A 54865-nucleotide genomic window follows, 5' to 3' on the forward strand; every position below is an offset into this window, starting at 1 on the left:
ACTTCTCTTTGGGGGGGGCGGGGGGGTTGGCACGCCCCGCAATATACTCTAACGTCGCGGGCGCCAGTTTTTACCCCCCGCCCCCCCCCCCCCGTGGGGGGGGGCGCCCCGCCCCCCCCGGCGGGGGGGGGGTCTGGCCGGCGGGGCCCCCCCCCCCCGACGACGATGCCGAGGAGCGTCAGTGCCCTCAGTCGCCGCAGAGTCCCCGTGCGGTGTCGTTCTTGGCTTGGCCGCCGATCGCCTGGACGACCTCACCGACGGTCGAGAACCCGAGCGCGCCTTCGGTGTTGATGGTCTTGTGGATCTGGCCGAAGCAGGCAGCATCGGCGGGCGCGGCGTGCGCGGTGCCGGCGAAGCCGAACACGGCGAGAGCGGCGATGGCTCCGGTGGCGAGAATGCGCTTCATTGGACTTTCCCCTCCTAGTGGCGGGCGCGTGTTCGCCCGATGTGAGGTACTTCTCGCTGGGGCGCCGGTTTGGATGCAGCTGTTCGCAGATTTCCCGCGACAGCGCGGTCCATTCACCGGAATGGATGCCGTGGGCGTACCGTTGCAGTCGACATGCAGCGCTTCGGAACCCTCTCCTTCGGACACTACGGGCCGCTCGGCGGCGGTCGGCAGCTGACGGCCGCGGACTCGATGCTCCAGGCCATCGACCTCGCACAGGGGATGGACGAGCTCGGCGTGAACGGCGCCTACTTCCGCGTGCACCACTTCGCTCGTCAGCAGGCATCCCCCATGCCTCTCCTCGCTGCCATCGCCGCACGCACCGAACGCATCGAGGTCGGCACCGGCGTCATCGACATGCGCTACGAGAACCCGCTCTACCTCGCCGAGGAGGCGGCGGCCGTCGATCTCATCTCGGGTGGCAGGCTCGCGCTGGGCGTCTCGCGAGGGTCACCCGAGACCGTGGTGCGCGGCTACGAGGCCTTCGGGTACACCGGGTCGGAGGATCCGCGCGGTGCCGACCTCGCACGCCGGCACTTCGATCTGTTCCTGCGCGCGATCGAGGGAGAGGGGCTGGCGGAGCGAGACCCCTCGTCGCCTTTCGGCACCGGCGCCACGGGCCGGCAGCGCATCGAGCCGCACTCCCCGGGCTTGCGCTCGCGCGTGTGGTGGGGCGCGGGCAACCGCGACAGCGCCGAATGGGCCGGGCGGATGGGCGTGAACCTCATGTCGTCGACGCTGCTCACGGAGGCCGACGGCACTGCCTTCGACCTCCTGCAGGCGCAGCAGATCGATGCCTTCCGCGCCGCCTGGCGCGACGCGGGGCACGCGGGCGAGCCCCGCGTGTCGGTGAGCCGCAGCATCTTCCCGATCACGACGGCGGAAGACCGCCTCTACTTCGGAGGGCGTCAGGACGGCGACCAGATCGGGGTCATCGACGGGATGCGCTCGACGTTCGGCAAGACCTACGCCGCCGAGCCCGACGTCCTCGTGGAGCAGCTGAAGGAGGATGCCGCGATCGCGGCGGCCGACACGCTCATGCTCACCATCCCGAGCCAGCTCGGCGTCGACTTCAACCTGCGCGTCATCGAGTCCTTCGCGAGTCACGTCGCTCCCGAGCTCGGGTGGAGATCCGCCCGGGCGTGACGCGCGGTCGCATCGGCCACACCGCCGCGCACCGGGACTCTTGACCGGGCGGTCAGTCAGGCTTACGGTCGAATCGACCCCCGATGGGGAGCCGTCAGGATTCGGAAGGAGGAGATTCGCATGAAGAAGTGGACCCGCTGGGAGGACTGGGTCGCTGTCGCCGTCGGACTCGTCGCCGCGGTGTCAGCCCTGTTCATGCCGGCGATGGGCGCTTCGATGGCATGGATGCTGATCCTCGGCGTCCTGCTGATCGCCAGCGGCATCGTGAACCTCGCGATGCCGGGCATGGCTGCGATGGAGTACGTCCAGCTCGCCCTCGGCGCGCTGCTCTTCGTCGCTCCCTGGCTCGGCGGCTATGCGGACATGCAGTCCGCGGCCGCGTGGGTCAGCTGGATCGGCGGAGCGCTGGCAGCCATCGTCGCGGCCCTCGCCATCAGGCCCGCCATGCAGACGCACGACCGCGCCCTGCCGCACTGACGTGCGGACCGAGACGGGGGCGCCGGCGCGCCCCGACGCCCCCGCCGACCCCCCGAGGACATGACATGACGCGCAGCCGGGACAGCCGGACGCTCATCCTCGACGCCGCCGAGCGCCTCTTCGCCGAGCGGGGGTTCGACGCCACCCCGACCGCGGCCGTCGCGGAGGCGGCAGGGGTGCCGAAGGGGCTCGTCTTCTACTACTTCCCCACCAAGAGCGATCTGCTGCGCACGCTGGTGGGTGAACGGCTCGACCTGGACTCCGTGGACACGTCGGCACTGGTCGAGAGCGGCGATCCGGCACGCACGCTCCTGAACGTGACGCACCGCCTGCGCGAGCTTCAGGAGGAATCGGCGGTGCGGCGCGTCATCGTGTGGCGCGAGCAGCGCACCCACCCGGAGGTGCGCGCGAGGCTGCGCGACTATCGTCGTCAGCTGCAGGCCGTCGTGGAGCGCGTCCTCCACGCCAGCGTCCTGCACCCGATCGCGGCCAGACGCGTGCGCGTCGCCGCCACCGCGTGGGTCGCGATCATCACCACGCCGGGGCTCCACGGTCCGGCCGGCGAGGACGTCGCTGCGCTCGACGAGGTCGAGGAACCGGCCGATCCGGCGGAGATCGCCGATCTTCCGGCGCTCGCGGACCTGATCACCGCGGGCCTCAGCGCGCCGGCGGGTTAGAGTGTCTCGATCGATCCGGCCGCCCGCTGCGGCCTTCGCAAGGGAGGGACGTTGGGGGAGCTTCTGACGCTGTCATCGCGCGACGTCGGAGTCGTGGAGGAGACGTGGCGTCAGTTCGTGCCATCCGCGGCGCTGCAGCGCGTCGACCCTCGTACGTTCGGGTTCTCGTGGTCTTCCTCGGCCATGCCCCACTTCTCGACGGTGAGGTATGAGCTGTCCGCATCGGTGCAGTCCGCCATCGATCCGGAGGGACAGCTCATGGCCTGCCGCGTCGCCTCGCGCGGCGGCTGGGTGGGAACACCGCGCGGCGAGCTGAACGCCGGGCTGCCGTGGGTGGCTCTGGACACTCCGACATCCGCCCGCTGGCAGCAGCGGGCGGACGTGCGGGCGTTCGTGTTCGACCGCGAGTGGGCGCAGCAGGAGGTGCGACGGCTCACCGGCGACGACCGCTTCTCGCTGCGCGCGCCTGGAGTCCGCCCCTCCCCCGTCAGCCGCGAGCTCGCCGCCCACTGGGAGCGCGTGTTCCTCCACGTCGCCGGCTCGCTGTTCACCTCCGGCGCCCGCGCCGACCTCGTCGAGGTGGAGTTGCGCAGGAACGCCCTGCACGCCACCCTTGCGGCGTTCTCGCCCGAGTTCGGGCTCGCGCTCCAGCGCTCGGTCCAGCGACGCGCCGCACCCCGCAGCGTGCAGCGCGCGATCTCGTACCTCGAGGAGCACGCTCACGAGGCGATCACCATCGATGATGTCGCCGAGGCGGCGGGGATCTCCACACGCGGGCTCCAGTACGCCTTCCGCCGAGCCCTCGACATGACGCCCACCGACTATCTGCGACGCCGCAGGCTCGAGGGGGCGCACGCCGAGATGGAGGCGGGGACGGCGGCGTCGGTCGGCGAGATCGCGCTCCGGTGGGGGTTCGCCAGTGCATCGCGTTTCGCCAAGCACTATCGCGACGCATACGGCCGCACGCCCCGGCAGACGCTCCGCGGCCTCTGACGAGCGCCGTTCGTTTTCGGTGCATCGCTTTCGCGAGGCGGACAGCTCGAGGCCGGTGCGCGGGCGCTGACGCAGAGTCCTCCTACGGGCCCGTGCCCGTGCAGGGAGACAGCGTGGGAAAGTTCATCTACGAAAGCAGCATCCGGGCGGACTTCGACGACCGAGTCCTCTCGCACCTCCAGGTCGCGATAGGGACGAAGCTGCGACGATCGGGTGAGCGGATGCCGAGCGGGAGGTCCCTTCGGTAGACTCCGGCCAGCGCAGGCGATGGAGGCGAAGCACATGGACGGCACCGATCTGGCCGATGTGATCGAGGAGCTGGCGGCGAAGGCTCAGGAGGCCTCGAGCGGCCGGGCGGCGCGCACGATCCGCGGAGGCCACGAGAACGCGCTGCGTGAGACGGTCATCGCGCTGCGGGCCGGCCACGAGCTCGCCGAGCACGAAGCTCCCCACGAGGCGACCCTGCAGGTGCTCCGCGGACGGGTGCGCCTCGTCGCCGGCGCGGAGGCGTGGGAAGGCGGCACAGGAGACCACCTCACGGTGCCGGCAGCCCGGCACAGCCTCGAGGCTCTCGAGGACTCGGTGGTGCTGCTGACCGTGTCGAACCGCATCCCCTGACGCGGCGCGGCCCGCTACGCCGTGCGAGCAGCGCCCGCGAGGCCGACGAGCGCCTCGCCGGTGAGGCGCTGAGTGGTCCATTCACTCATGGGCTCGGCGCCGATCGCGCGGTAGAAGCCGATGGCAGGCTCGTTCCAGTCGAGCACCGTCCACTCCAGGCGTGAGTAGCCGCGCTCGACGCAGACGCCCGCCAGTGATACCAGCAGCGCTCTGCCGTAGCCGGAGGCACGGTGGGCCTCGTGCACGTAGAGGTCCTCGAGCCACACGCCGTGGCGACCGGTCCACGTGGAGTAGGTGATGAACCACAGGGCGATGGCGACGATGTCGCCGTCCTTCTCGACCACGTGCGCGAAGGCCTTGGGGTCCGCGCCGAACAGCGTCTTCTCGAGCGCCTCGACCGTGTTCTCGACGGCGTCCGGCTCGCGCTCGTACACGGCGAGCGCCTGGATGCAGGCCAGGATCCCGCGCTCATCGCCCGGCCGGGCCTCTCGCAGGACGGCTGCGGTGCCGAGGGTTCGCGGATTCACGTCATCGAGCGTACTCACCGACGTCGGCGTCTCAGTCACGCGAGTCCCGTCACGGAGACGCCGAGCCACTCGGCGAGGTCGTCGATCTCGGCGCGCACCATCTCGGTCTCCTCGGGGTCGAGCGGAAGGAGCTCGTGCACCGCGTCGACGCGGAGGACGCCGCGTGCCCGGTCGACCTCGGCATCGAGCATGCCGACGAACCGGTCGCCGAGCAGGATGGGATGGGCGAAGTAGCCGTACCGGCGCTCCCCCTTGGGCTTGAACTGCTCGAGCACATAGGTGAACCCGAAGACGTCCTCGAGCCGCTTCCGGTCGAACAGCAGGCTGTCGTACGGATTGAGGAAGGCGGCGCGTCCTCCGGCGTCCTCCTCGTCGAGCGCCGCGAGCGCCTCCGGGTCCACGCGGTACCCGGTCGTGCTCCCCTCGACGAGCGCAGGCTCCCCGGTGTCTTTCGTCACACCGCTCCAGTACCAGTGGGGCTTCGTCAAGCCCGCCGACTGCAGGCGCCGCTCGGCGAGCAGCCGCGCGGCCTCCTCCTCGCCGTACTCCGGAAGTCCGCGCGGATAGACGCGCTCGGCGAGATCCCAGCGACGATGCCGACCCTCGCGGCCGACCACCGCGACCTCGCCCTGACGCAGCAGGAAGTCGAGCATGTGCGGCACCTGATTGGACCCCGACCAGCCGTCGGGCGGGCGACTGACCTGCGCGGTGTCGGGGATGTCGCCGGCGAGCAGGGGCCCGTCGGCCCGCAGACGCGCGAGCACGTCGGCCCGGAAACCGGCGTTCGCCTCGAGCCATTGCCTGCTGCTCTCGCGCTGAGGCCACCGGCGCATCGCCGGGAGCATGAGCGGCAGCAGGCTCATCGGACGGAAGGCGCCGTCGAACTCGAAGAGGAGGCGGTCGTCCTCGACGGCCTTGCGCAGCTGGCCGGGCTCGTACGACCACCCGATGCGGGACCACAGCACCGTGTGCTCGCACGGCGCGATCGTCCCGGTCGGGTCGATCTTGATGTAGCCGAGCTGCTCGGCCACTTCGACGACGTCGCCCGGCCGATCGGCGTCGAGGAGCTGGGCGCGCACGACGAGGCGCCGTGCCTGGTCGCCGGTCAGCCGGTGCGGGGTCACGACGACTCCGCACGCACGACCCGCCTGGGACGTCCCGAGTCGATGAGCCGATCGATGATGCGGGCGGATGCCGCAGCCCCGTCTTCGTCCGCGTACGCGTCGCGTACGCGCTCGGCCGCCGCGCGCATGCCAGGGTCCGCCAGCACGCGGCGCACGGCGTCGGCGAGCGCCGGCGTTCCCGCCTGCTTCGGGGCGAGCGCGAGGGCGTTGCCCTGTTTCACGCACTGGTCGACGTTCCACACCTGCTCCGGCTGGAGGCCCATGCCCACGAAGGGGATGCCGGCGGCGCAGGCCGTCTGCACCGTCCCCTGTCCGCCGTGGAGCACCGCCGCGTCGACGAGGCCGCCCAGGCGATGCGCGGGCAGCAGATCCGTCACGTGCACGTTGCCCGGAAGGCTGTCGCCGTCGCGGAGGTAATGGCGCACGGGCGCGATGACGTTGACCGGAAGCGCGCCGAGCTGACGGGCCGCGGCGAGCGTCAGCTCGCGGCTGGCCGAGGAGCCGAGCCCGAGGTAGACGAGGGGCTCGTCGCGCGCGGCCAGCTCCTCGACGATGGGCGGCAACGGCGCGTCGAGGTGCGCGAAGATCGGACCGACGCGCTCATAGCCCGCCGGCAGCACGTAGCCGTCGAGCTCCCACGGCATCACGGTGAGAAGGTTGCGGTCGGCCTCCAGCAACGACACGACGGTCCGCAGCGGCCGCACGCCGTTGCGCTTCGCCACGTGCGCGAAGGCGCGCGGTGCCAGCGGAGCGTGGTTGTACGCCCACCTCAGCGCGCCGGTCGCCGCACGGTCGAGGAGAGGCGCGGACCGGGAGCCGCCTCGCACCAGGCCGAGACGTCGGGTCTGCTCGACGTGGGGCCGCGTGAGCGCGAAGGGGACGGGATACACGAGGGGCACCCCCTCGGCCCGCGCCGAGATCATCGACGTCGGATTGGTGCCGTTCACCACGACCGCGGCATCCGTCGTCCGGATGAGCGTGCGTTCGACGGCCACGCGCGCCGAGACCAGCGACCGGGTGTACGGGCTGCGGAGCGACCGGCCCTGGTCGTACCTCAGCGCCTGATCGCGCTCGGCGGGTGTGAACCCGGGCTCGCACGCACGGTGATCGAAGCCGGCCTCGGTGATCAGGTGGGCGAAGTCCGTCTCGTAGCCCATGAAGACGGCGTCGTGCCGGGAGTCGAGGGCGCGCGCGACCTCGATGGCGCGCGTGACCTCCGCGAGGTTGAAGGTGATGGGGCAGAAGAGGACCGTCGCCATACCGCCACCCTTGCGCATGGACGCGGTGGGGCGGAAGCGGTCGAGCCCTGGTCGCCTCGCCGGCGTGGGGCCGGCGGGGCGACCAGTTCGACCGCGCCGCCCGCGTCAGACGGCGTGCGCGGCGGCGAACGTGCCGTTCGGGTCGAAGCGGCTCTTCAGCTCCTTCAGCCGGATGCCTGCGGTGCCGAAGCCCGGCGCGCGATCGACGCCGCCGCCGTCGACGAACGTGAGGGCGAGGGCGTCGGTGCGCCACGGCGCGAGGGCGGCGATGCCGGCGCGCACCGCGGCATCCGCTCCGGGCATCGCCTCGGGCACCGGCACCATCGCGACCGTGTGCATCAGGTAGGCGCCCGCGACCGATCCGACCGCTCCCGCGTGTTCGGGTCGGCGGGCGATCGCGCCGCCCAGGTGCCGCAGTTCGGCGAAGAAGAGCCCCGGCACGGACGCCGTCGCGAGGAACGCCTCCACGGCCTTCGCCGGCAGCTCGGCGAGCACCGAGTGCGCCGTGGCAGACGGGGTCGGCCCCGGCGGGTCCATGTGCACCGCGACCAGGCTCGCGGCCGGGATGCGGCTGAACGTGTCCATCTCCGGGGCGAGGGCGCGCAGCGGCTCGAGCAGCGCCGCGGCCGCGGCATCCGTCTCGAGGATCGCCCCGTCGATGACGACCACCGACCGGCCGGACAGGAACGGCGGCAGCTCGGGCAGCGGCGGGAAGTTCATGATCCGCAGCGTCGTGGTGGCGGACTCGGGCGCGGAAGCCGTCCACTCCGCCCAGGCGTGCGAGACCTCCGCGGCGCGTGAGGCGTCCCATAGGAGCATGCCGGCGAAGACGTCGGCGTAAGGCAGCAGGTCGATCTCGAGCGAGACGACCACGCCGAACGCCCCCGATCCGCCGCGCACGGCCCAGAACAGCTCCGCGTTCTCGTCGGCGCTCGCGCGCACCAGACTGCCGTCGGCGGTCACCAGCTGCACCGCCCGCACGCTGTTCACGGCGAGGCCCTGGCCGCGCCCGTAGAACGACAGGCCGCCGCTCAGCGAGTACCCCGCCACCGAGACGTCCCCGGCGCTGCCGTGCAGCGCGGTCAGCCCGAGGGGCGCGGTCGCCGCGAGCACGTCGTTCCACACCGACCCTCCCAGCACCCGGGCCCTGCGGGTCTCCGGGTCGACGGTGACGCCGCGCAGGCCCGCGAGCGAGACGAGCACCGTCTCGGACAGATCCGTGTCGGCGAGCGCGCCGGCCGCGTGACCGGTCGACTGCGGCGCGACGCGCAGACCGGATGCCACCGCCGCGCGCACCACGCCCACGACGTCCTCGGCGCTCTCGGGGCGCGCGACCGCGAAGGGCCGCTGATCGACGGCGACGTTCCAAGGCAGGCGGGCCTCGTCGTAGCCGTCGTCGCCCGGAAGGATCACGCGCGCACCGAGCGCCTCGCGCAGCCGGTCGCCGCGGACGTCGGTGGTGATGTCGGAAAAGGTCATGAGTGCTCCAAAGGTCGCTTCGATGCCTCGGGTGAAGGCACCGCCAACTGTCCTCGCCCGGTCGGGCGGAGGCCATCCCAGCTGACGAGGGACTTCCGCTCCCCCAGATACCTGGGATGGTGCGATCGCGCCGGCAGGAGCACACTTCATGCATGGCATCGGCTCTGGCGGTCGGACGTGCGCGCAGTGACATCGACGTGATCTCGCGCGCCGGGCTGCCGCTGCACAGCTTCATGGACGAGGCCGTCGCCGCACTGGAGAACGTGGTGCCATTCGTGGCCGCCTGCGTGTCGACGCTGGACCCGGCGACCACGATGGTCTCGAGCGCCCGCAAGATGGGTGAGCTCGACGGCCGCAACGAGCAGGATGTCGCCTGGTCGCAGATCGAGTACGGCAGCGACGATCCGACCTCGATCACCGAACTGGTGAAATCGGGCCGGCTCGTCGTGGGCCTGCACCACGCGACGCGCGGCGTGCTCGACCGCTCGGTGCGCATGTCCGACCTCCTCCTGCCCTACTTCGGATTCCAGGACGAGGCGCGAGTCGTCTTCGTCGACCGCACGGGCGCGTGGGGGCACATCTCGCTGTTCCGCGGCGACGACGACACGGCGTTCGACGAGGACGAGCTCGGATTCCTGGCGGCGGTCGCGCCGGCCTTCACCCGCGGCATCCGCACCGGGCTGCTCGCTCAGCTGACGAGGACTGAGGCGGCGCCGCAGGCGGGGCCCGCCGTCCTCGTGGTCGACGCCCACGACCGGATCGTCCAGTCCACGCCGGGCGCGCAGCTGCACCTGGCGCGCATGTCGGCGGTGCCCGGCATGGGCGACCCGCTGACGTCGGTGCAGGCGCTCGTGAGCGGCGCGCGGCGATTCGCGCGCGGCGAGGCGGAGCGGATGCCGCGCATCCGCGTTCGCACCAGCGACGGCGTGTGGCTGGTGCTGCATGCCGCGCCGCTCGGCGGAACCGCCGATCGGGCGGGCGACGTCGTCGTCACCATCGAGGAGGCCCGACCCCAGGAGGTGATCGACCTCGTCGCGGCGGCGTTCGAGTTGACCGCGCGGGAGCGGGAGGTCGTCGCGATCGTGCTTCGTGGCGCCGACACCCGGGAGATCGCAGCCGAGATGCACCTCTCGCCCTACACCGTGCAGGACCACCTGAAGTCGATCTTCGAGAAGGCCGGCGTCGCGAGCCGCCGGGAGCTCGTCGCCCGCGTCTACTTCGACCAGTACGCACCGCGCATGGGCGGCGACATCGGCGCGAGCGGCTGGTACACGGCCTGAGACCGGCGGGCGAGCGCGGCGGTCGGTCTCGAACTACCCTCGGATCATGGCGACGCAGCCCGAACCCGGGTGGTACGACGACGGCACCGGCAAGCAGCGCTGGTGGGACGGCACCCGCTGGACCGAGCAGTACATCGATCTCCGCGAACCCGACACGCAGCTGCGGACGGATGCCGGACCCGCCGCCGCGGGGCCGGCGCAGGCCGGCTGGTACGACGACCAGCGCGGTCGCAACAGGTGGTGGGACGGGCGCCGCTGGACCGCATCCGTGCGCTACAGCGGCCAGGAGCAGGACTTCGGCGGGCTCGTGATCGACGGCCGCTGGGTGCACTTCGGCGAGCTGAGCGTTCCGGTGAGGGACGTGGTGGCCGCCGTGGAACCCGGTGACGTCCTGCTGAAGCGCCCCGCCTTCACGAAGGCCGCCGTCGAACGCCGCATGTTCGGCCACGCCGGGCTGATCACGCCGCGCACGATCAACCGCGCGATCCATCGTGCCGCCCTCTACCTCGTCGTGACCGGGCCGCAGGTGTGGGCTGTGCCGGTGGCGGCCGGGCGTGAAGACGACGCCCGCCGCTTCGCCTCATGGGTCAACACCAGCGCGGAGCACTACCGCTATCGCTGAGCCGGGGTCAGTCGCCGGGGAGGGTGAGGTCGAGTTCCCGCTCACGGTCCCACGGTTCCGCCCACCCCAGGCGGTCGAACAGTCCGTCCAGCAGCATCCCGGTGAATCCCCACACCAGGTGGGTGCCCGAGGGCTTGCTCACCAGGAAGCCCGGTCCCCGCCATTCCTGCCCGTCGCGCCGGATGACGGTGACGCCGCGGTTCGCGGGATCGAGCAGATCGGCGACCGGCGCACGGAAGACATCGGCGGACTCGGCCTCATCGACCACGCGGACGGGCGACGGATGCCGCCACCAGCCGAGCACCGGCGTGACGAGGTGCTGCGAGAAGGCGAGCGGGACGTCGGTGAGCTCGCCGAGGACGTCGACGCCGGCGGGGTCGAGTCCGGTCTCCTCGCGGGCCTCGCGGAGGGCTGCCGCGATCGGACCGTCGTCGCCCGGGTCGATGCGCCCGCCGGGGAAGGCGACCTGCCCCGGGTGCGCGCGCAGCGTGAGGGCACGCGCGAGGAGCAGCACGTCGAGGTCGCGCGACACCGCGCGCGCCTCGGCGTCGTGGCGGCTGGGGTAGGAATCGAGGACGCCGAACAGCATCAGCACGGCGGCGGGCCTGGCGTTGGGCTGCGGTGGCAGCTCGATCAGTGGGCTGCGGTCGCCCGTGGGGTCGGCGAGGGCCGCGAGCTGCGCCCGCGCGCTCAGCGTTGTCGGTTCGGCGCGCACTCGTTCAGCGTACGCCGCACCGCCGACGGTCCGGGCGGCCGCCCGGAGGCGTCAGTCCTCCGCGTGACGGCGGCGCCGGGCGGGGACCGTCGCGGCTCGTCCCAGCGTGAACGCGAGGGCGCCGGCCAGCAGCCAGGGCCCGAGGACGATGATCGGATCGAGCCACGCGTGCGTGAGGTCGGCCCTGCCGCGACCGAACCGGGAGGAGAACGGCCGGTGCCCCCGCTCGCCGAGGATGCCCGACTGCGTGAGGGGATCGTCGGGTCGGCGCGAGAACAGCGACCGCGCGTGCGCGGTGACCGAGTCGATGCGGTCTCCGGCGAGGAGCAGCAGCCAGTGCGCCGTCTGACCCTCGCTGTAGCGGTCGTACGCGAACCGGCGGACGCGGCCGGCGAGCCCGTGCAGCGGCTGCGCCGTTCCGAACACCGGCGTCAGGCGCTCGTGCTCGACGGACTTCTCCCTGGTTCCCCGCCGGGGCTGGTCCTCGGGCAGATCCCAGTGCGCCCCCGTCTCGATGCCGGGCTGCTCGCGGGGGAACGCCGGCCGGTCGGACGGGTCGAGGTCCGCACCCCATCCGGGGATGCGGGCGCGCAACTCCTCCGCGGCGGGAGTGCTGCCGGGCTTGTCGGATGTGTACGGCATGTGGTTCTCCTTCGCGCGTCGTCAAGCCGCCGGGACGATGACCGGCTTGATGATGTCGTCGAGCTTCGACGAGAAGAGGTGGTACCCCTCGGCGATCTCGTCGAGCGGGATGCGGTGGGTGATGAGCTCGCTCGGGCGGAGGTAGCCGGCGCGGATGTGCTCGAACAGCCGCGGCCACTGGCGCTTCACCGGCGCCTGGTTCATCCGCAGCGTCAGGCCCTTGTTCATCGCATCGCCGAACCTCACCGCGCTGAACATCGGCCCGTAGGCGCCCATGACCGAGACGGTGCCCCCCTTGCGCACGGAGTCGATGGCCCAGTTGAGCGCGACGGGCGAGCCGCCCTGCAGCTTCAGCTTCGCCGAGGTGACGTGCTGGATCACGTGGCCGTCGGCCTCGGCGCCGACGGCGTCGATGGCGACATCCGCCCCAAGCCCGTCCGTGAGCTTCTTCAGCTCGCGCACGATGTCGCCGACCTGCGTGATCGACACCGTCTCTGCGAAGGCGAAGTCCCTCGCCTTCTGCAGGCGGTAGTCCAGGTGGTCCACCACGATCACGCGGCCGGCGCCCATGAGCCAGCACGACCGCGCCGCAGCGAGACCGACGGGCCCCGCGCCGAACACGACCGCGGTGTCACCCGCCTCGATGTCGGCGAGCTGGGCGCCGAAGTATCCCGTCGAGAAGGCGTCGGTGAGCAGCAGCGCGTCCTCGTCGGCGATGTCCTCCGGGATGACGGTCGGCCCCACGTCGGCGAACGGCACCCGCACCAGCTCGGCCTGACCCCCGTCGTAGCCGCCCGTCGAGTGGGAGTACCCGTAGATGCCCCCGATAGCGGTCGCGTTCGGGTTGACGTTGTGGCAGTTCGAGAAGAGCCCCCGCGCGCAGAAGAAGCACGAGCCGCAGTAGATGTTGAAGGGCACCATGACGCGGTCTCCGACGCTCAGGCTCTGCACCGAGCCGCCGACCTGCTCGACCCGGCCGATGAACTCGTGCCCGAACGTGTGGCCGATGCGTGTGTCGGGCATCATCCCGTGGTACAGGTGCAGATCGGAGCCGCAGATCGCGGCGAGCTCGACCCGCACGATCGCGTCGTTGGGGTGCTCGAGCGTCGGCTCGGGCTTGTTCTGGACCCGCAGCTTGTACGGTCCGCGGTATGCCATCGCCTTCATCGCGCCTCCCGGTGTCTCACGACACCCTGCGCGACGACGGCGGGACGCATCGAGGGGGTTGCGTCGGCGCGTGCGTGCTGTATCGTGCGCCCGCGCCCGGCCGTCGGTCTCAGCCGCGGAAGTACGCCTCCGCGACGCGGGCGAGGTCCCACAGGTCGCTCACGCCCGCGAGCTCCCGCGCGGAGTGCATGGAGAGGATCGGGATGCCGACATCCACGGTCCGGATCCCGAGCCGCGTCGCGGTGATCGGCCCGATCGTCGAGCCGCAGGGCACCGAGTTGTTCGACACGAACTCCTGGCTGGTGACCCCGGCCTCGGCGCACCAGCCGTTCCACGCGGCCGCGCCGGCGGCGTCCGTCGCGTACCGCTGGTTGGCGTTGATCTTCAGGATCGGGCCGGATCCGAGCAGGGGCTGCACGACGGGATCGTGCTTCTCGGCGTAGTTGGGGTGGACGGAGTGGCCGACATCGCTCGAGACGCACCACGAGCCGGCGAGCGCACGCAGCTGCTGCTCGCGATCCGCGCCGAGCGACAGCCGGATCCGCTCGAGGACATCCGCCAGGAACGGCCCCGCGGCACCCGAGCGGGTGCCGGATCCGACCTCCTCGTGGTCGAAGACGGCGAGCATCGGCATGTGGTCGGCGGCCAGGTCGCCGGCGGTACGCTCGAGCGCCACCACGCCGGCGTGGACCGACGCGAGATCGTCCAGGCGGCCCGACGCGAAGAAGACGTCGTCGCGACCGAACGTCGCACCGCGCGCGGCATCCGCCGTCACGACGTCGTAGCCGCGGATCCGCGCCGCGTCCACGCCCGCGTCCCGAGCGAGCTCCGCCAGCAGGTCGGCCGACTCGACGGGCCCGAGCCCCCACACCGGCTGGGTCTGCGACTGCTTGTCGAGCGCGAGGTGGTCGTTCGCCTCACGGTCGAGGTGGATCGCCAGCTGAGGCAGGCGCAGCAGCGGTCCGGTCGCCGCGAGGACGCTCGACCCGTCGTCCAGCACGAGCCTTCCCGCCAGACGCAGCTCTCGATCGAGCCAGGAGTTCAGCAGCGGCCCCCCGTAGACCTCGACACCGGCCTGGAGCCAGCCGAGCCGTCCCGTCGTGGGCTTCGGCTTGAGCTTGAAGCCCGGGGAGTCGCTGTGGGCACCGAAGATGCGCACCGGGGTGTCCGTCGTCGCGGTCGACGGCGCGACCCAGGCGATCACGGCGCCGTCGCGCACGACGAGGAACCTGCCGCCGCTCTGCGCGGGCCACGGGGCATGCTCATCGAGCCGGCTGAATCCGGCGGTCTCGAGCCGGCGGGCGACCTCGCCGGCCGCGTGGAAGCTCGACGGGGACGAGGCGACAAAGTCGGCCAGGTCGTCGGCGTGGCGCAGGGCGTCGGTGGCTGCGGGAGCGGTGGATGACGACACGATCAGGGCCTCCTGGGGCGACGGCGGGGGACGTTCCGATCGTAGTTGCGCGTGGGGTCGGGACCTCGCCGCCGCGGAATCCGCGCGATTGATCTGGCCTTTTCGGACTCAGCGCTCACATGTAACGTTCAGGTAACGCACCGGAACCGTCCAGAAACTGCGGCGAGACTCGGGGACTTGTGCCCGCCCGAACGGTCACGACGCGCTCTTCGCGGCGCGAATCTGCTGATACGGAACCCGGTCTTCATATGCGCTCCCACTCGTCTTCGCCCGCCCGCCGCACGCTCCGCCGCGCGGAACGACGCAGCCGCCGTCGCCCCGTCCTCGTCGTTGCGACACTGGCGGTCGGGGCGCTGGCGACGGCCGGGTTCACCACGGCGGCGCCCGCCGCCGAGGCGCAGGCGTCCGGTTCGCTGGGTGGATTCGCGCTCGCGTCCTACAGCACCGCCTCCTTCGGCACCGCTCCCGAGACGGTGACGGCGTCCGCCGTCGAGAAGGCGGTGACGGATGCCTCGACCGCCGTGTCGGCGGCGGCGACCGTCGCTTCCGACATCGCCGTGTCGGGGCTGGACGTCGGCACGACCGACACGACGGTGGACACCAGCGAGCTCGAGACCGCGCTCGAGCAGCTCGAGCGTGCGCAGGCGCTTCCGGCGATGTACTCCGCGGAGTTCGCCGACGACGTGACCACGCTCACCGCGTCGGTGAACGAGGAGACCCAGGGCCTGCGAGGGAAGCTCGATGCCGCGCTGGCGCTCAAGGCGCAGCGCGAGGCCGAGGAGAAGGCCCGCAAGGAGGCTGAGGAGAAGGCGCGCCAGGAGGCGGAGGCCGCCGCAGCCGCCGAAGCAGCAGCCGCGGCGAAGCAGTCCTCGAACTCGGGATCGGGCTCGTCCGCCGCGCCCAACCCGGTGTACGCCACCGGCGGCGCCGTCGGCGGCACCAGCCCGGCCGACGCGCAGGCCACGGCGCGCGCCATGATCGGCAACTACGGCTGGGGCGACGACCAGTTCGCGTGCCTCGTGTCGCTGTGGCAGAAGGAGTCGGGCTGGAACTACCAGGCCTACAACCGCTCGAGCGGTGCGTACGGCATCCCGCAGGCCCTCCCCGGCAGCAAGATGGGCACCGCGGGCGCCGACTGGCAGACCAACCCGGCCACGCAGATCTCGTGGGGACTGGGGTACATCTCCGGCCGCTACGGCAGCCCCTGCGGCGCGTGGGGTCACTCGCAGTCGGTCGGCTGGTACTGATCTCCGCCGCATCCGCCACCGGCGGCACAGCGAAGTCATAGCGGATCGATAGGCAGGCGACCCCGCCCGTCGAGCCGCGCGACCGAGACTGAAGGCGTGAGTCTTCCGTCCCCCGCGCGCGCGACGGCACCCCGGCTGCTCTACGTCGAGGACGAGAGCGACATCGCCCGGATCGTCGTCGAGGTGCTCGGCGACGAGTACGACGTCGATCGCGCGGCGACCGGCGAGGAGGCGCTCGCCCTCGCGCTGGCACGCCGGTACGACGTCATGGTCATCGACCGGCGCCTGCCCGGCATGTCCGGCGTCGACCTCGTCCACGCCATCCGGACCGCGCGCATCGCGACGCCCGCACTCATGCTCACCGCGCTCGGCGCGCTGGAGGACCGCGTGAGCGGACTGGATGCGGGCGCCGACGACTACCTGCTGAAGCCGTTCGACTTCGCGGAGCTCCGCGCGCGGTTGCGCGCTCTGCGACGCGGCCGTGGCGCGGGCGACCGCCGCGAACTCGGCGACTGGGTCTTCACGCCGGCGTCGCAGGCCCTGTACTCCCCCACCGAAGGGCGCATCGCCCTCACCCACGCCGAGTCCGAGCTGCTTGCGCTCCTCACCTCGAGCCCTGAGCACGTGTTCTCCCGCGACGAGATCCTCGCTGACGTCTTCCCCGGCGGCTCAGCGGCGACGGTGGACACGTATGTGCACTACATCCGCCGCAAGTCGACGCCCGAGATCATCGAGACGGTGCGGGCCCGCGGGTACCGCAGCGGGACACCGCGATGAGCACGCGTACGGATGCCGCCACCACCGCCGACCGTCGCCGCGTGCAGCAGGCGGCGCTGCGGGCCGGGCTGTGGGTCGCGATCGCTTCGGCGGCCGTGGTGGCCGCCATCACCGCGGTCACCGTGGCCGTGCTGTTCGCCACGTCGCGACCGGAGCACGGGCCGCTGCGAGACGGCCCGCCCGGCGGCGGCTGGGACGGGCCGGGCGATCGTGTCATCGATCTCGACGCCGTCGTCCCGGCGGCGATCCTGGTCGGGCTGGTGGGCGTGATCGCACTCGGGTTCATCGCCTGGTGGGCGTCCAGGCGCGCAGCCCAGCCGCTGGCGGACGCCCTCGAGGTCCAGCGCGCGTTCGTCGCGGACGCCAGCCACGAGCTGCGCACGCCGCTCACCACGCTGGACAGCCGCATCCAGCTCGCCCAGCACCGTTCGGAACGCGGTGGCGACGTCCAGGCGGTGCTGGCGGATCTCCGCCGCGATGCGGCGGTGATGGACGCGGTGCTCACCGAGCTGCTGTTGTCGGCCGAGACGGCGGGCGCCGTCAGCGGTGACGGGAGCGCCACGGCGGATGTCGCGGCGTCAGCGGAGGCTGCGATCGCGGTCATCGCACCGAGGGCCGCCGAACGCGGCGTCCGCCTGGGGGTGAGCGCGTCCCCCGGCCTCGACGCCGGTGCGGATGCGACCGCGCTCACCCGTGCCCTCATCGCTCTGCTGGACAACGCCGTCCGCTACTCGCCGGCCGGGTCGACCATCCGCGTCGAGGGGCGGAGAGCCGGCCGCCGTGTCGAGGTGCGGGTCGCCGACGAGGGCAGTGGCATCGCGGCCGCCGACCCGGAGCGCCTCTTCGATCGCTTCGCGCGCGCCGGGGACGACCCCGGCGCCGGTAGCCGCAGGGGCTTCGGTCTGGGCCTCGCGCTCGTCCGTGACATCGCGACGCGCTTCGGCGGGACGGTGACCATCGAGACCACCTCGTCCGCGGGCACCACGTTCCTCATCGACCTGCCCGCCTCGGGCCGGCGCGCGGAGACCCGTCGACGCTGAGCGTTGCCCCTCGCGACCTTATGAGAATGCCCAGATCGGCTGACTCTTTGCGCATTCTTTGAACCGCGGCGGGACAGTGGCTCCATGTCCGATCACACCGAACCGACCGCCGGCACCGCACCGACGGCCGAGCCGTCCCCCACCGCAGCCATCCCCGCTCACCCGCCGCAGCCCTCGCCTCAGGCACCGGTGCCGACCGGAGCGGCGTCGACGGGAGCGGCGCCGACCGAACCCGCGTCGACGACAGCACCCGCGAAGCCCCCGCTCCTCCGCCGGCTGTGGGTGCGGATCGCTGGAGCGGCCGGAGCAGCCCTGCTCCTGCTGGGCATCGGATTCGGCACCGGCTGGGCGGCGAGCAGCGCCGCCTCCGTCGCGGGGGTGCCTACTGGCTGGAACCAGGGCGACCACGACTTCCCCGGCGATGGGCCGGCGGGGCGCGGCGGGCCGGACGGCCGGTGGCAGGACGGCGGCCCCGGAGGGGCGCCGGGCCAGGGTGACGACCTCGACGACGACACCGACGACGGCGCCGACACCGATGCCGACGGCGACGGGTCCTGACCCCGTCACTCACGAGAGACACCGAGGAGAACGCCATGGCGACGATCGCTTCCCCGCCCGTCCTGGCCGGCGTGCGGCATCCGTCGTCCGCAGCGCCCGCCCGCAGGCGCGCCGCGGCCTGGAACGCCGCGGCGGTCGTCGTCATCTGGCTGACGAGCCTGTTCGTCGCCGAGCTGTGGGTGTCGGGGGGCGGCGTCGACGCCGTGCTCGCGGGCGGGCCCGAGGCCGTCAACGCCGCCGGCCGGCTTTGCGGGCTGGTCGCGGCGAACCTCCTGCTCTACCAGGTGCTGCTCATGGCCCGCGTCCCGCTCTTCGAGCGGGGGTTCGGGCGTGACGGGATCACCCGCATGCACCGGCTGGTCGGCTTCTGGTCGTTCTGGCTGATGCTCGCGCACATCGCGCTGCTCGTGGTCGGCTACGCCGCGGTGGCTCAGGTCGGTCTGCCGGCACAGCTCTGGCAGTTCGTGTGGGACTACCCCGGCGTGCTCCTCGCAACGGCCGGTACGGCGCTCATCGTGCTCGTCACCGTCACCTCCCTCCGCCGTGCGCGCCGGCGGCTTCGCTACGAGTCGTGGCATCTCCTCCACCTCTACGCCTACGTCGGCGTGGGCATCGCGATCCCCCACCAGCTGTGGTCGGGGGCCGACTTCACCGCCTCGCCGTGGGCCACCGCGTACTGGTGGACCCTGTGGGCACTCGCCGCCGGCGCTGTCGTGGCGTTCCGACTGGCACAGCCGGCTTTGATCTCGCGGCGCCACAACCTCCGGGTGGCCCACGTCGCCGCCGACGGCGTCGGCGGCGTGACGGTGACGATGAGCGGCCGTGGGCTCTCCCGGCTGGGTGCGCGGGGCGGACAGTTCTTCGTGTGGCGGTTCCTCGGCGGACGCGGCTGGTCCCGGGGTCACCCCTTCTCGCTCGCCGCGGCGCCCCGCGACGACGCCCTCACGATCTCGGCCCGGGTCGTCGGCGACGGCACAGCCCGGCTCGCGGGGCTCGCACGCGGGACGCGTGTGCTCATCGAGGGCCCTTACGGCCGACTGACCGGAGACGCCCGGCGCGGCGGCAAGCTGCTCCTTCTCGGTGCCGGCGCCGGCGTGGCGCCCCTGGTGTCCCTGCTCGAGTCGGAGGACTACGCGCCCGGAGACGCGGTCCTCGTGACGCGCGACTCCGCCGCCGAGGCGGCGCTGCGGCGCCCCGCGATCGAGGGGCTCGTGCGCGACCGCGGCGTCCGCCACATTGCTCTCGACGGGCCTCGCGCCGCCTCCGGCGCACCGTGGCTCCCCGACTCGCACCGTGCGTGGGAGGGCGCCGATGTGTTCCGCTTCCTCGCCGCCGACCTGGACGAGTACGACGTGTTCGTGTGCGGCCCTCCGGCCTGGATGGATGCGGTGACCGGCGATCTGCGCGCAGCGGGCGTCACCCGCGACCGCATCCACACCGAATCGTTCTCGATCTGACCCCCGGAGTCCAAGGAGTCGCCATGAAGAAGATCGTCTACGGCATCCTCGCCACCCTCAGCGGCCTCGTGCTGCTGTTCAGCTACCGCACGTCGCACGTCGAGAACGTGACGTCGCTCGCCGCGGAGACCCCGCCCAGCTCGTCTTCGACGTCGTCGGACTCCGGGGCCGGCACAGGCGGCGGCGCGGGAGACAGCGGCTCCGGCGCCGCGTCGGACAGCGGGGCCGGCTCCGGCGCCGCGTCGGACAGCGGAGCCGGCTCCGGCTCGGCCGGCACCGCCACCGGCTCGACCGGCGCGACATCGGGATCCTCCGACGTGACATCCCTCGCGGACGGCACCTTCACCGGCGACACCGTGAACACCCGATTCGGTCCGGTGCAGGTGCAGATCACGGTCGCCGGCGGGGTGATCACGGACGTCCAGGTGCCCGAGTACCCGTCGAGCAATCCGCGCGACCGGCAGATCAACGAGCGCGCGCTGCCCGTGCTGGTCTCCGAGACCGCCGAGGCGCAGTCCGCCGACATCGACATGGTCTCGGGTGCGACGTACACCAGCGAGGGCTATCGGGAGTCCCTGCAGAGCGCGATCGATCAGGCCCGCTCATGAGGGGCCGCCGCCACGTCGAGGTCGCCCACATCATGGGGACCGCGATCAGCGTGCACGTCGTGGGCGATGTCGACGAGGACGCCTTCACCACAGCGGCATCCGCGTGCTTCGCGGAGCTCCGCGCGGCCGACGCGGTCTTCTCCCCGTATCGCGACGACTCCGACATCTCGCGGATGGCGCGCGGCGAGCTGGTGATGGCGGATGCCTCCCGCTGGGTCGCCGAGGTGGCCCAGGCGTGCGCCGAAGCGGAGGTCGAGACGTCCGGCCGATTCTCCGCGACCTGGGCGGGAGCCTTCGACCCGACGGGGTATGTCAAGGGATGGTCGGTCGAGCGCGTCGCGCGGGCCCACCTCGCGCCGCTCCTCGCGCGCCCGGGCGTCGTCGCTGCCGGGATCAACGCGGGCGGGGACATGCAGCTGCTCACGGCTCCCGACGCCGACTGGACCTGGAAGGTCGGGATCGTCGACCCGGCCGACCGCTCGCGGGTGCTCGCCGTCACGTCCGTACGCAACGGGGCGATCGCCACGTCCGGCGGCGCAGAGCGCGGCCCGCACATCATCGATCCGCGATCCGGCACGCCCGCGACCGGCGCCGCCTCGGCGACGGTGGTCTCCGACGCGCTCTCGCACGCCGATGCGTGGGCGACCGCCGCCGTGGTCGCCGGCGTCGACGACCTCACCTGGATCGCGCGCGCCGGCCGCACCAGCGGAATGATCGTCGGACCGGGCGGACGGGTGCGGCGGTGGCTCGAGGGGGTGGAGGTCAGCGTCGCCGATGCGGCAACTCCGGATCAGGCGGGCCGCAGCACCTTCTCCATCGGCTTCCCCTTCGCCAGCTCGTCCACGAGCTTGTCGAGGTAGCGGATCTGCTGCATCAGGGGATCCTCGATCCCCTCCACGCGGACACCGCAGATCACGCCGGTGATCTGCGAGGCCCGGGGGTTGAGGCGGGCGTCCGCGAAGAAGTCCTCGAACGTCGTGCCCTCGGCGAGATGCCGGCGAAGCTCCGCGTCGTCGAACCCCGTCAGCCACTGGATGACCTCGTCGACCTCCTCGCCGGTGCGGCCCTTCTTCTCCGCCTTGGCGACGTAGAGCGGGTAGACCGACGCGAAGCTCGTCGTGTAGATGCGGTGCACGCGGCCAGCGTATTCGACGGCGGCCGGCGTATTCGACGGGTGCGCCGTGCGGCCGATCGACCGGCACAGGCAATGATGGTCCCGGTGGGTAGCCCTCCCACCGGGACCATCGCGCGATTACGGGAGACTGGACGGCGACCCGAACGCCGAAGCTCGACCGCCCCGCGCTGCTTTGCTTGCCTGCCCTGCAAGCGTACGTCGCCCTGTTCCGCCCGACTCGGCCTTGACACAGGACGCGACGCCCTGATACGCCATGAGCCCCGGCGTGACGCGCCGCCGGCCGTCACCGATCGGGCCATCCGAGGTCAAGGCCCTTCTCGCGCTCCGAGCGCCTCGGATGGAATGTCACCATGTCGAACGCTCCGCGCATCTCGGTCGTCATCCCGGTCAAGGACGACGACACCGAGCTCGCGCGGTGCCTCCAGGCGCTCGCGCGCCAGACCCGGCCGCCGGACGAGGTGGTCGTCGTGGACAACGGATCGACGGATGCCTCCGCCGGCGTCGCCCGCGTCTTCGGCGCCCGCCTGGAGCGGTGCGAGACGCCCGGCATCCCCGCGGCGAGCGCGGCCGGGTACGACGCCGCCACCGGGGATCTGATCCTGCGACTGGACGCCGACTGCGTTCCGGATGCGTCGTGGGTGGGGACGATGGCCGACGCGTTCGCCGCACGCCCGGACGTCGCCGCGTTCACCGGCGGCGCGCGCTTCATCGACGGTCCGCCGGGCCTGCGCGGTCCGCTCGCCGTCCTCTACCTCGGCTCCTATGCCGCCGTCATGACCATCACGCTCGGTCATCCCCCGCTGTTCGGATCGAACCTCGGCATGCGGCGAGACGCGTGGCGCAGCATCCGTTCCCGCGTTCACCGTGACGACGCGGAGCTGCACGACGACATGGACCTGTCGTTCCACCTCGGTGAGCGCGGACGCATCCGCCTCTTGCCGAGGGCCCGCATGGGCATGTCGATGCGGCCGTTCACGAGCGTCCGCGACTTCGCGCGCCGTGTCGAGCGCGGCCTGCGGACCGTCATGGTGCATCTCCCCCGCGACTTCCCGCCGGTGCGATGGTCCCGCCGCACGCTGCGCGCTGTGCGCGCGAGGTGCCGCGGGAACCGCCGCGCCGCAGCCCTCGTCGCCTCCCGGCGGTGGCGCTAGGCTGACGCGCACGGCGCATGCGGTCCTCTGCCGACCGCGTCGACGCCAGGAGGGAGCCGACCGATGAGCGAGGTCGCAGCGACGACGCAGGAGGCACCGCCGCCGGAGCCCGCTCCGCGACGTATTCCGCTCTGGGCATGCCCGGTCATCGGCATCGGCGCCGCGCTCGCCGGGTTGCTGCCGTGGCTCGTGAGGGGGCCCCGTCTGCCGCTGCAGGACCTGTGGGCCGTCGACACCGCGCCCGGGGACATGCCGCTGGTCCTGCTGCCGTTCAGCCAATACTCCCTCACGCTGCTGTTCGGCCTGATCGTCGTCGGGTCCGCCGCGGCCGGCATCGTCGCCCGCGCCACCGCCGAGCGGCTCCCCCGCGGCGGGTTCGCGCTGATGGCCCTGGGCCTGCTCGCCGCTCAGGCCGCCGCGATCACCCAGTCCGCTCTCGTCGTGCGCGACGGGCTGCAGGAACGCAGCATCTCCACGCTGTACCTGGGGGCGCTGGTGGCGGTGTGCACGGTCTCGTTCCTCGTCGGGCTGGTGTCTGTCCTGCTCATCGCGCGCGCCCCGCGCGCGGGCGCGCTCCTCGGCCTCACGCTCGGGGCGACCGCCGCCGCGCCCTGGGCCGGGGGGCTGGTGCAGCCGCTGCTGACGACGGACCAGGGCACGCTCTCGTCGATCGTGTGGCTGCTGCAGTGGGTGACACCGGTGCTGACCGGGATCGCGATCGCGTGGACGGGGGTGAACACCGTCGGCAGGGTGCTGGCGGCACTGGTGAGCCTGGCCCTCATCTGGATCGCTCCGGCCGCGATGACCGGCATCGCCAGTGCGGCGGGGAGCCGCGCGCTCGCGCGGGACCCGCTCGACATGATCGACTACGGCGTCTCCGTGTTCCGCATGGCGCTGTTCATCCCGGAGCTGGCCCTGCGGCCCATCGTCGCCGCGCTCGCCGTCGCCATCATCGGCCTGCTGGTGCGGTGGGCCGTCGCCAGGGCGCGGCGGGACCGGCGGTCCGCCGCCGTCTCCTGACGGCTGCGGCCGGCTACGACACGCGGCCGTCCCCGGGACGCGACACCCGCAGCCACCGGTACCCGTATGCCGGCACCTCGAGCTCCACTCCCCCGCGATCGTCCAGCGGCAGGCGATCCGATCCCAGCAGGTCGACCAGTGCCGTGCCCTCCGGCTCGTCGGCGAGCGCGAACCGCGTGGTCGCCGGGACGCCGGCGAGGTTGTGGATCGCCACCATCCGGCCGACGTCGGCGCGCAGCGAGTGCACGAGGATCGCGTCGACCGGCTGCTCGAGCACCTCGAAGTCGCCCCACCCGAGCTCGGGCGAGATGCGGTACCGCGAGATGAGGTCGCGGAAGAAGTGCAGCAGCGAGCCGCGATCCTCGATCTGATCCGCCACGTTGACGTGCTGGGGCGCATAGCCGTCCCCCGGCGGGCGCGCGACGAGTCGTGACGGGGACGCCTGCGAGAAGCCGCCGTTCTTCTCGGACGTCCACTGCATCGGCGTCCGCACCGCGGTGCGCCCCGGGATGTCGATGTTCTCGCCCATGCCGATCTCCTCGCCGTAGAAGAGCACGGGTGTTCCGGGGAGCGTGAACATGAGGCTGTACGCCATGCGGATGCGGCGCGGATCGCCGAGCATCGGGGGCAGCCTGCGGGTGATGCCCCTTCCGAACACCCGCTGCCGCTCGTCGGGCGCGAACGCCTCGAACACCTCCTCGCGCTCCTCATCGGAGAGCTTGTCGAGCGTGAGCTCATCGTGGTTGCGGAGGAAGTTCGCCCACTGCACCTCGACGGGCAGCGACGGGCGGGACGACAGCGCCTCGACCAGCGGGGCGGGGTTCTCGCGCACGAGCGAGAGGTAGAACGCCTGCATGCCGACGAAGTCGAACTGCATCGACAGCTCGTTGGCGTCGGCGCCGCCGAAGTAGTCCACCTGCTGGTCGTACGGCAGGTTGACCTCGCCGAGCAGGATGGCCTCGCTGGACCGGCGCTGCAGGAACCGCCGGAAGTCGCGCAGCAGCTCGTGGGGGTCGGGGATCTGCGCGCCGGGAGGCATCTCGAGGAAGAACGGCACCGCGTCGACGCGGAATCCCGCCACGCCCAGCTGCAGCCAGTACCCGATCACGCGGGCGAGCTCGTCGCGCACCGCGGGGTTCGCGATGTTGAGGTCGGGCTGGTGCTCGTAGAAGCTGTGCTGGTACCACTGCCCGGACGCCTCGTCCTTCGTCCAGATGCCGTCCGCCTCACCGGGGAAGACCGCGTTCTTCTGCCCTTTCGGAGGCGCGTCGTCCCGCCAGATGTAGTAGTCGCGGTAGGGCGAGTTCACGCTCCGCTTGGCGCTGACGAACCACGGATGCCGATCGGAGGTGTGGTTGACGACGAGGTCGACGATCACACGCATTCCGCGATCGTTCGCGGTGCGGATCATCTCGACGAACTCGCCGTGGTCGCCCAGCCGCGGATCCACGCCGTAGAAGTCGGAGACGTCGTACCCGTCGTCACGATCCGGCGACGGATAGAACGGCATGAGCCACAGGCACGTGACCCCGAGCTGAGCGAGGTAGTCGATGCGCCGTGCGAGGCCTCGCATGTCACCCACCCCGTCGCCGTTGCCGTCGAGGAAGGTCTCCACGTCGAGGCAGTAGATGACCGCGTTCTTCCACCAGAGGTCGCTGGTATCGGTGATCTTCATCGCGCCTCCTTCAGGCGGGGCAGGATGCCGGACTCCGCGGCACCCAGGAAATAGGACTGGTCGCGGCCGACGTGGTGGATGTACACGCGGTCGAACCCGATCTTCACCAGCGCCTCGATCCGCTCGGCGAGGGAGACGGGGTCGGGATCGACGAGGACCGCCTGGCGCAGCTTCGCCTCGTCGACCTCGCCGACCGCCGCGTCGAAGTCCTCGGGCTGCTCGAGATCCCACGCCAGCGGCGGTGAGACGAGACCATTGCGCCACTGGTCCTTCGCGATCGCGTACGCCTCGGCATCCGTCTCGGCGATGCTCACGTGCACCTGCAGCACGCACGGGCCGGCCCCGCCGTTCGAGCGGTAGGCGTCGACGACCCGCTCCAGCGCGTCCGGCGCCTGCACGACGGTGGCCAGGCCCTCGGCCCACGACGCCGCCCACGCCGCCGTCTCGGCGCTCACGGCCGTCGCCATGAGGGGCGGCGGCTCGACCGGCCGGCTCCAGAGGCGGGCACGGTGGACCGTGACCAGCCCGTCGTGCGTCACCTCCTCGCCGGCGAGCAGCCGTCGGATCACGTCGACGCTCTCGCCCAGGCGCCGGGTGCGCACGTCCTTGGGAGGCCAGGGGTCGCCGGTGACGTGCTCGTTCATCGCCTCGCCGCTGCCGAGCGCGGCCCAGAAACGCCCGGGGAACATCTCCTCGAGCGTCGCGAACGCCTGCGCGACGATGACGGGGTGGTATCGCTGACCGGGGGCGTTGACCATGCCGATGGAGAAGTCCGTCCGCGCGAGGGCGGCGCCCAGCCAGCTCAACGCGAAGCCCGACTCGCCCTGCCGGGGGTTCCAGGGAGCGAGGTGGTCGGAGCACATGGCGCCGTCGAACCCGGCCGCCTCGGCCTGCTGCACAGCGGTGAGCAGGTCGCTGGGCAGGATCTGCTCATGGGACGCGTGGAAGCCTACGAAGACCATCCAGCGAGTCTGCCGCGCGGGCCGTCCATCCGGGAAGCCCTTGAGATCCGGCGCGGTGTCGGTTACACCCGCGCCCGACCGTCCGCGCGGCGGGAGTCAGCGGCAGGCCGCAAGCCCTTGCGTCCGCAGGCAGGGATCTGCGTACCGTGAGCAATGCACACCCGACCGACGACGCCCGCAGATGAGCGCAGATCCGGGCCGCTCATCGGACCCGTGGCCGCGCCGGAGCTCCACGTGATGACCTTCAACGTCCGGCGCCGCATGAACGGACTCGCGTGGCGTCGCGCCGACCGGTGGCGTCACCGCGAGGCCGCCGTCAGGGCTCTCCTGCGGATGGAGCAGCCGACCATCGTGGGCGCGCAGGAGGTGCTGCCGGATCAGGCCGAGGCGATGCGGGACGCGCTCGGCGCGCGCTACCGCTTCATCGGACGCGGTCACGGCCCGCGCGGCACCGGCGAGGGCTGCCCGCTCTTCTTCGACGCCGAACGTCTCGACCTCGTCGAATGGGAGCAGACCGCGCTGTCGGAGCACTCCCGCGAGCCGGGCTCGCGCTCGTGGGGCAACCTCATCCCCCGCATCGCGGTGACGGCGCGCTTTCGCGACCGGGGAACCGGGCTCGTCTTCACCGCCGTCAACACCCACCTCGATCCGTTCTCGCCCCGCTCCCGCATCCGCTCGGTCGAGGCCCTGCTGGCGATGGCCGATCCGGGCCCGGCGATCCTGACCGGGGACCTGAACGCCGGCGAGGGGTCGCGCACCCTCCGGGCGCTGCTCGGCGGGGGTTCGCTGCGCGACGCCTGGACCGCCGCCGACGAGCGAGTGACGGCATCCGTCGGCACCTTCGCCGGCTACCGCACGCCGCGACCGGACAGGGCGCGGATCGACTGGATCGTCGTGACGCCGGATGTCGCCGTGGCGCGCGCGGCGATCAACGCCTTCCGCCACGAGGACGTGTGGCCGTCCGACCACCTCCCCGTGCAGGCCGTCGTGACGGTGCGACCAGAGCGGACACGGCCGTGATCCGGCGCTTCCTCAGGCCGCCGAGCGGCGCCGGCGAGTGGCTCGCCGACGCGATCCGGGTGCTGGGGCCGCTCAGCGTCATCGCCGGGTTCATCTGGTGGGCACCCGCAGACGCCGGGGTGCTCGCCCTCGCCCTCTTCGGGCTCGTCCTCCCCCGCTTCGTGGGGGTGAGACCGGGCTTCGACATCGCCTTCTGCGTCACGGTGCTCGTGGCGGCCTGGAGCAACGTCTTCCTGCTGTACCAGACGGTGCTCGGCTGGGACCTCGTCGTGCACTTCGTCTTCACCGGCATGGTGGCCGCCATGGCGTACCTCCTGCTCTCACGACTCGGGCTCGTCCCGCCGCCGCTGGCGCCGGACACGCGGCCTGCGACGCCGATCCTGCTCGTGACGAGCCTCGGGATGGCCCTCAGCGCCGTGTGGGAGATGCTCGAGTGGATCGGCTGGCGGTTCATCTCGGAGGAGATCTACGTCGCCTACGAGGACTCGATCGGCGACATGGCCGCCGGGGGCCTCGGGGGCCTTCTTGCCGGTCTCCTCGTCGTGCGCGTCAGGCTGCTGGAGGAACAGGACTGACCTCCGACAGGAACTCAGAGCGCGTTCCCAGGTTCACGGGACCAAAACCGGCGCGGCATCCGTTCTCCCTCTATGACGCCGCAGCCAGCGGCGTCGCATCAGGAGGAATCGTGAGCAACGAGTACCGCAGGACCCCCGAGGCACTGAGCCGCCTCACCGACGCCCAGTACCGCGTGACGCAGGAGGACGGCACCGAGCCGGCTTTCCGCAACGAGTACTGGAACAACCACGAGCCCGGCATCTACGTGGATGTCGTCTCCGGCCAGCCGCTCTTCTCATCGACCGACAAGTACGACAGCGGAACCGGATGGCCGAGCTTCACCCAGCCGATCGAGCCCGACGCCGTCGCCACCAAGACCGACTGGAAGCTGCTGATGCCGCGCACCGAGGTGCGGTCATCGGGCGCCGACAGCCACCTCGGGCACGTCTTCCGCGACGGCCCCCGGCGGGCCGGCGGCCTGAGATACTGCATGAACTCGGCCGCATTGCGCTTCGTGCCCGCCTCGTCGCTCGAGGCCGAGGGCTACGGGGCCTACCGACACCTCTTCACCACCGAGAACCAGGAGCACGCATCATGACCAGCGGTCCCTTCGACACCGGCGAGATCACCCGAACCCCCGGCACCGAGACGGCAGTCCTCGCGGGCGGCTGCTTCTGGGGCATGGAGGACCTCATCCGCCGCCAGCCCGGCGTCCTCGATACGCGGGTGGGCTACACCGGCGGCGAGAACGCGCACGCCACCTACCGCAAGCACCCGGGTCACGCCGAGGCGGTCGAGATCGTCTTCGACCCGACGAAGACCACGTACCGCGACATCCTCGCGTTCTTCTTCCAGATCCACGACCCGTCGACGCTGAACCGTCAGGGCAACGACATCGGCTCCAGCTACCGGTCGGCGATCTTCCCGCTCTCTCCCGAGCAGGAGCAGGTCGCGCGCGAGACCATCGCCGACGTGGACGCGTCCGGGCTCTGGCCGGGCAAGGCCGTCACGACGATCGAGCCCGCGGGCCCGTTCTGGGAGGCCGAGCCCGAGCACCAGGACTACCTGATCCGCATCCCCAACGGGTACACGTGCCACTTCCCGCGCGCGGGCTGGGTGCTGCCCAAGCGCGCCGACGCCACCGCGTAGGCGAAGAGCACGAACGGATGCCGCGACCCGGCCGGGTCGCGGCATCCGTTCTGTTCGCTCAGTGCGTGGAAGCCCAGGACTGCAGCTGCGTGAGCGTGATGCCTGATTTGGAGTCCTTCACGCTCAGCCGCAGAGCCTTGGCGATCTGGCCCGCCGAGCAGCCGCCGGCGTCGACCACCGTGAGGTTGGCCGAGCGACCGGTGCCGTCGACGAATGCGCCCGTGGACTTCGCGTAGTAGCGGCCCGCGACGGGCTTGCTGATCGCATCGGGCAGGACGGTCGCCGCACAGGCGTCCGCCGAATCCGCGACGCCGTCCCGGTCCGAATCCGCCACGATGGGCGTCGTCGTGCCTGAAGAGGTCGAGCAGTCGAAGGTCCACGTGATGCTGGACGGGCGCGTGCCCGCCGCTTCGAGGGACCAGCCGAGGTTGTACGTCCCGTCGGCGGGAGCCTTGAACGCGAGACCGGTGGTGGCCGGCGCCGAGTACATCGTGATGCTGAAGCCGCGGGCGACGCTCAGCATGATCTTGTCGCCCGTCGCGGCGGGGGACATCTTCGCCGTGATCGTCTCGCCCGACCGCAGCGTCACACCGGTGTAGCTCACCGTCGACTGGGTCAGCGCGAGTCCTTCGAACGTTCCGCACGAGTACGCCGCGGTGGCCGTCTGAACGCCGCCTGATGGAGCGGCCGACGCCGGCGACACCGCCAGCCCGATCGCCATGGCCAGTCCTACTAGAGCTCCGCTCAGAGCGAGCCTCGATCGCCGTGCACGCATGCGTTCTCCCCTCGGATATACGAGTCGACGCCCGCGCCGGGCGGCGGGCAGTCGAAGTCAAGAAGTATCAGACGGCGACTGAATATGCCATGTGTACGGCTCAATACGTGCTTCCGCGGTCCTCGTCAAGAGGGTGCGAGGGGGCGGAGCCGACGCGCAGGCTGGGGGCATGAGTCAGATCATCGAGACCATCGACGTGGACGTGCCCGTCACCATGGCGTACAACCAGTGGACCCAGTTCGAGACCTTCCCGAAGTTCATGGACGAGGTCGAGTCGATCACTGAGATCGACGACACCCACAACCACTGGAAGGTCAAGGTCGGGCCGGTCGAGCGCGAGTTCGACGCCGAGATCACCGAGCAGCACCCCGACGAGCGGGTGGCATGGCGCAGCATCGACGGCGAGACCGTGCACGCCGGCGTCGTCACGTTCCACAAGCTCACCGACACCGGCACCCGGGTCACCGTGCAGATCGACTGGGAGCCGACGGGCGTCGTCGAGAAGGTCGGGGCCGTCGTGGGCGCCGACAACTTCGCCGTGAAGCGGGACCTCGAGAACTTCAAGAAGTTCATCGAGAAGGCCCCGCAGGAGACCGGAGCCTGGCGCGGCGACGTGCCGCGCTGACACGGGCTCAGCAGACCCGCGGATGCCGCGCCCCGGCTGGGGCGCGGCATCCGCTGCGTCGTCAGTCCCGGGCGGCCGGCTCCACCGGCTGTCGCAGGATCGTGCGCAGCCGCTCGGGCGCCGACCGGCGCGGGTCGGTGAGGTAGATCTCGTGGTGACGCCCGGTCATGCGCAGCCCGTGCGCCGGGATGAACCGCTCGTGCATGTCGGCCAGGACCGGTGCCTCGTCGTCGTACGAGCCGACGTGCAGCGTCTGGACGCAGGTGCCCTCCGCGAGATCTCCGAGCCGGAGGGAGCCGAGGGCGGCGGAATCGCCCTTCTCGGCGGCCGCCCGGCGGGCGCGCTCCGCATGGACCTCCTCGATCCATTCCGGCACGAGGATCATCATCGTCCAGCTCCAGCGGGATTTGTCGCGCGACGTGGTGAAGGTCGCCATGTCGTCGGACCACCACAGTCCCTCGAGCGGCATGACGACGTAGTCCCGGCCCAGCTCGGTCTTGCTGAGGAACTTCAGGCGGTATGCCGTGCCGAAGAGCGCCGCGACCGCATCCGTGTACTGCGCGGACGCGTTGGGGTCGCCGTGGCCGTCCACCATCAGGTAGCGGAGCGGCGGCACCTCGACGACCTCGAACGCACCCCGGGGCGCCGTGTAGGAGGGGATGGTCCGCTTCAGGTCGACCTTCGTCACCCGGCGTCCTCGGCGGTGCGCGACTGACCGCCGGCGGAGGACTCGGACTTGCGCCCGCCGGCCTCCAGGACATCGCCCGCCGGCAGCTCCTGGTGTCCGCCGAACTGCAGGCGCATCGCCGAGAGGACCTGATTGGCGAAGCGGTCCTCGTCGCGCGAGGCGAAACGCTCGAACAGCGAGGCCGCGAGCACCGGCGCCGGCACCCCGGTGTCGACGGCCGCCTTGACGGTCCAGCGCCCCTCGCCGGAGTCCGAGACGCGCCCCGCAAGCCCGTCGAGCGTGGGGTTGCCGTGCAGGGCAGCGGCCGTGAGATCCAGCAGCCAGGAGGAGATCACCGAGCCCCGGCGCCACAGCTCCGCGACCTTCGGGGTGTCGATGGTGAACTGGTAGAACTCCGGCTCCTCCAGGGGAGCGACCTCGGCGGAGTGCTCCGCCTCGCGCACACCCGCATCGGCATGCTCGAGGATGTTCAGGCCCTCGGCCAGCGCCGCCATCACGCCGTACTCGATGCCGTTGTGGACCATCTTCACGAAGTGCCCGGCACCGGACGGACCGCAGTGCAGGTACCCAAGCTCCTCCGGTGCGAAGTCGCCGTCGCGGCCCGGCGTGCGAGCAGCCTCCCCGCTGCCCGGTGCGATGGTCCTGAGGATCGGCTCGATGCGCCGGAACGCCTCGTCGGGGCCGCCGACCATGAGGCAGTAGCCGCGCTCCAGCCCGAACACGCCTCCGCTGGTGCCGATGTCGACGTAGTGGATGCCGGTGTCCTGGAGCGCGACCGCGCGCCGCACGTCGTCGCGGTAGTTCGAGTTGCCGCCGTCGATGATGATGTCGCCGGGGTCGAGCAGCGCTGCGACCTCGTCCACAACCGTGCCCGTGAGGCCCGCCGGGATCATGAGCCACACCGCGCGCGGCGCCTCGAGCTTCGACACGAGCTCGGCCAGGCTCGTCGAGCCCTCGGCCCCCTCGCCGGCCAGCGTCGCGACAGCGTCGGGGCTGACGTCGTACACCACGCAGTCGTGCCCGTCGCGCATCAGGCGCCGGACGATGTTCCCGCCCATCCGGCCGAGTCCCACCATTCCCAGCTGCATCGCCGCTCCTCCACTCGTCGGTCGGGCGCCTCGCGGACGGAGGCCCGTGGTCGAAGTCTAGGCAGGCTCAGGGCGTCGGGGACCCGCCGGTCACGGCGAGGGTCTCGCCGGCGACGTAGCTGGACTCCGCCGACGCGAGGAAGACGTAGGCCGGCGCGAGCTCGGCCGGCTGACCGGCACGTCCCAGCGGCGTCTGCTCGCCGAAGCTCTCGATCTTCTCCTGCGGCTGGCCGTCGGTCACCTGCAGCGGAGTCCAGATCGGCCCAGGAGCCACCGCGTTCACCCTGATGCCCTTCGGCGCCAGCTGCTGCGCGAGCGCCTTGGTGAAGGCGTTGATCGTCGCCTTCGTCGAGGCGTAGTCCACGAGGATCTCCGACGGCTGATACGCCTGGATCGACGTGGTGTTGATGATCGCGGATCCCGGCTTCAGATGCGGCAGCGCCGCTTTGGTGATCCAGAACATGGCGTACACGTTGGTCTTGAAGGTGTCGTCGAACTGCTCGTCGTCGAGGGTCGTCAGATCCTCGTTGAAGATCTGCTTGCCGCCGTTGTTGACCAGGATGTCCAGGCCTCCGAGCCCCTCGACCGCTCGCTCTACGAGGTCCCGGCAGTAGGCCGGATCGCGCAGGTCGCCGGGGATGGTGAGCGCCGTCACGCCGGCATCCTGGAGGATCCCCGCGACGCGCTGCGCGTCCCGCTCCTCCTCCGGCAGGTACGACATCGCGACATCCGCGCCCTCGCGCGCGAAGGCGATCGCGGTAGCCGCGCCGATCCCGGAATCCGCACCCGTGATGAGGGCCTTGCGACCGGCGAGCCGGCCGGTGCCCCGATACGTCTCCTCGCCCAGATCGGCCTTCGGCTGCAGCTCGGCGTCGAGACCCGGCTCGGGCTGACGCTGCTTCTTCGGATCGAAGTCCGCGTACAGCTCGGCGGGGTTGGTGAACGTGTACTGGTCGCGCTGTTCGCCTGTCATGAGGCCACGCTAGGCACGCCGCGCGCCGGCGTGACGGGGGTTGCGCCGGGACGGAACGGCCGTTAGTGGCCGGCCGCGTGCTTGACTTGAGCCATGCGCGAGGTGGCGATGTTCCCGCTGGGGAGTGTGCTGTTCCCCCACACGCCGCTCCTCGTGCGCATCTTCGAGCCCCGCTACCTGACCATGCTGGGCAGGCTGCTCGACGAGGAGGACCCGCGCTTCGGCGTCGTGCTCATCGAGCGAGGACGCGAGGTCGGGGGCGGCGACATCCGCACCGGCGTCGGCACGTTCGCCCGCCTCATCCGGGTGGACGCGGCGAGCGAGGCGATGTACGCGGTCGCGGTGGGGGGCGACCGGTTCGAGGTGGCGGAGTGGCTGGACGACGACCCCCACCCGAGAGCACGCGTCGACGCTGTGCCGGAACTGGAGTGGGACGATGCCCTCACGGCGTTGCGCGGCGAGGCCGAGGCCATCGTGCGGCGCGTCGTCGCCCGCGCGTCCGGCGCCGAGTCCGGGGGCCTGGAGATCGTGCGGTGGGATGCCGACACCCCGCTGTCGGACGATCCGGTCGAGGCCGCGTGGCAGCTGGCCGCACTGGCCCCGCTCGGCGAGCTCGACCGCTACTCCCTGCTGCAGTCGACCACGATGGGCGGGCTCCTTCGCATGATCATCGACCTGACGCTCGACATCGAGCCCGTCATCACCGCCGGCCCGGCGGACGGCGGCGGCTACTCGCCGGCGGGCTGATCAGCCGCTGATGATCGTGCTGAAGGCGAGCACGATGATCAGCGCGTTGAGGAAGAAGCTCGTGACGGTGTGCCACACGACGGTCCACCGCATGCGCGTCGTCATCACCTGCACGTCGGAGACAGAGAAGTTCGTGGCGTTGGTGAACGAGAAGTAGACGAAGTCGGCGATCCGGGGCGCGTCCGTGCCGGGGAAGACCAGGGGGGCGACGTCGGCGACCCGGAAGCGCCGGTGGTAGATGCGGGCGAACCCCCAGTGGTACAGCGCCCAGGACAGCAGCATGGCCGAGATCGCGACCGGCTCGACCCACCCGGCCCAGTCGGGGTCGTCGCGGAGGATGAGGATCTCGATGGCGGCGACGATCCCGACGATGCTCGCCAGGAATGTGGCGGTCACGCTGACGACGGCGACCGCGGGGTGCAGGTCGAGCCGCCCCAGCCACGCGGGTGCCGCGACTTCGGACCGGCGCACGCTGATCGCCACCGCGATGACCGACGCCAGCCAGTACAGGCCCCCGATGACGCACCACAGCGCCAGCGCGTCCAACGTGCTGTCGGGATCCTCCACGAGGATGATCGCGAGGCCGATCCCGATGAGGCCCAGCTGCACGAGCAGGTCCGCGACCCGCAGCATCATCACGCCGAGCACTGGTCACCCCCGCAGTCAGGTCCTCCGTGACACCGTAGCGGGTGGCTTCAGTCGCCCGGGCCCTGGCGCCCGGCGAAGCCCGCGAACAGCGTGTGCAGGAGCGGGATCACCGACCCGACCATGAGCACGGTGCCCACGAACAGATCCTCCGCGCGCAGCACCGCGCCGCTGATCAGGAGCGCGGCGAAGAGCACCGCGGACACGGCGCGGCGCCCCATGCGCTCCAGCCGGCGAAGGCGCTGCTCGAGCTTCGGGGCGTCGGCGACGAGGCGGCCGTCCTCGGCGCGCGTGATCATGTCGTCGAGCCGGCGCGGAAGGCGGGCGACCACGGCCGCGGTGGAGGCGGCCTCGCGGGCGAACGCCTGCACCACGTTGCCCCGCTCGTCGCGCAGGAGGCGGTCGGCGTAGGGCTCGACGGCGTCCCAGACGTTGAATTCGGGGTCGAGCGAGCTGCACATGCCGCTGGTCAGCGAGACGGCGCGGATGATGAGCAGGAAGTTCTCCGGCAGCTGGAAGGGCAGCGAGCGCACCACGTCGCCGAACTCCGTGGCGAAGGCACGGAACTCCCGCGGGTCGACCTTCTGCAGCTCCGCGAAGCCCATCCCGCCGAACCGGGCGAACAGCGCCGTCATCGCCCGCTCCAGCTCGTTCGTGTCGGCGGACGGCAGCAGCACGCCGACCGCGCGGATGCTCTCGATCATCTTGGCGCTGTTGCGCGACGCCACGGCGATGACGAGCTGCTGCAGCCCGTGGCGCAGCCCGTCGGGCACCTCGCCCATCATGCCGAAGTCGATGAACGTCAGCTTCCATGCCTTCCCGCCCTCGCCGGCGCCGCGCTCGACGGGCGTGACGAAGACGTTCCCCGGATGGGGATCGGCGTGGAAGAAGCCGTTCGAGAACAGCTGATCGAACATGACGTCGGCGAACTCGATGGCGACGTGGCCGGGGTCGATGCCGGCCGCGCGAAGCCCGTCGACGTCGTTGATCTTGATCGCGGTGACGTCCTCCAGGGTGAGGACCCGCCGCGTCGTGCGCTCCCACGCCACGTCCGGCACGCCGACGCGGGGGTCGCCGGCGAAGTCGGCGGCGAACCGCTCGGCGTTCTGCGCCTCGTGGAGGTAGTCGATCTCCTGCCGGCTGGTGTAGGCGAACTCCTCCAGCAGCGCCGGCAGGTCGACGTGGTCGCGGACCACCTTCACCCGGCTCAGCCACGCCGCCACGCGCCGCAGGGCGGCGAGGTCGACGTCGACGATCGCCTCGATCCCCGGGCGCTGCACCTTGATCACGACGTCCGCGAACCCCGTCTCGGCCGCGTCGGCCTGGGTGAGCCGCGCACGATGCGCCTGGCCGAGGGATGCCGCGGCCACGGGGTTCTCGTCGACCCATTCGAACGCGCGCCCGAGCGGGACGCCCAGCTCCGCCTCGGCGAGTGTGCGGATCGCCGGGAACGCGACCGGCGGCACCTCGTCCTGGAGCCCCTCGAGCTCCTTCGTGATCTCGGGCGGCAGCACGTCGAGCCGCGACGACAGGAACTGGCCGACCTTGATCATGAGCCCGCCGTACTGCACGGCGAGCACATGGAACCGGCGAGCGATCGTCTGCAGCCGTCGGGCGCGCCCGCGGGCGGCGAGGGCGCCGAACCCCAGGCGCGGCAGGAAGAGCTCGTACCACCACGCCTGGACCATGTAGCGTCCGGCGAACCGGAGGATCCTGCGGTAGCGGGCGCGCGTGTTCCCGACGTCGGCCATCGAATCTCCTAGATCGCGGTGCCTGCGATCCCGATCGTCCGGGATCGCACGCCCCGTCGAACCCGCGGGCTCGGGCCGGCGTCTGCCGGCACGCGGCCGGCGATCAGTCCTGAGCCAGGATCGAGTAGAGCTTACGCCGCGCCTCGTCGAGCACTTCGACAGCCTGCGCGACCTGCTGCGGCGTGCCGCTGCGACCGACCTGGGCGGCGGCCTGTGCGAGCTTGGCACCCGACTTGGGCAGCGCCGAGGTGCGACCGGTGTCGCGTGAGCTGAACGATTCCCACGGCGCGGACTTGTCCTCGGCCGACGCCGTGGCCTCGGCCCGGCCCGCCTCGGTGAGCGAGTACGTCTTCTTGCCGTTGGACTCCTCCGCCGCGACCAGTCCCTCGTCGGCGAGCAGCTGGAGAGTCGGGTAGACGGAGCCGGGGCTCGGCTTCCACGCACCGTCGCTGCGCGCCTCGATCTCCTGGATGATCTGGTATCCGTGCATGGGCTTCTCCGCCAGCACCGCCAGCACCGCCGCACGGACGTCGCCCTTGGCGACGCGCGGCGAGAATCCCTTCTCGAAGGCCTCGCGCAACTGATCCATCGCGTCCCACAGGCTGTTGGGCAGGCCACTGCCCTGACCTCCTGGACGCGAACCGAAACCGGGGAATGAACCACTCATGGCTGTCTCCTAACGAGCGTCTGCCGATACCCCGACGATACATACCGATATATCGGTGCGGAAGGGCACCGGCCTGGGTGTTCCCTGTGTCACCGCTGAGAGGTCACCACCCCATGGAGCCCGGAACGCCCTTGAACGGGCCGGCGATGTCGGGGGTGATCCACCCGCCGTAGAAGCGGCCCGGCTGTGGTGTCACCTCGACCCCGTCGATCGTGCAGCGGTCCATGTCACAGGCGTAGACCGCCACCCGATCGGCCAGCTGCTCGTAGCCGGCCGCGGGCCGCGGATACGTCCACGCCGCCCGTGGCCGGACCTCGCCGCCGCCGCGCACGTCGAAGTAGCGCGCGCCGCCCTTGAACTCGCAGAACGAGGAGCCCTCCCCGTGCGTGAGTGCGCCGTCGGCGAACGCCGCGATCGGCAGGTAGTAGACGGGCGGGTGGCTCGTCTCCAGCACCCGCACGACATCGTCGGTGTCGAGGATCTCCCGGCCGCCCAGCTCGATGCGCACCCGCCGCGCGACCCGCTCGACGCGCGGCGGTCGGGGGTAGTCCCACACCGACTCCTGGCCGGGGCCGACGGGATCGGGCTCGGGTCTCATGGGCGACCGCATTCCTCGAGCCAGCGCAGCCACACCTCGCTGATCGTCGGGTACGACGGCACCGCGTGCCACAGGCGGTCGATCGGCACCTCGCCGACCACGGCGATCGTCGCGGCGTGGAGCATCTCGCCGACGTCCTGCCCCACGAACGTCGCCCCGACGACGACGCGGCGATCCTCGTCGACGATGACGCGGGCGCGCCCGCGATAGTCGTCGGCGTGCTCACTCGCGCCGGCGAGCCATGAGAGGTCGTAGTCGATCACGCGGATGCGCAGGCCCGCGGATCGAGCCGACTCCGCGGTGTGCCCGACCGCGGCCACCTCCGGATCGGTGAAGACGACCTGCGGCACCGCCGAGTGATCGGCGGTCGCCACGTGCGCTCCCCAGGGGCCGTCGTCGACCTCGCGCTGCGTCGCGCGGGCTGCGATGACGTCGCCCGCGGCGCGGGCCTGATACTTGCCCTGATGCGTGAGCAGGGCGCGATGGTTGACGTCGCCCACGCCGTAGAGCCACTCCACGCCGCGCACGCGCAGCGTGTCGTCGACATCCAGCCAGTCGCCCGGCGCCAGCCCGACCGCCCCGAGCCCCAGGTCCTCCGTGCGGGGCCGCCGCCCGGTGGCGACCAGGACCTCGGCGGCGCGCACCTCGGACCCGTCGGAGAGCGTGAGCACGACACCGTCGGCGTCGCGGCCGGCACGTTCGACCTCGACGCCGGTGCGGACGTCGGCGCCGGCATCCGTCAGCGCCTTCGCCACCGCCTCACCGGCGAACGGCTCGACCCCGCGCAGCAGACCGGAGCGCGCGATGACCGTCACCTCCGCGCCGAGTGACGTGTAGAGCGTCGCCATCTCGCTTCCGACGACGCCGCCGCCGAGGATCGCGAGGGACGCCGGGACGTCCCGCACGCCGGTCGCGTCCCGGCTCGTCCAGGGCTGCGCCTCGCGCAGGCCGGGGATGTCGGGCACCAGCGCCGCCGAGCCGGTGCACACGGCCACGGCATGGCGGGCCCGCAGGACGGTCTCGGCGCCGTCCGCAGCAGCCACGGTGACCTCCCGCTCGCCGCTCAGGCGTCCGTGGCCGCGGACCAGGTCGATGCCCGCCCCGTGCAGCCACTCCACCTGTGAGCTGTCGTCCCAGTCGTGGACCAGCACGTCGCGCCGGCGCAGCGTCGCCGCCACGTCGACCGTGCCGGTGACCGCCTGCGCGGCGCCGCCGACGGCCCGGGCGGCACGCAGGGCGGCGCCAGGCCGCAGCAGCGCCTTGGAGGGGATGCAGGCCCAGAAGGAGCACTCGCCTCCGACGAGCTCGCTTTCGACCACGACGACCGACAGGCCGCCCTGTCTCGCGCGGTCGGCCACGTTCTCGCCGACGGGCCCCGCGCCGATCACGATCAGGTCGTACTCCCGAGCAGTCATGCGCCCAACGTAGCGGCGCCCCCCCGACGGCGGGCGAGACCCGCCCTCGTGATGAGTGTGGCCGGGCCGCAGCACAGACGATGCGCGCAGGTCAAGATCCGGCATCAACGGGCCCGATGTCGTCGACGTGTGGTTTTCTGGGTTCTCCGCCGAAAGGACAGCATGGCGATCGAATTCCGCGCGGTTTCCAAGCGCTTCGCGGACGGCACCCTCGCCGTCGATGACTTCAGCCTGCTTCTCCCCGCACACAAGACGACGGTCCTCGTCGGCTCGTCGGGGAGCGGCAAGACGACGCTGCTGCGCATGATCAACCGCCTGGTCGAGCCCTCGGACGGCGTCATCACGATCGACGACGAACCGATTTCGCAGCGCGACCCGGTCGCACTCCGGCGCGGGATCGGGTACGTGCTGCAGAGCGCGGGCCTGCTCCCCCATTTCTCGGTCGTCGACAACATCGCCACGGTGCCGGTGCTCACGGGCGTGCCGCGGGCGCAGGCGCGGCGGCGCGCCCTCGAGCTCATGGATGTCGTGGGCCTGGAGCGAGGGCTCGCCAAGCGGTACCCGAGTCAGCTCTCCGGTGGGCAGCAGCAGCGCGTCGGCGTGGCGCGGGCGCTCGCCGTCGATCCCGACATCCTCCTCATGGACGAGCCCTTCGGGGCCGTCGACCCCATCGTGCGACGCGAGCTGCAGGCCGAGATCATCAGGCTCCAGCGGGAGCTGCACAAGACGATCGTGTTCGTCACGCACGACATCGACGAGGCGTTCCTCCTCGGCGATCAGGTGGTGATCCTCGAGAACGGCGCCCGCGTCGCCCAGATCGGCAGCCCGAGCGAGATCATCGAGAACCCCGCGAGCGACTTCGTCGCCGATTTCATCGGCGCAGAGCGCGGCACTCGCGCGCTGCGGGCGAAGCAGACGCCGCAGGGCACGGTGCTCGTCGATGCCGCGGGGCGCACGCAGGGCGTGCTGGTGGAGGACTCGCCGTGAGCTGGGTGCTCGACAACCTGGACCTCATCGGCGCGCTCACGGTCGACCATCTGCGGCAGAGCGCCATCGCGATCATCATGGGATTCGCCGTCGCCATCCCGATCGGGTGGCTCGCGTTCCAGTACACGCGGCTGCGGGGCCCGGTGCTCACGGTCGTCGGGCTGCTGTACACGATCCCGTCCCTCGCGCTGTTCCCGCTGCTGCAGCTGCTGGGCATCCCGTTCCTGTCCGAACTGAACCTGATCGTGGCGCTGGCGATCTACGCCGTCGCGATCATGACCCGATCGGTCACCGAGGGCCTGGCCTCGGTCGATCCCGCCACGCGCAGCGCGGCCGTCGCCGTCGGCTACGGCACCTGGCGACGCTTCTGGACGGTCGACTTCCCGCTGGCCGGCCCGGTCATCCTCGCCGGGCTGCGCGTCGCCGCGGTGTCGACGATCTCGCTGGCCACCGTCGGTGCCCTGGTGGGCGTGCAGAACCTCGGCTATCTCTTCACGAACGGGTCGCAGCGGCGGATCGTGGCCGAGGTCTTCGCCGGAGTGGTGGCCGTCGTGGTGGTGGCGCTGGTGATCGATCTGCTCCTGGTCCTCCTCGGCCGCGCGCTGATGCCCTGGGTGCGCAGGACCTCGCCGACGCGCGCCTCGCGGCGGCGGGCGGTGTCGACGGCGGTGGCGACGTGAACCTCCTCGCCGAGGCCCTCGCCTGGATCTTCTCGCCCGACCGCCTCACCGGCTCGCTTCCGCTGCCGACCGCGATCGCGCAGCACCTGGCGTTCACGTTCGGCTCCGTGGCCATCGCCGCGGTGATCGCCATCCCCGTCGGCTGGGCGGTCGGCCACACCGGGAGAGGACGCGACGTGGTCGTCTTCCTCAGCGGCGCCGCGCGGGCCCTCCCCGCGCTCGGCCTGGTGGTCCTGCTCGTGCTGCTGGTAGGGGTCTCGCAGAAGACCGAGGCCGCCGTCGCCGCCTTCGTGCTCCTCGCGATCCCCTCGATCCTCGCCGGTGCGTACGCCGGCGTCGAGGCGATCGACCGCTCCGTGATCGATGCCGGGCGCGCGATGGGAATGACCGAGTGGCAGATCCTGTTCCGGATCGAGATGCCCCTCGGACTCGCACTCCTGATCGGCGGACTGCGGTCCGCCACTCTCCAGGTGGTCGCCACGGTGACCATCGCGGCCTATGTCGGCCTCGGCGGCCTCGGGTTCTATCTGATCCAGGGGCTGGCTCTGCGCCGGTTCGACCAGATCCTCGGCGCCTCCATCGTCATCGTCGCGCTCGCGCTCGCCCTCGACGGCCTCTTCGCCCTTCTCGCCCGCTTCGCTGTGCCTCGCACCGACGGTCCCCGCTCGCGCCGCGAGGCCGCGGCGCAGGCGCTCGCCCCCGTCCCCCAGCTGTCCCGCTGACCCCTCACCACATCGGAGGTTCCCCCATGTCCACAGCACGCACCCGCCTCGCCCTGGCGCTCGCTGCGACAGCCGTCACCGCGCTCACCCTCGCCGGGTGCGCCTCCAGCGACCCGCTCGAGAGCGACGGCGGAGACACCGGCGACGCCGGCGACTCGTCGACCATCGTCATCGGGTCGCAGGCGTACTACTCCAACGAGATCATCGCCGAGATCTACGCCCAGGCCCTCGAGGCCGAAGGCTTCACCGTCGAGCGCGACTTCAACATCGGCCAGCGCGACGCCTATATGCCGGCCATCGAGGACGGCTCGATCGACCTGTTCCCCGAGTACACCGGAAACCTCCTGCAGTACTTCGAGCCGGACACCACCGCCACCACGCCCGACGACGTGTACGCGGCGCTGCAGGACGCCCTCCCCGACGGGCTGACCGTCCTCGAGCAGTCCTCGGCGACCGATCAGGACTCGTACAACGTCACAGCCGCGTTCGCCGAGGAGAACGGGGTCGCCTCCATCGCCGACCTCGCCGGCATCGACGGGCTCGTGCTCGGCGGCGCGCCCGAGCTCGAGGAGCGCCCCTACGGCCCGAAGGGCCTCGAAGAGGTGTACGGCGTGACCGTGTCGTTCCAGGCCACCGCCGACACCACGGTCGAGGAGCTCGTCGCGGGCAACATCCAGGTCGCCAACGTCTACAGCGCCGACCCGCGCATCGAGACCGAGGATCTGGTGACGCTGGAGGACCCGGAGGGTCTGTTCCTCGCGTCCAACGTCGTCCCGCTGGTGAACGCCGACGTCGCCGAGGAGATCGCCGACGTCATCAACGCCGTGAGCGCCGCGCTGACCCCCGAGGGCCTGGTGGCGATGAACGTGCAGTCCACCGAGGAGCAGCTCTCCGCCGAGGACATCGCCGCCGCGTGGCTCGCCGACAACGGACTGGCCTGACGCTCCCGGCATGACACGTCACGCCCCGCCCGGCCGCCTTCCGGCCGGGCGGGGCGTCGCGCGTGACAGACGCTCAACCCGGATGGCACCGCGCACCGCGGGCGATGCGCGAGCCCGCAGGTGCGCCGAGAGGCCGGCGGAACGCTCACGCCGCCGCAGGGCGCGGGGCGGTGGAGCGCGGGGCGAGTGCCGGCGTGAGGGCTTCGCGCCCGTCGAACACGAAGCAGTCGCCGTTCCAGTGGGCGCCGCCGACGCGCTCGAAGTACCCCAGGATGCCGCCGTCCAGCTGATAGGCGTCCACGCCCGCCTCGCGCAGGTAGATCGCGGCCTTCTCGCAGCGGATGCCGCCCGTGCAGTAGCTCACGACGGTCTTGCCGGCGAGGTCGGGCGCGGCGGCGGCCGCGGCATCCGGGAACTGCGTGAACCGCTCGATGCGCCAGTCGATCGCACCGCCGAAAGCGCCGTAGTCCACCTCGAACGCGTTCCTGGTGTCGACCAGCACGACCTCTCGACCCCGGTCGTCGCGTCCCTCGTCCAGCCACCGACGCAGCGTCTCGGGCGCGACAGCGGGCGCGCGCTCGGCGTCCGGGCGGATCGTCGGGTGGTCCATGCGGATGATCTCGCGCTTGACCTTGACGAGCATCTTCCCGAAGGGCTGCGTGTCGGACCAGCTCTCCTTCGTGGTCAGCGGCGCGAACCGGGGGTCGATCCGCAGCTCGTCGATGAAGGGGCGCACGGCGTGGGCCGCGCCCGCGAGGAACAGGTTGACGCCCTCCTCCGCGATCAGAATCGTGCCCTTGAGCCCGGCCGCGAGCGCTCGCTCGCGCAGCACCTGCCGCAGCGCGCCGGGGTCGGCGATGCGGGTGAACAGGTACGCCGAGACGTTGAGAACGGATGCCACGCCCTCCAGCCTACGGAGGTGTTGGCACCGCCCCACGCAGCCGCGGGCACCGGCTCGGCGTCCGGTACCGCGGCGGTCCGACGCGGTCAAGACCCTCGCGCGCGGTCCGCGCAGGGTCGAAGGTGGGAGGACGTCAGCGGCGCCGCCGCGACACGACGGCAGGAGTGAGATGACCGATCCGACCCTCCCCGAACCGCTCCCGGGCCAGACGCCGCCCGGCGAAGTGCCACCGGGCCCGCCCTCGCCGGCACCCGCCGACCCGCCGCCCGGGCTGCCGACCGAACCGCCGGCACCCTGGCCGGACGAGCCGCTCGCGCCCAACCCCGAAGAGCCGACGTTCCCGCAGACGCCCGAGACGCCGTTCCCCTGAGCATCACCGCTGCTCAGGCGCGTGCCGGACACGTCCACCCGGGCGTCACCGTGCGCGCACGCGTCCGGCGAGCAGGCGCTCGGCGACGTCCCAGACCCGCGCGCCGGCAGCCGGATCGGTGACCCGCCGGTATGCCTTCAGTGGACCGGCAGCACCCCCGAGGTGCAGTGGTCCAAGCGGTCCGAAGAAGCCGGGAGGCGCGGCATCCGTCACCGCGGCCAGCAGGGCCGGCTGCGCGGCCTCGGCGGGCGTGTTGCCCCATCGCTCGGCCAGCGCCTCGCCCGCACCGCCGCGCCTGCGTTCGCGCATCGCGGGCGCGATGGCGGTGCCGGGCGCGATGCCCGGATGGCTGAGGTGCACCGTCAGACGCCCGTCGCTCGCGGCGGAGCGCCGCGCGAGCTCGTAACCGAACAGCCCGAGCGCGACCTTCGATGCGCCGTACGCGCGCAGGGGCGCGTAGCGACGCTCGCTCTGCAGGTCGTCCCACGCGAGCCGTGCCACACCGGCGGCGAGGCTCAGCTGGATCACGACCCGGGTGCGCCGGTCGCGCAGCAGCGGCAGGAGCGCGGTGGCGAACGCGAAGTGCCCGAGGAAGTTGGTCTGGAAGTGCAGCTCGAAGCCGTCGACGCTCGTGTGCCGCTCGCCGTCTCCGAGCAGCACGATGCCCGCGTTGAGCACCACGATGTCGAGGGGCGCGCGTTCCGCGGTGAGGGCCGCCGCCAGTGCGGCGACGGAGTCCAGCCGGGCGAGGTCGAGATCGCGAAGCTCGATGCGGGTCTGCGGGGCAGTGCTGCGCAGGCCCGCGACCGCGCGCTCGCCCTTCTCGCGGCGACGGACCGGCAGCACCAGGTCGGCTCCTGCCGCGGCCAGCCCGCGCGCGATCTCCACTCCGACGCCGTCGCTCGCCCCGGTGATCAGAGCCGTGCGGCCACGCAGGTCGGGCAGCGCCACAGGCGGGGCGGGAGTGCGGGCCATGGGTCCTCCGTTCGGCGTCCGTCAGTCAGGAGGGGCGACAGATGCCGCTGATACCACGGGCAGTGGACCCGCACCGGTCTCCACGGCCCGGCCCGCCGCGAGCACGATCGCCTCACCGAACGGCGGGCCGATCAGCTGCACGCCGGTCGGCATCCCGTCGCCGCCCATGCCGGTGGGGAGCGCGAGCGCCGGCAGCCCCAGGAAGTTGGCCGCCACGGTGAGCCACAGTGCGCGCCAGGCTTCGTCGGCTGCGGACGTTCCGCCGAGGTCGTAGTCCGGTTCGCGCATCCTCGTCGTCGAGACCGGCCCGAGGATCAGCGGGACCTCGGTCTGGAGCCGCCGCCATTCCGCCGCGATCACCGCGCGCCGCGCCCAAGCCGCGGCGTACTCGCGCGCCGTCTCGTACGGCCGGGCCGCCGCCGTGCTGTCGCGCAGGAACGCGGTCGCCGAGCGCCCGAGCGGCTGGCCGAGGGCGGCGGGGTCGAGGGAGATCAGCATGTCGGTGCACGAGAGCCTGCGCCACAGCACCGCAGCCTCCTCGAGCAGAGGTGGGTCGAGGTCGACCGTCTCCCACCCGGCCCGGCGGAGTGCCTCGGCGGCGCGCTCGATGCCCGCGGCGACGTCGCGGTCGACCGGCGCTCCGCCCGGGTCGCGCACCACGCCGACGCGACGCGGAACGTCGTCGGCGCGGAGAGACGGCGCGTCGAGCGAGACCGGGTCGTCGGCATCCCACCCGCTCATCACGTCGAGCGCGAGGCCGACGTCGTCGACGCTGCGCGCCAGGGGTCCATTGACCGAGAACTCCTGCAGCGTCAGCGCGACCGGACGGTCCTGCACCGCCGCCCGGGGAACGCGTCCGCGCGTGGGACGCATCCCCACGATCCCGGCCGCGTAGGCGGGAAGACGAAGGGATCCGCCGAAGTCGTTCCCGAGCCCGACGGCGCTCATTCCCGTCGCCGCGGCCACGGCGTCGCCGGCGCTGGATCCGCCGGGGCTGCGCCCGCGGTCCCAGGGGTTGAGCGTGCGGCCGAAGAGATCGTTGTCGGTGTCCCAGCGCATGCCGAAGTCGGGCATGTTGCCGCGACCGATGGGCACGGCGCCCGCCGCCCGCAGTCGCCGGACGATCGTCGCGTCGCGCGCCGGCACGGCGTCGGCGAGGCCGCGCCAGCCGCTCGTGGTCGCCGACCACGTGAGGTCGATGTTCTCCTTCACCGACACCGGGACCCCGGCGAGCGGACCCGGATCGCGCCCGTCGGCGATGGCCGCGTCCACGTCGGCGGCCGCAGCCCGTGCCCTGCCGGCGAAGACGACGGTGAGCGCGTTGAGGTCACCGTTGCGGTGCGCGATCCGGTCGAGGTGCGCTTCGACGACGGCCACGGCGGTCGTCTCGCCCCGGCGCACGGCGGCGGCGATGTCGACGGCGGACGGCAGAGCGGTCGGAGTCATCGGTTCCATCCCACCACGACCACCGGCGCCGCGTCAGCCGTTAGCACGCGGACGCGCGGAGGGCAATCCCCGGGCCTGCGCGGCCGGCTCTGGCTACCGTCGATGACACACCCCACCGCGGCGCGGATCCCTCACGGCCGGTCCCCCGCGGCAGGCGACCGACGAAACGGAGCGACAGTGGCGACGACGACCGCGAAGAAGAGCACGGCGAAGAGCAGCACGAACTCCTCCGGAGCCTCGGGCAACAAGAGGCGGGCCGCGCGCGGCGGAGCCGGCGCCGAGCTCACGCCGGAGCAGAACGCGGAGCGGGGCTTCACGGCCTCCGAGACGCTCAGCGAGAACCTGCAGAAGGTGCTGGTCGACCTCATCGAGCTCTCGCTGCAGGGCAAGCAGGCGCATTGGAACGTGGTGGGCCGCAACTTCCGCGACACCCACCTGCAGCTCGACGAGATCATCGAGGCCGCACGCGACTTCGCCGACACCGTCGCCGAGCGCATGCGCTCGCTGCACGCGCTTCCCGACGGACGCAGCGACGAAGTCGCACGGACCACCACCCTCCCGGAGTTCCCGCAGGGTGAGATCGCGACGACGGAAGTCGTCGATCTGATGACGGAGCGATTGGATGCCGTGGCCGCGACGTGCCGCGACGTCCACGACGACGTCGACGAAGAAGACCCCACGAGTGCCGACATCCTGCACGCCATCCTCGAGCGGGTGGAGCAGCTCTCGTGGATGGTGAGCGCGGAGAACCGCACCCCGCAGCGGTGATCCCAGGCGCCCTGACGCTGCCCGCCCGTCCCCGGACCGGCGGGCAGCGCCGCGTCCGGGCACGGCGGCACGGTCGCGCGACCGCGGCCGCGATAATGGGAGCATGACCGGCGGCTACAGCGCGATCTCGAGCTATTCGCGCGTCGAGATCATGCGCCTGCTGCAGGAGCGGCCGCAGCGGGCCGTCGCCGAGCTCGTCGAGGCGACCGGACTCCACGCCAACACGGTCCGCGAGCACGTGCAGCGTCTCATCGACGCCGGCTACGTCATCGCCGAGACCGAGCGTCGCACCACCCGCGGGCGACCGCGCGTGCTCTACTCGGCGGCGACGGGCGCGGCGCAGGCGTCGAGCCCCGTGGCGGCGCGCCGGGCCGAGGAGGCGGCGCGCCGAGGCGACCTCCTGCGCCGCGTGTACGGATCGGACGCGGATGCCGAACTCGGCGCGGATGCCCTGCACCAGCTCGACGCACTCGTGGAGGACCTGGGCGACGCCGGATTCGACCCCGTGGTCGACGAGCGGGAGCTGACGGTCGACCTCACGCCCTGCCCGCATGCGGCCTCGGCCGACCATCGGGGCGTGCTGTGCGGCGTCCACGTCGGCCTCATGGACAGCGTGCTCGCGCAGGCCGGCGGACCGCTGCGGGTCGAGGGTATCGCGCCGTCGTGCGACCCGACGCAGTGCGTCGTGCAGCTCGCCGCGGCCCCCGCCTGAGCGTCAGCCCGGCGCCGGCACCCGCACGCGGTCGGGCCGCGCGTAGACGTTCATCGACGACCCGCGCACGAACCCGACGAGGGTGAGCCCCGAGGCGGCCGCCAGCTCCACCGCGAGCGAGGACGGCGCCGAGACGGCGGAGAGCACCGGGATGCCGGCCATGACCGCCTTCTGCACGAGTTCGAAGCTCGCCCGGCCCGACACCTGCAGCACGGTGCCGCCCAGCGGAAGGCGGTCCTCCAGCACCGCCCACCCCACGACCTTGTCGACGGCGTTGTGACGGCCGACGTCCTCGCGCAGCACGAGGAGCTCGCCGGTGGCGGCGTCGAAGAGCGCCGCGGCGTGCAGACCACCGGTCTTGTCGAACACCGCCTGCCCGGCCCGCAGCGCGTCGGGGAGCGCCGCCAGGGTCGCCGCGTCGACGGTCGCGGCATCCGTCGACACGTCGTAGCGCGATGACTTCTCGATCGCCTCGATCGACGCCGTTCCGCACACGCCGCACGAGCTGGTCGTGTAGAAGTTGCGCGCGATGTCGGTCACCGGCGGCGTGACTCCCGCGGCGAGCGCGATGTCCAGGACGTTGTACGTGTTCTCGGTGGCCGCGGCCGTGCCGGCCAGGGCCGGCCCGATCGTGAGGAGCGGCCCGTCGCCGGCGGGAGCGGCCGCAGCCCCGGTGCCGGGACCGCCGCAGTGGATCGCCGACCGGACGTCGCGGCCCTCGGTGATGACACCCTCCGACACCAGGAATCCCGCGGCGAGCTCGAGATCATGCCCCGGGGTCCGCATCGTGACGGTGAGCGCCTCGCCGCCGATGCGGATCTCCAGCGGCTCCTCCACGACGACGGTGTCGGCGCGGCGTCGGACGGCCGCGCCGCCGTCGCCGAGCGCGATGCGGGTCACGGGGGTGCGGGTGGTGAGGCGTCCCACGTCAGCCGCCGATGGCGTTCATGCCGCGCGCGGGCTGCAGGAACGACGGATCGTTGATGGCGTGCCCCGGCATCTTCCCCCGCACGCAGGAGCGCAGCATCCCGTCGATCTCGCCCTCGTCGCCCCCGGCGCGGAGGATCGGGAGCAGGTCGTACTCGGTCGTGGAGAACAGGCAGTTGCGCAGCTGGCCGTCGGCGGTGAGGCGCAGCCGGTCGCAGTCGCCGCAGAAGGGCGCGGTGACCGAGGCGATGACGCCCACCGAGTGGGGGCCGCCGTCGAGCATCCAGCGGGCGGCCGGCGCTCCTCCGCGCCCGGGCACGGGGGTGAGCGTCCATCGCGCCGACAGGGTCGCGAGGATCTCGTCCTGCGTGACCATGCGTGCGCGGTCCCATGTGTGACCGGCGTCGAGGGGCATCTGCTCGATGAAGCGCATCTGCGCATCGTGGCGGATCGCGAACTCCACGAGGTCGACCAGCTCGTCGTCGTTGACGTCTCGCATGGCCACCGCGTTGAGCTTGAGGGGACGCAGGCCCGATGCCTCGGCCGCCGCGATCCCCGCCAGCACGTCCTCGAGGCGGTCACGGCGCGTGAGCTCGCGGAAGCGGTCGCGCCGGAGCGTGTCGATGGAGACGTTGAGGCGCTGTAGGCCGGCGTCGACGAGCGCGGGCAGCAGCTCGGGAAGACGGATGCCGTTCGTCGTCATCGCGATCTCGACGGGACTGCCGGACGGGCCGATGATCCCCGCGAGGCGACGCACCACCTCGACGATGTCGGTGCGCAGCAGCGGCTCGCCGCCGGTGAGCCGGAACGTGGTGATGCCGTCGGCCGCGGCCACGCGCGCGATGCGCTCGATCTCGTCGAGGGACAGGATGCTCGTCTTGGCGAGCCACTCGTTGCCCTGTTCGGGCATGCAGTAGGTGCAGCGCAGCGAGCACCGGTCGGTGAGCGAGATGCGCAGGTCGCGGTGCACGCGTCCGTGCGTGTCCACGAGCGGTGCGCCGAGGCCGGCGACCGCAGCGGATTGAGCGGATGCCGGGGGCAGCGGCATCCGTCGTCCGATCGTGACCGGGATCGCGGTCACGCGGACGGCCCCGTTCGCAGTGCCCGACTCGCCATGGTTCGAGGGTAGCCGCGTCGGGAGGCGTGGGGCGCCGCGGCCGCCCGATTATTCACGGCCGGCGAGACCGTCGACCGACGGCGTTCCTGCCACGCTGGGGTGCGACGGGCGCCCTGCGGGGAAATGCCGCCCGTGTGGTCTGACCACATGTTACTGTGGTCAGACCACGTCCGAAGCGATCGGAGAACGCATCGTGGATCTGCTGGACCCTCTCCTGCTGGCGCGCTGGCAGTTCGGCCTCACGACGCTGTACCACTTCCTCTTCGTGCCCCTCACGCTGGGCATGGCGCTGACCGTCGCGATCTTCCAGACGGCGTGGTTCCGCACGGGGAATGTGAAGTGGCTTCACCTCACCCGCTTCTTCGGCAAGATCTTCCTCATCAACTTCGCGATGGGCGTCGTCACCGGCATCGTGCAGGAGTTCCAGTTCGGCATGAACTGGTCGGCCTACTCGCGGTTCGTCGGCGACGTCTTCGGCGCCCCGCTCGCCTTCGAGGGCCTCATGGCCTTCTTCTTCGAGGCGACCTTCATCGGCCTGTGGATCTTCGGGTGGGACAAGCTGCCGCGCGCCCTCCACCTCGCGAGCATCTGGATCGCCACCGTCGGCGCGTGGTTCTCGGCGTACTTCATCCTCGCGGCCAACGCCTTCATGCAGAACCCGGTCGGCTTCCGCATGGCCGACGACGGCTCGCGCGCCGAGATGACCGACTTCTTCGCCGTGCTGTCCAACCCGGTGGCGCTCGCCGCGCTCCCCCACACCCTGTTCGCTGCGTTCATGATGACCGCCGGCGTCATCATCTCGATCTCGGCCTGGCACCTGCTGCGCAGGCAGAACGTCGAGATGATGCGCTCGTCGCTGAAGTACGGCCTGTGGGGCATGATCGTCGCCTTCGCCGGCGTGGCGCTCTCGGGCGATCAGCTCAGTCTCGTGATGGTCGCGACGCAGCCGATGAAGATGGCGGCGGCCGAGGCGATGTTCGACAGCGCGTGCGGGGCGGATGCCTCGTTCTCGGTGTTCACGCTCGGCACGCCCGACGGCTCGACCGAGCTGTTCTCGATCCGCGTGCCGTACCTGCTGGCGCTGCTGTCGACCCACTCGCTGGACGGCTGCGTCGAGGGCATCAACGACCTCAATCTGCAGTACACGACCGAGCTGTTCCCGCAGTTCGCCGACCAGGTCGACGGCAACTTCGCACCGATCCTCTGGGTCACCTACTGGTCGTTCCGCTGGATGATCGGCCTCGGTGGCATCGCCGCGCTGACCGCCGTCGTCGGCCTGTGGCTCACGCGCAAGAGCGCCAAGCGCGAGGTGCCCGCGTGGGCATGGAAGCTCGCGATCTGGGCGTGGCCGGCGTCGCTCTTCGCGATCCTCGTGGGCTGGGTCTTCACCGAGATGGGCCGCCAGCCGTGGATCGTCTTCGGCCTCATGCTCACCGAGGACGGCGTCTCGCCCTCGGTGCCCGGATGGACGGTGCTGATCTCGCTCGTCGCCTTCACCCTGGTCTACGCCGCGCTGGCGGTCGTGGAGGTCGGCCTCATCATGAAGACCGCCAAGAAGGGCCCCGAGCCCCTCCCCGAGCCGGGCGCGCCGGACCCGCGCACCCTGGCGGTCGAAGACACCCCGACGACGGTCTACTAGGAGCCCCGGAGCAACGTCATGGATCTCGCCTACCTCTGGTTCTGGATCGTCGGATTCCTCTTCGTCGGCTACTTCGTGCTCGACGGGTTCGACTTCGGCGTCGGCATGTCGCTGCCCTTCCTCGGCCGTGACGACGTCAGCCGCCGCCAGGTCATCAACACCATCGGTCCGGTGTGGGACCTCAACGAGACCTGGGTCATCGTGGCCGGCGCCTGCCTTTTCGCCGCGTTCCCCGAGTGGTACGCGACGCTGTTCAGCGGCTTCTACCTCGCGCTGCTGCTGATCCTGCTCGCCCTCATCCTCCGCGGCGTCTCGTTCGAGTACCGCCACCAGCGGGACTCGCTGCGCTGGAAGAAGGGGTTCGACACCATGATCATCGTGGGCTCCGCCGTGCCGGCGCTGCTGTGGGGCGTCGCCGTCGCCAACATCGTGCAGGGCGTGCCGCTGGATGCCGACCACGAGTTCACCGGGTCGCTGCTGACGCTGCTGAACCCGTACGGGCTCCTCGGCGGCCTCACGACGCTCCTGCTGTTCTTCACCCACGGCGTCTACTTCGTCGCCCTCAAGACCGACGGCCAGGTCGCCGCGGATGCCCGTCGCCTGGCGGGCCGCGCAGGCCTGCTGACGATCGTCGTGGCGGCGGCGTTCCTGGTGTGGACCGTCGGCATGGCGTTCGGCGAGGGGCGCGACTTCGCGCTCGTCACGGCGGTCCTGTCGGCCGTGGCGGCCACGGTGCTCATCGCGTCGTGGCTCGCCAACGCCCGCGGGCGCGAGGGATGGGCCTTCGGCTTCGGCGCCGTCACCATCGTGTCGGCCGTGCTGGCGGTGTGGTTCGCGCTGTTCCCGTACGTGATGCCCTCGACGACCGATCCCGCCGGCTCGCTCACCATCGAGAACGCCTCGAGCACCGACTACACCCTGACGATCATGTCGTGGGCGGCCCTCATCTTCCTGCCGCTGGTGCTCGCGTACCAGGGCTGGACCTACTGGATCTTCCGCAAACGCGTCACCCGCTCGCACATCGAGGCGGCCGCGGCGGCGCCCGTGCACTGAGACGGCGAGGGGCGCATCGGTAGGGTCGAAGGAGCAATGGACGACACGCAGGACGACGGACCGCCCCCGAGTTCAGGCAAGCCCGTCGACCCCCGACTGCTGAGGTACGCGCGCGCATCGCGGTGGTTCTTCGCCGCCGTCGCCGCGATCGCCCTCGCGCAGACCGCCGTGATCGTCGCGTTCGCCTGGCTGCTCACGCGCGCGGTCACGGACGCGATCGACGGGATGCCGCTTGCTGCTCTGACGCCGACGCTCGGCGCGCTCGCGCTCGTCGTCGCCGCGCGGGCCCTTCTGCTGTGGGCGCGGGAGGCCGTCGCGGCGCGCGCGGCGGCACGCGTGCAGTCGCAGCTGCGGGCGGCGCTCGTCGACGCCATCGGGACGCTCGGGCCGGAGTGGCTCGCGGGGCGCAACTCGGCTTCGCTCGCGGTGATCGCCGGGCGCGGGCTCGACGCCCTCGAGGCCTATTTCGGGCGCTACCTGCCGCAGCTCGTCCAGACCGTCGTCGCGACGCCGCTCATTCTCGCCGTGATGTGGTGGGCGGACTGGATCTCGGGGCTCACGGTCCTGCTCACGCTCCCCCTGATCCCGATCTTCATGGTGCTCATCGGCCTGGCCACGCGCGCTGTCCAGCAGCGGCAGTGGCGGACGCTGCAGCGCCTGGCGGCCCGCTTCGCCGACACCGTGCAGGGGCTGTCGACGCTCAAGGTGTTCGGGCGGCAGCATCGCGCCGCGGCCTCCATCGAGCGCGTCACCGACGACTACCGCCGCGAGACCATGCGCGTGCTGCGCGTGTCGTTCCTGTCGGGGTTCGCGCTGGAGTTCCTCGCGTCGATCTCGGTCGCGATCGTCGCGGTGTCGATCGGCTTCCGACTCATCGACGGCGCACTCGCCCTCGGCGTCGGCCTCTTCGTGCTGCTGCTCGCGCCCGAGGCGTACCTGCCGCTGCGGCAGGTGGGCGTGCAGTTCCACGCGGCCGCCGAGGGCATCGCCGCGACCGATGACGTGTTCGACGTGCTCGACGCGGCCCGCGCGAGGGGACCTCGGCCGGTGTCGGGCGCCTCCGCACCTTCCCCTGCCTCGCGTGCGGACGGCACGGCGCCCGTCCTGCGCCTGGACGCCGTGCGCGTGCGGCGCGGCGAGCGGCAGTTGCCGCCCGTCGGCCTGACCGCCGCGCCGGGGTCCGTCACCCTGATCGAGGGCCCGAGCGGCGCCGGCAAGTCGAGCCTTTTCGCAGCCCTTCGCGGCGTCGCGGCGTTCGACGGCGACGCGTCCTGGGGCGGCGTCGACGTGCGGGCGCTCGCGTCGTCGGACTGGCTGGCGTGGGCTGGGCAGCGACCCGGCCTGATGACGGGGACGATCGGCGATAACGTCGCCCTCGGCGACCCTGTCCCCGACGCCGCCGTCGTGCGCCGCGCGCTCGACCTGGCCTGCGCCGGCGGGCTCGATCCGGCACACGGACTGGGGGTGCAGGGTTCGGGGCTCTCGGGCGGCCAGGCCCAGCGGGTGGCCGTCGCACGCGCCTTCTACCGCCATCTGCGCGGCGCCGCACCGGTGATCGCGCTCGACGAGCCGAGCTCGGCGCTGGACCCCGAGACGGAGCACCGGCTGTGGCGCGGCATCCGCCTGCTCGCCGACGACGGGGCGACGGTGCTGCTGGTGTCGCATCGGACGTCCGCCCGCGCGATCGCGGACGACGTGGTGCGGCTCGAGCCGAGCGGGGTGCCGGCATGACCGCCGCCGGCGCGGTGCTGCGCGGAGCGATGCCGCCGGCCCGACGGTTCTGGTGGACGATCGCGGCGGGTTTCGCCTCCGAGGCGTCGGCCGTGGCGCTGCTCGCCGTGAGCGCGTGGCTCATCGTGCGGGCGAGCGAGCAGCCGCCGGTGCTCTACCTGTCGTTCGCCGTCGTCGGTGTGCGCTTCTTCGCCATCTCACGCGCCGTGTTCCGCTATCTGGAGCGCCTCACCGGCCACGACGCCGCACTGCGGCAGCTCTCGTCCACGCGCGCCGACCTCGTGCGGCGCCTGGTCCCGCTCGCCCCCGACGGGCTGGGCCGCACCCGTCGCGGCTCGGTCCTCGGCGCGCTGGTCGGCGACGTCGACGAGCTCCAGGACCTGCCGCTGCGGGTCGTGCAGCCGCTGGCGTCGTCGGCGCTCGTGGCCCTCGGCGCCGTCGTGCTCGTCGCGTTCGTCTGGTGGCCGGCTGCGCTCACCCTGCTCGCGTGCCTCGTGGTGGCGGGTGCGGTCGCGACACTGTGGGGCTGGGCCGCCGGCGCCCGGGCCGAGCGCACGATCGCTCCACTGCGAGCCGATCTGACCGACGCGGTCCTGGACCACGTCTCGAACCTCGACGTGCTCGCCGCGTACGGCGCCGAGGAAGGCAGCCGGGACCGGATCGAGCGGGCCGACGCGGCGCTCCGCCGCGCGGTCGTCCGGCGGGCCGGCGCCCAGGCGGGCACCACCGCCCTCGTCTCATTGCTGGCCGGCGCCGCCTCGATCGCCGCGGTGCTCGTGACGGCGCCGGGCGTGGCATCCGCGACCCTCGACGGCCCGGCGCTCGCCGTGGCCGTCCTCGTGCCCATGGCGGTCTTCGAGGTGTTCGGCGCCGTCGCACTCGCGTCGGCGGCCTGGCGCAAGGTCCGTTCCGCCGCCGGCCGGATCGCGGACGCACTGCCCGCCGCCCCGCCGCGCGAGCTCGCACCCGAGACGGCGTCCCCCACCGG

At 71.9% G+C, this 54865-nt stretch carries 59 protein-coding genes (1 of these 59 running past the window's edge); 33 read left to right on the forward strand and 26 right to left on the reverse strand.

The features are described 5' to 3' along the window. Positions 1-187: 187 nt before the first annotated feature. Complete coding sequence (locus ACFRAL_RS15200; RefSeq protein ID WP_336394958.1) at positions 188-406, reverse strand: hypothetical protein; 219 nt, start codon at positions 404-406, stop codon at positions 188-190. 153 nt (positions 407-559) lie between these two features. On the opposite strand from ACFRAL_RS15200, the gene ACFRAL_RS15205 reads away from it, so the two are divergent. From ACFRAL_RS15205 to ACFRAL_RS15225, 5 genes are all read left to right on the forward strand, one after another. After that, positions 560-1591 carry an LLM class flavin-dependent oxidoreductase gene (locus tag ACFRAL_RS15205; RefSeq protein ID WP_378884432.1) on the forward strand — a complete coding sequence of 344 codons (1032 nt, stop codon included), beginning with the start codon at positions 560-562 and terminating at the stop codon, positions 1589-1591. A gap of 120 nt (positions 1592-1711) precedes the next feature. After that, the gene (locus ACFRAL_RS15210; protein WP_378884434.1) at positions 1712-2068 is read left to right on the forward strand and encodes an SPW repeat protein; all 357 of its coding nucleotides are present in this window, start codon (positions 1712-1714) and stop codon (positions 2066-2068) included. A 65-nt stretch (positions 2069-2133) separates the two neighbouring features. Next, complete coding sequence (locus tag ACFRAL_RS15215; RefSeq protein WP_378884436.1) at positions 2134-2745, forward strand: TetR/AcrR family transcriptional regulator; 612 nt, start codon at positions 2134-2136, stop codon at positions 2743-2745. Positions 2746-2796: 51 nt separating this feature from the next. Then, positions 2797-3738 (forward strand): helix-turn-helix transcriptional regulator, encoded by a 942-nt coding sequence (locus ACFRAL_RS15220; RefSeq protein ID WP_378884439.1) that lies wholly within the window; start codon positions 2797-2799, stop codon positions 3736-3738. Between the two features lie 282 nt (positions 3739-4020). Further along, positions 4021-4356, forward strand: coding sequence for a cupin domain-containing protein (locus tag ACFRAL_RS15225; RefSeq protein ID WP_378884443.1), 336 nt, complete (start codon positions 4021-4023; stop codon positions 4354-4356). A gap of 14 nt (positions 4357-4370) precedes the next feature. Here the strand turns inward: ACFRAL_RS15225 and ACFRAL_RS15230 are convergent, their stop codons facing one another. From ACFRAL_RS15230 to ACFRAL_RS15245, 4 genes are all read right to left on the reverse strand, one after another. Next, positions 4371-4883: a GNAT family N-acetyltransferase gene (locus ACFRAL_RS15230; protein WP_378884446.1), complete on the reverse strand. Its 513-nt coding sequence runs from the start codon at positions 4881-4883 to the stop codon at positions 4371-4373. Between the two features lie 35 nt (positions 4884-4918). Further along, entirely contained in the window at positions 4919-6007 is a 1089-nt protein-coding gene (locus ACFRAL_RS15235; protein WP_378884449.1) for a DNA glycosylase AlkZ-like family protein, read from the reverse strand. Further along, positions 6004-7266, reverse strand: coding sequence for a nucleotide disphospho-sugar-binding domain-containing protein (locus tag ACFRAL_RS15240; protein ID WP_378884452.1), 1263 nt, complete (start codon positions 7264-7266; stop codon positions 6004-6006). Before ACFRAL_RS15240 ends, ACFRAL_RS15235 begins: the two co-directional genes overlap by 4 nt. 105 nt (positions 7267-7371) lie before the next feature. Then, complete coding sequence (locus ACFRAL_RS15245) at positions 7372-8745, reverse strand: FAD-binding oxidoreductase (RefSeq protein WP_378884455.1); 1374 nt, start codon at positions 8743-8745, stop codon at positions 7372-7374. Between the two features lie 152 nt (positions 8746-8897). Here ACFRAL_RS15245 and ACFRAL_RS15250 point away from each other — a divergent pair, with 152 nt between their 5' ends. Beyond that, positions 8898-10025: a response regulator transcription factor gene (locus ACFRAL_RS15250; RefSeq protein ID WP_378884458.1), complete on the forward strand. Its 1128-nt coding sequence runs from the start codon at positions 8898-8900 to the stop codon at positions 10023-10025. A 46-nt stretch (positions 10026-10071) separates the two neighbouring features. Further along, positions 10072-10647 carry a DUF2510 domain-containing protein gene (locus ACFRAL_RS15255; RefSeq protein ID WP_378884460.1) on the forward strand — a complete coding sequence of 192 codons (576 nt, stop codon included), beginning with the start codon at positions 10072-10074 and terminating at the stop codon, positions 10645-10647. A gap of 7 nt (positions 10648-10654) precedes the next feature. On the opposite strand, the gene ACFRAL_RS15260 is transcribed toward ACFRAL_RS15255, so the two are convergent. From ACFRAL_RS15260 to ACFRAL_RS15275, 4 genes are all read right to left on the reverse strand, one after another. Further along, the gene (locus tag ACFRAL_RS15260; RefSeq protein WP_336394945.1) at positions 10655-11362 is read right to left on the reverse strand and encodes a CoA pyrophosphatase; all 708 of its coding nucleotides are present in this window, start codon (positions 11360-11362) and stop codon (positions 10655-10657) included. A 51-nt stretch (positions 11363-11413) separates the two neighbouring features. Continuing rightward, the gene (locus ACFRAL_RS15265; protein ID WP_336394944.1) at positions 11414-12004 is read right to left on the reverse strand and encodes a hypothetical protein; all 591 of its coding nucleotides are present in this window, start codon (positions 12002-12004) and stop codon (positions 11414-11416) included. A gap of 21 nt (positions 12005-12025) precedes the next feature. Continuing rightward, on the reverse strand, positions 12026-13171 hold the full coding sequence (locus ACFRAL_RS15270) for a zinc-dependent alcohol dehydrogenase (RefSeq protein WP_378884465.1): 1146 nt from the start codon (positions 13169-13171) through the stop codon (positions 12026-12028). 109 nt (positions 13172-13280) lie between these two features. Beyond that, a complete protein-coding gene (locus ACFRAL_RS15275; RefSeq protein WP_378884467.1) occupies positions 13281-14582 on the reverse strand; it encodes a M18 family aminopeptidase in 1302 nt (433 codons plus the stop codon). 248 nt (positions 14583-14830) lie between these two features. On the opposite strand from ACFRAL_RS15275, the gene ACFRAL_RS15280 reads away from it, so the two are divergent. From ACFRAL_RS15280 to ACFRAL_RS15310, 7 genes are all read left to right on the forward strand, one after another. Continuing rightward, a complete protein-coding gene (locus ACFRAL_RS15280) occupies positions 14831-15829 on the forward strand; it encodes a lytic transglycosylase domain-containing protein (RefSeq protein WP_378884470.1) in 999 nt (332 codons plus the stop codon). A gap of 96 nt (positions 15830-15925) precedes the next feature. Beyond that, positions 15926-16606 (forward strand): response regulator transcription factor, encoded by a 681-nt coding sequence (locus ACFRAL_RS15285; protein ID WP_378884473.1) that lies wholly within the window; start codon positions 15926-15928, stop codon positions 16604-16606. Then, the gene (locus tag ACFRAL_RS15290; RefSeq protein ID WP_378884476.1) at positions 16603-17646 is read left to right on the forward strand and encodes a sensor histidine kinase; all 1044 of its coding nucleotides are present in this window, start codon (positions 16603-16605) and stop codon (positions 17644-17646) included. Before ACFRAL_RS15285 ends, ACFRAL_RS15290 begins: the two co-directional genes overlap by 4 nt. An 84-nt stretch (positions 17647-17730) precedes the next feature. Then, complete coding sequence (locus tag ACFRAL_RS15295; protein WP_378884479.1) at positions 17731-18204, forward strand: hypothetical protein; 474 nt, start codon at positions 17731-17733, stop codon at positions 18202-18204. 35 nt (positions 18205-18239) lie between these two features. Further along, positions 18240-19661, forward strand: coding sequence for a ferric reductase-like transmembrane domain-containing protein (locus tag ACFRAL_RS15300; RefSeq protein ID WP_378884481.1), 1422 nt, complete (start codon positions 18240-18242; stop codon positions 19659-19661). Positions 19662-19684: 23 nt separating this feature from the next. Continuing rightward, positions 19685-20269, forward strand: a complete 585-nt coding sequence (locus ACFRAL_RS15305) for an FMN-binding protein (protein ID WP_378884484.1) — start codon at positions 19685-19687, stop codon at positions 20267-20269. Further along, positions 20266-21129 carry an FAD:protein FMN transferase gene (locus ACFRAL_RS15310; protein WP_378884487.1) on the forward strand — a complete coding sequence of 288 codons (864 nt, stop codon included), beginning with the start codon at positions 20266-20268 and terminating at the stop codon, positions 21127-21129. Before ACFRAL_RS15305 ends, ACFRAL_RS15310 begins: the two co-directional genes overlap by 4 nt. On the opposite strand, the gene ACFRAL_RS15315 is transcribed toward ACFRAL_RS15310, so the two are convergent. Then, positions 21060-21404, reverse strand: a complete 345-nt coding sequence (locus ACFRAL_RS15315; protein ID WP_378884490.1) for a DUF2200 domain-containing protein — start codon at positions 21402-21404, stop codon at positions 21060-21062. The genes ACFRAL_RS15310 and ACFRAL_RS15315 overlap by 70 nt on opposite strands. Positions 21405-21754: 350 nt before the next feature. On the opposite strand from ACFRAL_RS15315, the gene ACFRAL_RS15320 reads away from it, so the two are divergent. Together ACFRAL_RS15320 and ACFRAL_RS15325 are read left to right on the forward strand one after the other, a co-directional pair. After that, complete coding sequence (locus ACFRAL_RS15320) at positions 21755-22555, forward strand: glycosyltransferase family 2 protein (protein ID WP_336394940.1); 801 nt, start codon at positions 21755-21757, stop codon at positions 22553-22555. A gap of 63 nt (positions 22556-22618) precedes the next feature. Next, on the forward strand, positions 22619-23575 hold the full coding sequence (locus ACFRAL_RS15325; protein ID WP_378884494.1) for a hypothetical protein: 957 nt from the start codon (positions 22619-22621) through the stop codon (positions 23573-23575). A 13-nt stretch (positions 23576-23588) separates the two neighbouring features. Here the strand turns inward: ACFRAL_RS15325 and ACFRAL_RS15330 are convergent, their stop codons facing one another. Both ACFRAL_RS15330 and ACFRAL_RS15335 read right to left on the reverse strand, forming a co-directional pair. Then, complete coding sequence (locus ACFRAL_RS15330; protein ID WP_336394938.1) at positions 23589-25250, reverse strand: alpha-amylase family protein; 1662 nt, start codon at positions 25248-25250, stop codon at positions 23589-23591. Continuing rightward, positions 25247-26212 carry a TIGR03885 family FMN-dependent LLM class oxidoreductase gene (locus ACFRAL_RS15335; RefSeq protein ID WP_378884497.1) on the reverse strand — a complete coding sequence of 322 codons (966 nt, stop codon included), beginning with the start codon at positions 26210-26212 and terminating at the stop codon, positions 25247-25249. Before ACFRAL_RS15335 ends, ACFRAL_RS15330 begins: the two co-directional genes overlap by 4 nt. Before the next feature lie 153 nt (positions 26213-26365). Between ACFRAL_RS15335 and ACFRAL_RS15340 the strand changes: the two genes are divergently transcribed. The 4 genes from ACFRAL_RS15340 (at position 26366) to msrA (ending at position 28936) form a co-directional block, all read left to right on the forward strand. Continuing rightward, positions 26366-27232, forward strand: coding sequence for an endonuclease/exonuclease/phosphatase family protein (locus ACFRAL_RS15340; RefSeq protein ID WP_378884500.1), 867 nt, complete (start codon positions 26366-26368; stop codon positions 27230-27232). Beyond that, positions 27229-27807, forward strand: coding sequence for a hypothetical protein (locus tag ACFRAL_RS15345; protein WP_378884503.1), 579 nt, complete (start codon positions 27229-27231; stop codon positions 27805-27807). Before ACFRAL_RS15340 ends, ACFRAL_RS15345 begins: the two co-directional genes overlap by 4 nt. Positions 27808-27917: 110 nt before the next feature. Continuing rightward, a complete protein-coding gene (gene msrB, locus ACFRAL_RS15350; RefSeq protein ID WP_378884506.1) occupies positions 27918-28385 on the forward strand; it encodes a peptide-methionine (R)-S-oxide reductase MsrB in 468 nt (155 codons plus the stop codon). Further along, positions 28382-28936, forward strand: a complete 555-nt coding sequence (gene msrA, locus ACFRAL_RS15355) for a peptide-methionine (S)-S-oxide reductase MsrA (RefSeq protein ID WP_336394933.1) — start codon at positions 28382-28384, stop codon at positions 28934-28936. The genes msrB and msrA overlap by 4 nt, the downstream gene beginning before the upstream one ends. Positions 28937-28994: 58 nt before the next feature. Here msrA and ACFRAL_RS15360 read toward each other — a convergent pair whose 3' ends face one another. Beyond that, positions 28995-29657 (reverse strand): hypothetical protein, encoded by a 663-nt coding sequence (locus ACFRAL_RS15360; protein ID WP_336394932.1) that lies wholly within the window; start codon positions 29655-29657, stop codon positions 28995-28997. A gap of 223 nt (positions 29658-29880) precedes the next feature. On the opposite strand from ACFRAL_RS15360, the gene ACFRAL_RS15365 reads away from it, so the two are divergent. Further along, positions 29881-30336: an SRPBCC family protein gene (locus ACFRAL_RS15365; RefSeq protein ID WP_378884510.1), complete on the forward strand. Its 456-nt coding sequence runs from the start codon at positions 29881-29883 to the stop codon at positions 30334-30336. Positions 30337-30397: 61 nt separating this feature from the next. Here ACFRAL_RS15365 and ACFRAL_RS15370 read toward each other — a convergent pair whose 3' ends face one another. The 3 genes from ACFRAL_RS15370 to ACFRAL_RS15380 form a co-directional block, all read right to left on the reverse strand. Then, positions 30398-31024 (reverse strand): GyrI-like domain-containing protein, encoded by a 627-nt coding sequence (locus ACFRAL_RS15370; RefSeq protein WP_336394930.1) that lies wholly within the window; start codon positions 31022-31024, stop codon positions 30398-30400. After that, on the reverse strand, positions 31021-32112 hold the full coding sequence (gene gnd, locus ACFRAL_RS15375) for a phosphogluconate dehydrogenase (NAD(+)-dependent, decarboxylating) (protein WP_378884513.1): 1092 nt from the start codon (positions 32110-32112) through the stop codon (positions 31021-31023). The genes ACFRAL_RS15370 and gnd overlap by 4 nt, the downstream gene beginning before the upstream one ends. 67 nt (positions 32113-32179) lie before the next feature. Beyond that, positions 32180-33085 (reverse strand): SDR family oxidoreductase, encoded by a 906-nt coding sequence (locus ACFRAL_RS15380; RefSeq protein WP_336394928.1) that lies wholly within the window; start codon positions 33083-33085, stop codon positions 32180-32182. A gap of 93 nt (positions 33086-33178) precedes the next feature. Here ACFRAL_RS15380 and ACFRAL_RS15385 point away from each other — a divergent pair, with 93 nt between their 5' ends. Next, a complete protein-coding gene (locus tag ACFRAL_RS15385) occupies positions 33179-33832 on the forward strand; it encodes an LON peptidase substrate-binding domain-containing protein (protein WP_336394927.1) in 654 nt (217 codons plus the stop codon). On the opposite strand, the gene ACFRAL_RS15390 is transcribed toward ACFRAL_RS15385, so the two are convergent. The 5 genes from ACFRAL_RS15390 to ACFRAL_RS15410 all read right to left on the reverse strand — a co-directional run bounded on the left by ACFRAL_RS15390 (position 33833) and on the right by ACFRAL_RS15410 (position 38908). After that, complete coding sequence (locus ACFRAL_RS15390; RefSeq protein ID WP_378884651.1) at positions 33833-34468, reverse strand: DUF1345 domain-containing protein; 636 nt, start codon at positions 34466-34468, stop codon at positions 33833-33835. Between the two features lie 59 nt (positions 34469-34527). After that, on the reverse strand, positions 34528-36228 hold the full coding sequence (locus tag ACFRAL_RS15395; protein ID WP_378884517.1) for an ABC1 kinase family protein: 1701 nt from the start codon (positions 36226-36228) through the stop codon (positions 34528-34530). 103 nt (positions 36229-36331) lie between these two features. Continuing rightward, positions 36332-36895: a PadR family transcriptional regulator gene (locus tag ACFRAL_RS15400; protein ID WP_336394925.1), complete on the reverse strand. Its 564-nt coding sequence runs from the start codon at positions 36893-36895 to the stop codon at positions 36332-36334. 103 nt (positions 36896-36998) lie between these two features. Next, the gene (locus ACFRAL_RS15405; protein ID WP_378884520.1) at positions 36999-37493 is read right to left on the reverse strand and encodes a DUF427 domain-containing protein; all 495 of its coding nucleotides are present in this window, start codon (positions 37491-37493) and stop codon (positions 36999-37001) included. Continuing rightward, complete coding sequence (locus ACFRAL_RS15410) at positions 37490-38908, reverse strand: dihydrolipoyl dehydrogenase family protein (protein WP_378884522.1); 1419 nt, start codon at positions 38906-38908, stop codon at positions 37490-37492. The genes ACFRAL_RS15405 and ACFRAL_RS15410 overlap by 4 nt, the downstream gene beginning before the upstream one ends. Positions 38909-39070: 162 nt before the next feature. Here ACFRAL_RS15410 and ACFRAL_RS15415 point away from each other — a divergent pair, with 162 nt between their 5' ends. Genes ACFRAL_RS15415 through ACFRAL_RS15430 form a run of 4 tightly spaced genes read left to right on the forward strand, consistent with a single transcriptional unit; the run spans position 39071 to position 42238 of the window. Next, complete coding sequence (locus ACFRAL_RS15415; protein ID WP_336394922.1) at positions 39071-39895, forward strand: ATP-binding cassette domain-containing protein; 825 nt, start codon at positions 39071-39073, stop codon at positions 39893-39895. Continuing rightward, positions 39892-40575, forward strand: a complete 684-nt coding sequence (locus ACFRAL_RS15420; RefSeq protein WP_378884526.1) for an ABC transporter permease — start codon at positions 39892-39894, stop codon at positions 40573-40575. The genes ACFRAL_RS15415 and ACFRAL_RS15420 overlap by 4 nt, the downstream gene beginning before the upstream one ends. Continuing rightward, positions 40572-41297, forward strand: a complete 726-nt coding sequence (locus tag ACFRAL_RS15425) for an ABC transporter permease subunit (RefSeq protein ID WP_336394920.1) — start codon at positions 40572-40574, stop codon at positions 41295-41297. Before ACFRAL_RS15420 ends, ACFRAL_RS15425 begins: the two co-directional genes overlap by 4 nt. Positions 41298-41323: 26 nt before the next feature. After that, complete coding sequence (locus ACFRAL_RS15430; RefSeq protein ID WP_378884530.1) at positions 41324-42238, forward strand: ABC transporter substrate-binding protein; 915 nt, start codon at positions 41324-41326, stop codon at positions 42236-42238. A 145-nt stretch (positions 42239-42383) separates the two neighbouring features. Here ACFRAL_RS15430 and ACFRAL_RS15435 read toward each other — a convergent pair whose 3' ends face one another. Next, positions 42384-43139, reverse strand: coding sequence for a sulfurtransferase (locus ACFRAL_RS15435; protein ID WP_378884533.1), 756 nt, complete (start codon positions 43137-43139; stop codon positions 42384-42386). 169 nt (positions 43140-43308) lie between these two features. Here ACFRAL_RS15435 and ACFRAL_RS15440 point away from each other — a divergent pair, with 169 nt between their 5' ends. Beyond that, on the forward strand, positions 43309-43509 hold the full coding sequence (locus ACFRAL_RS15440; RefSeq protein WP_336394917.1) for a hypothetical protein: 201 nt from the start codon (positions 43309-43311) through the stop codon (positions 43507-43509). Positions 43510-43554: 45 nt separating this feature from the next. Here the strand turns inward: ACFRAL_RS15440 and ACFRAL_RS15445 are convergent, their stop codons facing one another. Together ACFRAL_RS15445 and ACFRAL_RS15450 are read right to left on the reverse strand one after the other, a co-directional pair. After that, entirely contained in the window at positions 43555-44484 is a 930-nt protein-coding gene (locus tag ACFRAL_RS15445) for an SDR family oxidoreductase (RefSeq protein WP_378884537.1), read from the reverse strand. Positions 44485-44505: 21 nt separating this feature from the next. Beyond that, positions 44506-45930: an amidase gene (locus ACFRAL_RS15450; protein ID WP_378884540.1), complete on the reverse strand. Its 1425-nt coding sequence runs from the start codon at positions 45928-45930 to the stop codon at positions 44506-44508. Between the two features lie 177 nt (positions 45931-46107). Here ACFRAL_RS15450 and ACFRAL_RS15455 point away from each other — a divergent pair, with 177 nt between their 5' ends. Further along, positions 46108-46698 (forward strand): DNA starvation/stationary phase protection protein, encoded by a 591-nt coding sequence (locus ACFRAL_RS15455; protein WP_336394914.1) that lies wholly within the window; start codon positions 46108-46110, stop codon positions 46696-46698. A 103-nt stretch (positions 46699-46801) separates the two neighbouring features. Further along, a complete protein-coding gene (locus tag ACFRAL_RS15460; RefSeq protein WP_378884544.1) occupies positions 46802-47410 on the forward strand; it encodes a helix-turn-helix transcriptional regulator in 609 nt (202 codons plus the stop codon). 3 nt (positions 47411-47413) lie between these two features. Here ACFRAL_RS15460 and fdhD read toward each other — a convergent pair whose 3' ends face one another. Both fdhD and moaA read right to left on the reverse strand, forming a co-directional pair. Continuing rightward, positions 47414-48337, reverse strand: a complete 924-nt coding sequence (gene fdhD, locus ACFRAL_RS15465; RefSeq protein ID WP_336394912.1) for a formate dehydrogenase accessory sulfurtransferase FdhD — start codon at positions 48335-48337, stop codon at positions 47414-47416. Between the two features lies 1 nt (position 48338). Next, complete coding sequence (gene moaA / locus ACFRAL_RS15470) at positions 48339-49385, reverse strand: GTP 3',8-cyclase MoaA (protein ID WP_378884653.1); 1047 nt, start codon at positions 49383-49385, stop codon at positions 48339-48341. A 262-nt stretch (positions 49386-49647) separates the two neighbouring features. On the opposite strand from moaA, the gene ACFRAL_RS15475 reads away from it, so the two are divergent. The 4 genes in view from ACFRAL_RS15475 to cydC are tightly spaced (at most 36 nt apart) and all read left to right on the forward strand, a layout consistent with a single transcriptional unit that may run on beyond the window. Further along, positions 49648-51093: a cytochrome ubiquinol oxidase subunit I gene (locus ACFRAL_RS15475; protein WP_336394911.1), complete on the forward strand. Its 1446-nt coding sequence runs from the start codon at positions 49648-49650 to the stop codon at positions 51091-51093. Positions 51094-51111: 18 nt separating this feature from the next. Beyond that, positions 51112-52146 (forward strand): cytochrome d ubiquinol oxidase subunit II, encoded by a 1035-nt coding sequence (gene cydB / locus ACFRAL_RS15480; RefSeq protein ID WP_336394910.1) that lies wholly within the window; start codon positions 51112-51114, stop codon positions 52144-52146. Positions 52147-52182: 36 nt separating this feature from the next. Then, positions 52183-53877 carry a thiol reductant ABC exporter subunit CydD gene (gene cydD, locus ACFRAL_RS15485; protein WP_378884548.1) on the forward strand — a complete coding sequence of 565 codons (1695 nt, stop codon included), beginning with the start codon at positions 52183-52185 and terminating at the stop codon, positions 53875-53877. Next, positions 53874-54865, forward strand: partial view of a thiol reductant ABC exporter subunit CydC gene (cydC, locus tag ACFRAL_RS15490; RefSeq protein ID WP_378884551.1) — the 5' portion only. 730 nt of this gene lie beyond the right edge of the window; only the first 992 of its 1722 coding nucleotides appear in the window; it begins with the start codon at positions 53874-53876; its stop codon lies beyond the right edge, outside the window. The genes cydD and cydC overlap by 4 nt, the downstream gene beginning before the upstream one ends.

The organism is Microbacterium sp. NPDC056736 (genome assembly GCF_042790415.1).
GTDB lineage: Bacteria > Actinomycetota > Actinomycetes > Actinomycetales > Microbacteriaceae > Microbacterium.

Bases quoted from the DNA above. Each gene is read 5' to 3' on its own strand.
- ACFRAL_RS15215 (WP_378884436.1), top strand. From the start codon at position 2,134: ATGACGCGCAGCCGGGACAGCCGGACGCTCATCCTCGACGCCGCCGAG.
- ACFRAL_RS15325 (WP_378884494.1), top strand. From the start codon at position 22,619: ATGAGCGAGGTCGCAGCGACGACGCAGGAGGCACCGCCGCCGGAGCCC.
- ACFRAL_RS15360 (WP_336394932.1), bottom strand. From the start codon at position 29,657: ATGGCGATCGGGCTGGCGGTGTCGCCGGCGTCGGCCGCTCCATCAGGC.
- ACFRAL_RS15245 (WP_378884455.1), bottom strand. From the start codon at position 8,745: ATGACCTTTTCCGACATCACCACCGACGTCCGCGGCGACCGGCTGCGC.
- ACFRAL_RS15265 (WP_336394944.1), bottom strand. From the start codon at position 12,004: ATGCCGTACACATCCGACAAGCCCGGCAGCACTCCCGCCGCGGAGGAG.
- ACFRAL_RS15240 (WP_378884452.1), bottom strand. From the start codon at position 7,266: ATGGCGACGGTCCTCTTCTGCCCCATCACCTTCAACCTCGCGGAGGTC.
- cydB (WP_336394910.1), top strand. From the start codon at position 51,112: ATGGATCTCGCCTACCTCTGGTTCTGGATCGTCGGATTCCTCTTCGTC.
- ACFRAL_RS15270 (WP_378884465.1), bottom strand. From the start codon at position 13,171: ATGAAGGCGATGGCATACCGCGGACCGTACAAGCTGCGGGTCCAGAAC.
- ACFRAL_RS15450 (WP_378884540.1), bottom strand. From the start codon at position 45,930: ATGACTCCGACCGCTCTGCCGTCCGCCGTCGACATCGCCGCCGCCGTG.
- ACFRAL_RS15440 (WP_336394917.1), top strand. From the start codon at position 43,309: ATGACCGATCCGACCCTCCCCGAACCGCTCCCGGGCCAGACGCCGCCC.
- ACFRAL_RS15390 (WP_378884651.1), bottom strand. From the start codon at position 34,468: ATGATGCTGCGGGTCGCGGACCTGCTCGTGCAGCTGGGCCTCATCGGG.
- ACFRAL_RS15335 (WP_378884497.1), bottom strand. From the start codon at position 26,212: ATGGTCTTCGTAGGCTTCCACGCGTCCCATGAGCAGATCCTGCCCAGC.
- ACFRAL_RS15255 (WP_378884460.1), top strand. From the start codon at position 10,072: ATGGCGACGCAGCCCGAACCCGGGTGGTACGACGACGGCACCGGCAAG.
- ACFRAL_RS15295 (WP_378884479.1), top strand. From the start codon at position 17,731: ATGTCCGATCACACCGAACCGACCGCCGGCACCGCACCGACGGCCGAG.
- ACFRAL_RS15380 (WP_336394928.1), bottom strand. From the start codon at position 33,085: ATGACAGGCGAACAGCGCGACCAGTACACGTTCACCAACCCCGCCGAG.
- ACFRAL_RS15305 (WP_378884484.1), top strand. From the start codon at position 19,685: ATGAAGAAGATCGTCTACGGCATCCTCGCCACCCTCAGCGGCCTCGTG.
- ACFRAL_RS15405 (WP_378884520.1), bottom strand. From the start codon at position 37,493: ATGAGACCCGAGCCCGATCCCGTCGGCCCCGGCCAGGAGTCGGTGTGG.
- ACFRAL_RS15395 (WP_378884517.1), bottom strand. From the start codon at position 36,228: ATGGCCGACGTCGGGAACACGCGCGCCCGCTACCGCAGGATCCTCCGG.
- ACFRAL_RS15385 (WP_336394927.1), top strand. From the start codon at position 33,179: ATGCGCGAGGTGGCGATGTTCCCGCTGGGGAGTGTGCTGTTCCCCCAC.
- ACFRAL_RS15320 (WP_336394940.1), top strand. From the start codon at position 21,755: ATGTCGAACGCTCCGCGCATCTCGGTCGTCATCCCGGTCAAGGACGAC.
- ACFRAL_RS15280 (WP_378884470.1), top strand. From the start codon at position 14,831: ATGCGCTCCCACTCGTCTTCGCCCGCCCGCCGCACGCTCCGCCGCGCG.
- ACFRAL_RS15330 (WP_336394938.1), bottom strand. From the start codon at position 25,250: ATGAAGATCACCGATACCAGCGACCTCTGGTGGAAGAACGCGGTCATC.
- ACFRAL_RS15460 (WP_378884544.1), top strand. From the start codon at position 46,802: ATGACCGGCGGCTACAGCGCGATCTCGAGCTATTCGCGCGTCGAGATC.
- ACFRAL_RS15225 (WP_378884443.1), top strand. From the start codon at position 4,021: ATGGACGGCACCGATCTGGCCGATGTGATCGAGGAGCTGGCGGCGAAG.
- ACFRAL_RS15300 (WP_378884481.1), top strand. From the start codon at position 18,240: ATGGCGACGATCGCTTCCCCGCCCGTCCTGGCCGGCGTGCGGCATCCG.
- ACFRAL_RS15410 (WP_378884522.1), bottom strand. From the start codon at position 38,908: ATGACTGCTCGGGAGTACGACCTGATCGTGATCGGCGCGGGGCCCGTC.
- ACFRAL_RS15430 (WP_378884530.1), top strand. From the start codon at position 41,324: ATGTCCACAGCACGCACCCGCCTCGCCCTGGCGCTCGCTGCGACAGCC.
- ACFRAL_RS15400 (WP_336394925.1), bottom strand. From the start codon at position 36,895: ATGAGTGGTTCATTCCCCGGTTTCGGTTCGCGTCCAGGAGGTCAGGGC.
- ACFRAL_RS15250 (WP_378884458.1), top strand. From the start codon at position 8,898: ATGGCATCGGCTCTGGCGGTCGGACGTGCGCGCAGTGACATCGACGTG.
- ACFRAL_RS15340 (WP_378884500.1), top strand. From the start codon at position 26,366: ATGCACACCCGACCGACGACGCCCGCAGATGAGCGCAGATCCGGGCCG.
- ACFRAL_RS15415 (WP_336394922.1), top strand. From the start codon at position 39,071: ATGGCGATCGAATTCCGCGCGGTTTCCAAGCGCTTCGCGGACGGCACC.
- moaA (WP_378884653.1), bottom strand. From the start codon at position 49,385: ATGCCGCTGCCCCCGGCATCCGCTCAATCCGCTGCGGTCGCCGGCCTC.
- ACFRAL_RS15210 (WP_378884434.1), top strand. From the start codon at position 1,712: ATGAAGAAGTGGACCCGCTGGGAGGACTGGGTCGCTGTCGCCGTCGGA.
- ACFRAL_RS15310 (WP_378884487.1), top strand. From the start codon at position 20,266: ATGAGGGGCCGCCGCCACGTCGAGGTCGCCCACATCATGGGGACCGCG.
- ACFRAL_RS15205 (WP_378884432.1), top strand. From the start codon at position 560: ATGCAGCGCTTCGGAACCCTCTCCTTCGGACACTACGGGCCGCTCGGC.
- ACFRAL_RS15290 (WP_378884476.1), top strand. From the start codon at position 16,603: ATGAGCACGCGTACGGATGCCGCCACCACCGCCGACCGTCGCCGCGTG.
- gnd (WP_378884513.1), bottom strand. From the start codon at position 32,112: ATGCAGCTGGGAATGGTGGGACTCGGCCGGATGGGCGGGAACATCGTC.
- ACFRAL_RS15445 (WP_378884537.1), bottom strand. From the start codon at position 44,484: ATGGCCCGCACTCCCGCCCCGCCTGTGGCGCTGCCCGACCTGCGTGGC.
- cydD (WP_378884548.1), top strand. From the start codon at position 52,183: ATGGACGACACGCAGGACGACGGACCGCCCCCGAGTTCAGGCAAGCCC.
- msrA (WP_336394933.1), top strand. From the start codon at position 28,382: ATGACCAGCGGTCCCTTCGACACCGGCGAGATCACCCGAACCCCCGGC.
- ACFRAL_RS15365 (WP_378884510.1), top strand. From the start codon at position 29,881: ATGAGTCAGATCATCGAGACCATCGACGTGGACGTGCCCGTCACCATG.
- ACFRAL_RS15200 (WP_336394958.1), bottom strand. From the start codon at position 406: ATGAAGCGCATTCTCGCCACCGGAGCCATCGCCGCTCTCGCCGTGTTC.